Origin of the sequence: Flavobacterium piscis (assembly GCF_001686925.1) — a bacterium.
GTDB classification, from domain to species: Bacteria; Bacteroidota; Bacteroidia; order Flavobacteriales; family Flavobacteriaceae; genus Flavobacterium; species Flavobacterium piscis.
In genome coordinates, this window is record NZ_LVEN01000027.1 from 115,344 (window position 1) to 173,014 (window position 57,671).

Genomic DNA, 57,671 nt, shown 5'->3' on the forward strand with positions numbered 1-57,671 from the left:
TTGATGTTCAGTTATTCTAAATCACAACCTCCAGTATTTTAATATTATATGAATATTCAAGACACCATTCAGACTTTAAGAGACGAACTTAATCAGCACAATTACAATTATTACGTGTTAGATAATGCCACAATTTCTGATTACGATTTTGATATAAAACTAAAAGAGCTTCAGGATTTAGAAAACAAACACCCGGAATTTTTTGACGAAAATTCTCCAACGCAAAAAGTGGGTAGTTCTGTTATTAATAAATTTCAAACTTTTCCACATGAAAATAGAATGTATTCTTTGGAAAATTCATATTCAAAAGAAGATTTATTTGAATGGGAAAAGAGAAATAAGAAATTTTTAGGTATTGATTCGGAGTTATCATATGTATGTGAATTAAAATATGATGGAGCTTCAATAAGTATAACTTACATTGATGGAAAACTCCATAGAGCATTAACTCGTGGAGATGGATTTCAGGGAGATGATGTTACTAATAACATTCGGACTATAACAACGGTTCCTAAAAAACTAAAAGGGAATGATTATCCTAATAAATTTGAGATTAGAGGTGAAATTATTTTACCTTTTGCCGGTTTCGAAAAAATGAATAAAGATTTAATTGAAATTGGAGAGACACCTTATTCAAATCCAAGAAACACAGCTTCTGGAAGTTTAAAACTGAAAGATAGTGCTGAGGTAGCTAAGCGACCTTTAGAATGTTTATTATATTTTTTAACAGGAGCTACAAGTGAAAATATGTGTTGGAATACACAGGAACAAGCTTTAGAATGTGCAGATAGATGGGGGTTTAAAGTTCCTAAAGAATTTGAATTTGCATCAAACATGGAAGGCGTTCTTAAATTTATTGAAAAATGGGATGAAGCAAGATATAATTTGCCTTATGAGACAGACGGTGTTGTAATTAAAGTTAATGATTGTTATTATCAAAATGAATTAGGATATACTGCAAAATCACCTCGTTGGGCAATAGCTTACAAGTTCAAATCAGAACAGGTTTCAACCCAATTAAATTCTATTACCTATCAGGTTGGTCGTACAGGAGCAATAACTCCTGTTGCAAATTTAACACCTGTACAATTAGCCGGAACAATTGTAAAGCGAGCTTCTTTGCATAATGCAGACCAAATAGAAAAATTAGATATCAGAATAAATGACACTGTTTTTGTTGAAAAAGGAGGTGAAATAATTCCAAAAATTATCGCTGTCGATTTATCAAAACGTCCGGAAAATTCTGAACCAACAAAATATATTACACATTGTCCAATCTGTGAAACTGAATTACAAAGAAACGCGGGAGAAGCCAACCATTACTGTCCTAATTTTTATGGATGTCCTCCTCAGATTATAGGCAGAATCCAACATTATATTTCAAGAAAAGCAATGGATATTGAAGGTCTTGGGGGCGAAACAGTAGCTTTGTTATTTAAGAATGGTTTAGTTCATAATTATGCCGATTTATACGAATTAAAAGTCGAGGATATTTTGCACTTAGAAAGAATGGCAAAAAAATCTGCTGAGAATCTCGTAAACGGCGTAGAAAAATCTAAAGAAATTCCATTCGAAAGCGTATTGTTCGCACTCGGAATTCGTTTTGTGGGAGAAACCGTGGCTAAAAAATTAGCCAAGCATTATAAAAATATCGATGCACTGAGCAAGGCCTCTTTAATGGATTTGATTTTGGTAGATGAAATTGGAGAAAGAATTGCCAGAAGTGTAATTGAGTTCTTTGAAAACGAAGAGAATCAAAAAATTATTGAACGTTTAAAAAATTATGGCGTTCAATTTGAAATTGTTGAAAAAATCAACCCAAATGCTACCGTTAAATTCGTTGGAAAAACATTCGTTGTTTCGGGTGTTTTTACTCAATTTTCAAGAGATGAGTTAAAAAATGTCATTGAAGATAATGGAGGCAAAGTGGGAAGTTCAATTTCTGCCAAAACAGATTTTGTCGTAGCCGGAGATAACATGGGGCCTGCAAAATTAGAAAAGGCTAATAAATTAAATATCCCTATCTTGTCTGAGGAAGATTTTATAAACAAATTAAATGAAAGCGAATAAGCCGTCTTTGATTTTATTCTTTTTAGCATTACTGTGTACAATTATATTCGATTGTACACAACAAAATAATTTTGCAATCTATGCGAAAGCCGTTGTTCTCCCGGCAATATTTATTTATTTTTTAATAAGCAGCGAGTTTAAAATAAGTAAAAGCGAAAGTTTAATTTTTTTGTTTTGCTTTGTAGGTCAGGTTTTTGATTTAATGGCTGTTGAGGTTTCTGAAATTGGCGGAGTACTATGTTTTTTAGTAGTTTATCTTTTAATAGTAACACTTTTTATAAGAAAACATGAAAAAATAAAATTGACAAAAAAAGATATCTTGCCCGTATCTATTGTGATTGTTTTTATTGTTTATCTACTCGTTTCTGTTTTGAGTTTACAGTTCGACAATGTAAAGGAGTTCAATATTGTTTATGCTTTTTACGGAATTGTGCTAAGCGTTTTAAGTTATTTTTCATTTGTAAGCTATATAACAAAAGGAACACAGATAACATTAATAATGTCCCTAATGGCAATTAGTTATATCTTTTCAGATATATTCTACATTTTCAACAGATACTTTTCATACTCAGTTGTTTTAGTTTTAATCCGCGACGTTACTCAAATTTTGGCTTATTTCTTTATGGTAGAGTATTTCATTGAAAAAGCCAAAATTCATAAAAACATATTATACAATAATTGATCTTCCCTGGTTAGTGTGTGCTTTATCTTTATCGAAATAAAAATCGATTCTGCCTAAATTTATTCCGTAACATCCCACCTGATTTACCAAAACATCCTGACCTGCTTTATTTTTTACGATCGTAGGTTTATCTAAAAAGGTATGCGTATGACCACCAATAATTAAATCGATATCCTGAGTTTGCGCCGCAAATTTTAAATCAGAAATTTTAGATTCGTCGTCTTTGTATTTATAACCCAAATGCGAAAGGCAAATCACCAAATCACATTTTTCTTCTTTCTTTAGCAATTGCGTCATATCCTGAGCAATTTCGACAGGATTATTGTAAATAGTTTCCTTGTACATTTGTTTGTCTACCAAACCTGCAAGTTCAATTCCTACACCAAAAACACCAACCTTAATGCCGTTTTTGTAAAAAATCTTATACGGTTTTACAAGTCCGTTCATGACTGTGTTTTTAAAGTCATAATTAGAATTAATAAATTCAAAAGTAGCATGCGGCATTTGAGCATATAAACCATCGAGTCCGTTATCAAAATCATGATTTCCAATAGTCGATGCATCATATTTCATCATACTCATCAATTTGAATTCGAGTTCCCCGCCATAATAATTAAAGTACGGAGTTCCCTGAAAAATATCGCCTGCATCAAGCAAAAGAACATTTGGATTTTCCTGACGAATAGTTTCTATAAGAGCTGCTCTTCGCGATACACCACCTTTGTTTGGGTTACGAGGATCATCAGCCGGAAACGGATCGATGTGGCTGTGAACATCATTAGTATGTAGAATCGTTAAGTGCTTGATATCGTTAGTTTCAAAACTGCTTAATGACAAACCTAAACTTAATAAGGCAGTACTTGCAGCTGTTTTTTCGATAAATTCTCTTCTTTTCATTTTATATATTTTTGCGGAAACGATGTTTTATTTTGTTAATTTTTTTTGCGACAGATTAAAAGATTGACATAGATTTTTAATCCTTTAATCTGTGACTAAAACTTTTTTACGCGCATAGAAATGATTTGCTTTTTAATTCTAAATATGCGCTTGATCTTTTTATTCTTCAGTAATTCGAATGTCTTTTGCTACCGGAATTGTATCAACTTCTTTAAAATAATCAATCAATACATTTCGAAGTTTATAATTCAGGTCAAATTTTTCAACGCCTTTGGCGAAAAAACTCATGCTGTCTCCGCCGTTTGCTAAATAATCATTTGTAGCCACATAATAAACTTTGTTAACGTCAAGAGGTTTTCCCTGAATTAAAATATTTTTGGCTGTATTATCTTTTGCAATTGTAAATGTCATTCCGGATAAAGGCTGAGGTTTTTTCTCCTTAATAATATAAGCAGCAATTGCAAGAATTTGATCTCCCTTCAAAGCTATCACAACCAGATTATTTTCAAAAGGCATAATTTCAAAAGCAGTTCTTGACGTTACATTTCCTTTTGGTAAAATAGCGCGAATTCCACCATGATTTAAAAGACATAAGTCAATACTTTTTTTCTCACGTGCTTTAAAAACAAGATTTCCTCTTTCTACACAAACATCAGCCAATAAACAGCCAATACTGGTTTGCCATTTCCCCGTACTTTTATCCAAAGTTTCCGGGCAGTAAGCTAAAACGCTGTCTAAATCTTTATTGATATGATCGCGATAAGGTTTGATAAAGTTTTCAATTGCTGGAGTTTCAGCGTTTTTTTCAGTGATCGGAAGTTGTTTTCCTTCTATCTTCGTCAGATTGTAATTTCTCTGACTGCAAGAAGTTATAAAAAAAAGTGTTAAGAATATAACAAAAAGTTTTAAAAATCCGTTATACTTTTTTAGTTTTACCATCTTAAATGCGACTTAAATAATTAATTTTGTAATCTGGCAAAAGTACTATGTTTTTAAATTATATAAAGGAATTTTTTGTAAAAAAAACATTAAATAAAAACTTGAATAATTTCAAAAATGAAGTCTTTACCAGTAATGTACAAACAATTGGTTTACTGATTGATGAAAGTAATTTTCGTCATTCAAAAGAATTGGTAAATGAGCTTGTTCTGCAGGGCATCGCACTTCAGAATATAAAAGTTGTAGCGTATAGGAGTAAATTTAAAGAGAAAGAAACGTATTTGATCCCTACATTTGGTGCAAAACATATCAATTGGAAGGGGGAAATTACCGAAGTTTTTTTGAATGAATTTATCGCGGCAGAATTTGATCTTTTGATTAGTTATTATGATATCGAAACTGCAATTTTGATGATGATAACCAACCAGTCGAAAGCCAGGTTTAAAGTGGGATTTGCATCTGTAGATAAAAGATTAAATCGATGGATGATTGATACCGCTGTACAAAATTATAAACTTTTCGTTTTCGAATTGTTTAAGTATTTAAAGAGTATAAAATAAAATTATAAATTAGAATATGCAATCATTAATAGGAACTGGTGTTGCGCTTGTAACTCCATTTAAAAAAGACTTTTCAGTTGATATCGAAGCTTTACAGCGTATCGTTAATTTTTCGATAGACGGAGGGGTTGAATATCTTGTGGTTATGGGTACAACGGCAGAAAATGCTACCTTAACACAAGCCGAAAAGGAATTAGTTATAAAAACAGTAATCGATACTAACAAAGGAAGATTGCCTTTGGTACTTGGTGTTGGTGGAAATAATACAATGCAGATTGTTGAGGAATTAAAAACTGGAGATTTTTCAGCTTTTGAAGCCATTCTTTCTGTTTCTCCTTATTATAATAAGCCAACACAGGAAGGAATTTATCAGCATTTTAAAGCCATTGCAGAAGCTTCTCCAATTCCGGTAATTTTATATAATGTTCCGGGAAGAACTTCAAGCAATATGTTGCCGTCTACTGTAATTCGTTTAGCCAATGATTTTGATAATGTTGTCGCTATAAAAGAAGCAGCAGGTGATGTTGTTCAGGCAATGCAATTGATAAAAAATGCACCAAAAGATTTTCTTGTAATTTCAGGAGATGATATGATTGCTTTGCCAATTGTTTTAGCCGGTGGAGCAGGTGTAATTTCGGTTATTGCGCAAGGTTTTCCAAAAGAATTTTCAGAAATGATTCGTTTAGGACTAAATAAAAAGGTAACGGAAGCGTTTAAAACCCAATACATTTTGTCAGACTGTATTGATATGATTTTCGAACAGGGAAATCCTGCAGGAATCAAACAAGTCTTTCAAGCCCTTGGTATTGCTGAGAACACAGTGCGTTTGCCATTGGTAAGTGTTGATGAATCGTTAGCAAACCGATTGAATGAATTTGTAAAAAACAGCATAAAATAAGAGTGAGATTGCCGGTATTTTAATATACCAAAAAATATTTTGTAGTAGCTAAATTAATAACTAAATTTGCCACCGGAACTTCGGTGTGATTTTGCTTTGGCATAATTGTCTAAGAAATCATAATAAAAGTAAGAAAATGAAAAAAATAGTATCTCTATTAATTGTTGTTGTCCTTTTTTGTTCTTGTAGTGAATATCAAAAAGCATTAAAAAATGAGGATGTTGCAGCTAAATTTGAAGTGGCAACGAAGATGTACGAAGCAGGAAAATATTCAAAAGCTATTCGTCTTTTTGAACAATTAGCGCCTTCTTACAGAGGAAAACCTCAGGCAGAGAAACTTTTTTATATGTTTTCGCAATCTTATTATAAGTCAAAACAGTACTATTTGGCAGGATATCAGTTCGAAAGCTTTGTTTCAGGCTATCCAAGAAGCGAAAAAGTACAGGAAGCAGCTTTTTTAGGTGCTTACAGTTATTCAAAATTGGCTCCTGTTTATAGTTTAGATCAAACAGATACTCAAAAAGCATTAGAAAAATTTCAAACTTTTATTGATAATTACCCAAATTCAGAATACATCGCGCAGGCAAATGAAGCTGTAAAAGTCTTGAATGGAAAATTAGAGAAAAAAGCATATGAAAATGCAAAAGGATACAATACAATTTCAGATTATAAAGCAGCTTTAGTGGCTTTTGATAATTTTATAGCTGATTATCCCGGGACACCTTTTAAAGAAGATGCCCTTTTTTACAAATACGATTCGGCATACAAATTAGCAATAAACAGTATTCCTGCAAAAATGGAAGAACGTTTAAATGTGGCAAAAGTAGCTTACAATAACTTAATTAAGTTTAATAGTGCTACAAAATATAAAGTGCAGGCAGAGGAAATGAATGCCAGAGTTGAAACAGATTTACAAAAATTTACTAAATAAAATAAAGTCATGGATTTAAAAAAGACGAATGCTCCTGTAAATACAATAACTTACAATAAAACAGTTATTGAAGAGCCAACAGGAAATGTGTATGAAGCAATTACCATTATGGCTAAAAGAGCAAATCAAATTAATTCTGAAATTAAAAAAGAATTAACTGAGAAGTTAGAAGAGTTTGCTACTTATAATGACAGTCTTGAAGAAGTTTTTGAAAATAAAGAACAAATTGAAGTTTCTAAATTTTACGAAAAATTACCAAAACCACACGCTTTAGCAGTTCAGGAATGGTTAGACGGTAAAACTTACCACAGAAGTTCAAACAAATAATATTATAGTATAATGTCAGTTTTAAACGGGAAAAAAATTTTACTGGGTGTTTCTGGTGGAATTGCAGCCTATAAAACAGCCTCATTAGTACGACTTTTCATAAAAGCAGGTGCACATGTCCAAGTGATAATGACACCTGCTTCTAAGGATTTTGTAACTCCACTTACGTTATCTACGTTATCAAAAAATCCTGTACATTCTAATTTCTTTAGCCAGGATGATGAAGATGCTGTCTGGACAAATCATGTTGAATTAGGTCTTTGGGCTGATTTAATGATAGTAGCTCCTGCCACCGCGAATACTTTATCTAAAATGGCTACAGGAAATTGCGATAACCTTTTAATTGCCTGCTATTTATCAGCTAAATGTCCTGTTTATTATGCTCCGGCAATGGATTTGGATATGTATAAACATCCTTCAACTTTATCTAGTTTTGCTGCTCTAAAACAGTTTGGTAATGTAATGATTCCGGCTGAAAGCGGAGAATTGGCAAGCGGTTTGTCCGGTGAAGGCAGAATGGCTGAACCTGAGAATATTGTAGCTTTTCTTGAAGCTGATTTAGAAAGCAAGTTACCTCTAAAAGGGAAAAAAATATTAATTACTGCCGGACCAACATACGAAGCAATAGATCCTGTACGTTTTATTGGAAATCATTCTTCCGGAAAAATGGGTTTTGATATTGCTCATCAAGCAGCTAGTCTTGGAGCGCAGGTCATTCTGGTTTCAGGGCCAACACATTATAAAGCTAAAAACAGTTTAGTTAAAGTTGTAGATGTAATTTCGGCTCAGGATATGTATGATGCGTGTCATTTGTATTTTAATGATGTAGATGTTGCTATTGCGGCAGCAGCTGTTGCAGATTACAGACCTAAAGTTGTAGCTTTACAAAAGATAAAAAAAGCATCAAGTGATTTTTCGATCGAACTCGAAAAAACAAAAGATATTTTAGCATCACTGGGAGCAATAAAAAAGGATCAGTTTTTAATAGGGTTTGCTTTAGAGACAGAAAATGAAATTGAAAATGCTAAGTTGAAAATTCAGAAAAAAAACTTAGATTTGATTGTTTTAAATTCCTTACAAGATGAAGGAGCAGGTTTTAAAAAAGAAACCAATAAAGTAACTTTTATTGATCATAATTTTAAAGTCGAACCAATGGAATTAAAATCAAAAGAATCTGTTGCTGTTGATATTTTAAATAAAGTGATTTTGCATTTTTCAAAGCCATAATGATTTATAATTGCAGCTGGAACCAAATATTATCTTTCGCATGAATAAAATAGTTACTCTTTTTGTATTTTTAATTTTTGGCTTTACACAAGCACAACAGCTAAACTGTACCGTAACTATTAATACAGAAAGACTTCCTAATCCTAATCAGCAGGTTTTTAAAACACTTCAAACTTCTTTGTCTGAATTTGTAAATAAAACAGACTGGACAGGATCGGTCTTAAAACAAAACGAACGAATCAATTGTTCAATGTATATTACATTGTCATCAGGTGGTTCTGATCAGTTTACAGGGACAATTCAGGTACAATCATCCCGATTAATTTTTAACTCAACTTATTCTTCGCCTGTTTTAAATTACAACGATAAAGACTTTAATTTTCGCTACATAGAGTATGAGCCTTTGCTTTTTAACCCAGCCACTTTCGAGTCTAATTTAGTTTCTGTCGTATCTTTTTACAGTTACCTGATTTTGGCAATGGATGCCGATACTTTTCAAATGGGAGCAGGAAATCAATATCTTGAAACTGCTCAAAATATTGCCAGTGTGGCGCAACAAGGCGGTTCTAAAGGCTGGAGTCAATCTGATGGACTTCAGAATCGTTACTATTTGATAAATGATATGATCTCGCCAATGTATAGCGATTTACGTCAGGTGATGTATGCGTATCACACAGGTTTAGACGGAATGAGTCTTGATTTAAAGGCATCAAAAGAAAAAATTAAGAATGCTGTAATGATCATGGGAAAATTGAATTCAGTTAAACCAAATGCCTTTTTAACCAGAGTATTTTTTGATGCAAAGTCAGATGAAATTGTTTCTATCTTTTCAGGTGGGCCTAATATTCCCGTTGGAGATTTAACAGATGTACTGAATAAAGTGTCTCCGTTGAATTCTACTAAATGGTCTCAGATTAAATTTTAATTGATCCTCAATTTTACTATCTTAACTAACTTTTATATTTATACAATTTCCTTATGATAACGTCCTTGTCAATTAAAAACTATGCCCTGATTGAAAAACTCACTATCGATTTTTCAAGAGGTTTTTCTATAATTACAGGTGAAACGGGTGCTGGTAAGTCTATTATATTAGGTGCAATAGGATTAGTTTTAGGAAAAAGAGCTGATCTAACATCATTAAAAAATAAAGAAGAAAAATGTGTTATTGAGGCACATTTTGAAATTTCAAAATATAATCTTAAGGAATTTTTTGAAGCAAATGATCTCGATTACGAAGAGGATACCATCATTCGAAGAGAAATTTTGCCTTCAGGAAAATCGCGTGCATTTATAAATGATAGTCCTGTAAATCTTCAGGAATTACAAGATCTAAGTTTATTTTTGATTGATATACATTCGCAGCAACAAACTCAGGAACTTTCAGATGAAGGAGTTCAGTTTAAAATTATTGATGCAATTGCAAATAATTTTGATACTATTCAATCTTATCAAAAAGCACTAAAATCATATAAAGCAGATAAATCTAAATTGAATGCTTTGCTGAAAAAACAAAGTGATTCAGGAAAAGAACAAGAGTATAATACTTTTTTATTGAATGAATTAGTATCGGCTAAATTAAAATCTGGCGAACAAGAAGAATTAGAAACCGAATTCGAGAAATTAAATAACGTTGAAATTATAAAAGAAGCAATTGATAAATCTCTTGTAATTGCTAACGAAGAGCAATTTGGAGTTTTTCATAATCTTAATGAAATCAAAACGGCAGTACAAAAAATCGCCCTTTTTTCTCCTGAATACCAAAGTATATTTGAGAGAATAACGAGTTTAGCGATTGAATTTGATGATGTTTCTAAAGAGCTCCAAAATGCTTCCGAAAAATTATTGAATGATCCGGTACAACTAGAATTTGTAAGTCAGAAATTGCAATTGATTTATAATTTGCAAAAGAAACATCAGGTAACTTCTGTAGATGAACTGATCGAAATTCAGGCGAATCTGGGAAATACTTTATTAGAGCTTGATAATATCGAAGAAGAAATTTCTTTATTATCTAAAGCAATAGATCAAAAAGCAATTGAATTGGACGCTTTTTCGGCTACGATTCATGAAAACAGACAGAATGCAATTCCTGTTTTATCTCAAAAACTAATCTCGATTTTAGAAACTTTAGGAATGCCCAACGTTCGTTTTAATATGGAGCTTTTGCCATCAGAAACCTATTTTCAGAATGGTAAAGACGAACTTCAGTTTTTGTTTTCTGCCAATAAAGGAACTGATTTTGGCTTACTGAAAAAAGTAGCATCAGGAGGAGAGATGTCCCGTATTATGTTGGCTGTTAAAGCTATTTTGGCGCAATACTCAAAATTACCTACTTTAATTTTTGATGAGATAGACACCGGAGTTTCAGGAGAAATAGCCATTAGAATGGGGGAAATTATGAAAGAAATGAGTGCTACAATGCAAATTTTTGCCATTACGCATTTGCCTCAAATAGCAGCAAAGGGAGATTCTCACTTTAAAGTTTTTAAATCTACAGTAGATGACGATACGCAATCAGAATTGAAGCTATTGTCTCAGGACGAAAGAGTTATAGAGATTGCTCAAATGTTGTCAGGAGCAGTTGTTTCTGATTCGGCTTTAAATCATGCTAAAGCCTTGTTGAACTAAAGAAATAATTTATATTTGTCAACTTAAAGAGAATGAAACAAACGTAAATAGGATACTCATTATCTTAATGATAGGATTAACCCAATCAACGAATAAATACAAAAATATGATTATAGAACCTAGAATGAGAGGATTTATTTGCTTGACTGCACACCCAAAGGGCAGCGAGCAAAATGTTAAAAATCAAATAGAATATATTAAATCAAAAGGTCCAATCGCCGGTGCTAAAAAAGTATTAGTAATTGGTGCTTCAACAGGTTTTGGATTAGCTTCAAGAATTACAAGTGCTTTTGGATCTGATGCTGCAACTATTGGAGTATTTTTTGAAAAACCACCCGTTGAAGGTAAAACAGCTTCTCCAGGTTGGTATAATTCTGCAGCATTTGAAACAGAAGCTCACAAAGCGGGTTTGTATGCAAAAAGTATTAATGGAGATGCTTTTTCAAACGAAATAAAAAGACAAACTTTAGATTTGATCAAAGCTGATTTAGGTCAGATTGATCTTATAATCTATAGTTTAGCATCACCGGTTCGTCAACATCCAGTTACTGGAGTATTACACCGTTCAGTTTTAAAACCAATCGGACAAACTTTTACCAATAAAACAGTAGATTTTCATACAGGAAACGTAACAGAAGTTTCTATTGCTCCGGCAAATGAAGAAGATATTGAAAATACTGTAGCGGTAATGGGCGGAGAAGACTGGACTATGTGGATCGATGCTTTAAAAGCTGAAAATTTATTGGCAGACGGAGCGACAACAGTAGCTTACTCATACATTGGGCCATCACTTACAGAGGCTGTTTACCGTAAAGGAACAATTGGTCGTGCAAAAGATGATTTAGAGGCTACAGCGTTCTCTATTACAGATAGTTTAAAATCAATAGGAGGAAAAGCTTATGTTTCTGTAAACAAAGCATTGGTAACGCAGGCAAGTTCTGCCATTCCGGTTATTCCATTGTATATTTCTCTTTTGTATAAAATTATGAAAGAAGAAGGTATTCACGAAGGTTGTATTGAGCAAATCCAACGTTTGTTTCAGGACAGATTATACAATGGATCTGAAGTTCCTGTAGATGAAAAAGGAAGAATCAGAATCGACGATTGGGAAATGCGTGATGATGTTCAGGAAAAAGTGGCTAAACTATGGTTAGAAGCTACAACTGAAACGTTACCTGAAATTGGAGATTTAGCTGGGTATAGAAACGATTTCTTAAATCTTTTTGGGTTTGAATTTGCCGGAGTAGATTACAAAGCAGATACAAATGAAGTTGTTGAAATCGAAAGTATCAAGTAGATAAAAAAATAGCATAATTAAAAAAACCATCAACCTAAAGTTGATGGTTTTTTTATGAATATAACATATCTTTGTTAAAATTTTGAAGTTTAAAAATTGCCACTTTAATACCGCACATCCCGTTATGATTTTTTCTTTAATTATACCCGTGTATAATCGCCCAGATGAAGTTGATGAACTTTTAGAAAGTCTGTCTAAATCTGATTATAATGAAGCTTTTGAAATTGTTCTTGTAGAAGACGGATCATCAATACCATGCAAAGATGTGGTGATGACCTATCAGGGAAAATTGAACATTTCTTATTATTTTAAGCCGAATTCAGGACCTGGTGATTCAAGAAATTTCGGAATGCAAAAGGCACGTGGTGATTATTTTATCATTTTTGATTCGGATTGTATTATTCCGCCTAATTATCTTACTGAAGTTAGAAAAGCATTAGATGCAGATTATGTAGATTGTTTTGGAGGTCCTGATAAAGCATTAGATAGTTTTTCGGATATTCAGAAAGCAATTAATTTTGCTATGACTTCCTTCCTTACAACAGGAGGAATTCGTGGTGGATCTGAAAAAATTAATAAGTTCCAGCCTAGAAGTTTCAATATGGGAATTTCAAAAAAGGCATTTGAAGCATCAAAAGGCTTCGGAAACATCCATCCCGGCGAAGATCCGGACCTTTCGATCCGTTTATGGAACCTTGGTTTTGAAACCAGACTATTCCCAGAGGCGTATGTTTATCATAAACGTAGGATAGATTGGGAAAAATTTTCAATTCAGGTAAATAAATTTGGGATCGCGAGACCTATATTAAATAGTTGGTATCCAGAACATAATAAGTTAACATTCTTCTTTCCTTCAGTTTTTATACTGGGGTTATTATTAGCTTTTTTACTATTAATTTTCAATATCGATATTTTATTACAATTATATTTTGTATATTTCGTTATTATTTTTCTTACATCAAGTATTCAAAATAAAAGTATTAAAATTGGATATTTATCTGTAATTGCAGTTTGGAAGCAGTTTTATGGTTATGGAAAAGGATTTTTAAAGTCGTTCATAAAAATTATTCTTTTAAAGAAAAAACCACAAGAAGCTTTTCCTCGTATGTTTTTTAAAGTATAGTATGACTAAAGTTATTGGTTTAACAGGCGGAATAGGAAGTGGTAAAACCACAGTTGCAAATTATTTTGCGACAATGGGCGTTCCTGTTTACATTGCCGATGATGCAGCCAAAAAAGTAATGCAAGCTGAAAAGATAATAAAACTAATAAAGACAACATTTGGGGATTCTATTTTTGAAAATGATGTTTTAAAGAGAGCAAAACTTGCTGAGATTGTCTTTAATAATGCTGAGAAATTAGCACAGCTAAATGCCATTGTTCATCCTGCAGTAAAAAGCGATTTTGAATCATGGCTACAAGAAAATAAAAACCACGACTATGTAATTTATGAGGCCGCAATTTTGTTCGAAAGCGGTCGTTATAAAGAATGTGATGTAATTATAACCGTTACTGCACCGGAAGAAATTAGAATCGAAAGAGTTGTGAAGCGAGATAATACCACACGCGAACAAGTTTTAAGCAGAATAAAAATGCAATGGAATGACGAAAAAAGAATTTCTTTAAGCAATTTTGTAATTAATAACAGTAATCTTAAAATTGCTAAAGAAGAAGTTGTTAAAATTCTTAAAATTTTAAATATAAAACAAAATCAGTCTTAAATGTTAATATTTGGTTAATGTATTATTTAGTATATTGTTAAAATATTAATTTTGTTTCGATGAATAAATTATTTTTTAGAATACTTGTTTTACTTATGAGTTTGTCCTTAATTGGAATCATTCTGGTACAGGTATATTGGTTTAACTCTTCGTTTAAAAACAACGATGAGCAGTTTAAATACCACGTAACACAAGTAATTGGTAATGTTGCTGATAAACTTGAACAACAAGAGGAATACAGTTTCTACGACAAATACAACCGTATAAAAGACAGTACAGGCAAGACTCCAAAAAAAGAAGATTTATTAGAAGTTCTCTATGTACAGAGAAATACAAAAACAAATAAAACAATTGTATACTCTAATACACTTACATCTGAAGACTACGATATAAATGGTTCATTATTTAATAAAAAATTTAGTAGTGAAAGATTTAAAAACTTCAGTTCAAAAAGAGTCACTGAAGTTTATAATAACAATAACGGAATAGACAATAACAGTTTAGGTCAAAGTATTATTCCGGATCTAAAAATTGAAAAATCAGGTAGTTTAGATATTTTAAATAAAGTACAGCAGCAAATTCAATACAAGGATATTGCTTCACTGACACCTATAGAAGGTCGAATTACAAAAGATAAGCTTCAAAAGCTCTTAAAAAAGGAATTATTAGAATATGAAGTAAAAACCAAATTTGAGTTTGGTGTTCTAAATAGCGGTTTAGTGACAAAAGTGAAGTCGGATGGATTTCATTATGATAAAGACGCAAGTTATCATGTGCCAATATATACTGATAATGAAGGAAATAGTAAATATGAGTTATATATAACTTTCCCTCATAAAAAGAAATTCTTATTGTCTGAATTGTTGAGTATTACAATATTGTCAATAATTTTTACATTAATTATAATAGTTGCTTATACAAGTGCGTTGAATCAATTGTTACGTCAAAAGCATATTTCTGAAATCAAGACAGATTTTATAAATAATATGACGCATGAGTTTAAAACTCCAATTGCAACGATAAATTTAGCCCTTGATGCGATTAAAAATCCTAAAATTATTGAAGATAAAGAAAAAGTTTTTCGATATCTGCAAATGATTCGGGATGAAAATAAAAGAATGCATGCCCAGGTTGAAAATGTTCTTCGTATTTCTAAATTAGAAAAAAGAGAGTTAGACATTACAAAAGAGCCAACAGCAATTCACGATATAATCGATGATGCAATTGAGCACGTAAATTTAATTTTGGAAGATAGAAAAGGAACGGTTGTAAAGCATTTTAATGCTGCAAGAACAACTTCTTTAATCAACGAAGTACATTTTACAAACGTATTGGTTAATATTTTAGAAAACGCTATAAAATATTCCCCTGGTATTCCTGAAATAGAAATTTTTACAGAAAATGTGAAAGACATGATTCTGATAAAAGTAAAAGATAATGGTCTTGGTATGAGTAAGATAGCTCAAAAAAGAGTTTTTGAAAAATTTTACAGAGAGCATACTGGAGATTTACATAATGTAAAAGGACACGGTTTAGGCCTTGCTTATGTAAAAAGAATAGTAGAGGATCACAATGGTCAAGTATATGTTGAAAGCGAAAAAGGAAAAGGTAGCACCTTTATAATAAAAATACCATTAATAAATTAAAATATGGAAAATAATAACAAAAGAATACTTTTAGTAGAAGATGACCTTAATTTTGGGGCAGTTCTTAAAGATTATCTAATGTTAAATGACTTTGAAGTTACTTTAGCTAAAAACGGTATGGAAGGTTTCGAGAAATTCAAGAAAGATGTATATGATTTATGTATTCTTGACGTAATGATGCCTTATAAAGATGGTTACACTTTGGCCAAAGAAATTAGGGAAAAGAACAGTGAAGTGCCAATTATCTTCTTAACGGCAAAATCGATGAAAGAAGATGTATTGAAAGGTTATAAAGCAGGTGCTGATGATTATTTGAATAAACCGTTTGATTCAGAAGTTTTATTAATGAAAATCAAAGCGATCATTCAAAGAAAATCTGCAGATACAAAAGCAGAACAAGTTCAGTTTGAGTTTAACATTGGTAAATTCCACCTGAATTCGAAACTTAGATTTTTAACTTTCGAAAGCGACGAACCAATAAAATTATCTCCAAAAGAGAATGAATTGCTAAAAATGTTAATTCTTCATGAAAATGATTTAATGCCAAGAGAATTAGCGTTAACAAAAATCTGGAGAGATGATAACTACTTTACTTCAAGAAGTATGGACGTTTACATCGCTAAACTTAGAAAATACCTAAAAGCAGATGAAGATGTTGAAATCCTTAACATTCACGGTGAAGGTTTCAGATTAGTTGTCAAAAGCAAAGTTGCAGAATAAAACAAAATTCACAAAAACAAAAGCATAAAGCCTCGAGAAATCGGGGCTTTTTTTATGGTTATACTTTTTGAAAATTACGAAAAATTGGAATTTTAAATATTTGGAATTTTTAATAATTAGGAGCTATTTCCTGCTGTCCGCTATATCTTTTTCTCGCTAAAGAAGCAACAAAAAGGATGTCGCTTCCATCAGGGATAGGACTTTAGTTTTCAGATAGATAATCAGTTTTTTTACTGTTGAAAAAATATAGCAATTATTTTTTACATGAATTTTCGTTAAAATAAATTTGGAAAATCAAAAAACAATTCACAATATTTGCACACGAAAAAAGTAATAACCCTTTAATAACGAAGAAAAATGTCTGTATTTACATTATCATCTCAGAGCTTCACACCAAACGGATTTGGTGCAGCGCTTCTTCGTGGTCTTTTTCAATCTTAGAAAATCATTTTTTAGATATATATAAAAGCCCGAAGACATTTAGTTTCGGGCTTTTTTTATTCTAGACACTTCAAATTTTCCCGAATAATCGATTTTATTATTTATCCTCACGGGTAAAATGTTATGGCCTCTGTTGGCTATTAATTTAATGCACTATAATTTTTTATGGAAAATTATACAGCAGAAGAGTATGCTTTGTGCTCTCGCTTTAAAAATAAAAGAACAAAGAAAAGATTAGTAAAAGAAGATTTCGATAAAAAATTAATTCAGATCAGAAAGCTTGAAGTTGAACTCTGGAAAAAACGACAAAATTTACCATTGGTTCCTTTAGCAACGCCTTATCAAAAAGGTTGGGAACGCAGTTTTGTACTAAGAGAAGATATAGTAAGATCTAATGAAGCTTCCTTTTACAGGACATTGTTGGAAAAGATCAATACATGGCAGCATTCTCCTGAAAAATCTTTTAAGAAAAAGAAAAAAAGGAAAAGAAAACATGTATATGTCGAAAAGCTTCAAACAGTAAAAGAGTTTTCTGAATCAGAATGGAGAAGTCCTAAACTAACATTAACTGAAAAAGAGAAAATGCATTTTTATAAAAGGGAACGATGGTGTCCTAATTGTAAACGCTATAAAATTCATTATATTTTTAATGAGCCATGGCGTTATGTATTTCGCATTAAACCATACATGATAACGCATACCAAAATGGTTGATGCAGATTTAGAAAGTGAAATTCAGGTTCTTGACAATTACATTACTAATCTTAATTTAAGATATAAAATAAACAAATTAGTAAATGGTTTTTCTTATCGTTGGAGATATTATCAAAATGAAAATCCAAGAGAGATAAGCCCAATTAAAAATAAAAGTCTGCATGTATTGTACCAAAAATACGTGGACGAAATGATATAAATCATGGGAAATAAATTATCCGGAAAGGACCTGATCAAGTTAGGCTTTCCAAAAAATAATTCAATAAATATTGCTTTAGGGCAAATAAACAGATATAGAAAAAGAGAAAAAAAAGAATCTATTCTAGCAGAAGCCAAAGAGGTTTTACTTCATCCCGAAAAGTTTGAAGGACACGGAACGTGGGGCAAAGTGGCTGAAGGTTTAATAAATCCGGTTCAGGTAAGAATGCACCAACTGAAAACAACAAGAGTTCCTTTTACCATTTTTGGTGAAAATGAAATCGATGAGCAGGCAAAGTTTCAGTTGTATGATTCACTAAAATTACCAATTTCAGTTGCCGGAGCATTAATGCCGGATGCGCATTCAGGTTATGGTTTGCCAATTGGCGGAGTTTTAGCCACAGATAATGCTGTTATTCCGTACGGCGTGGGTGTTGATATTGGCTGCAGAATGAGTTTATCAATTTTTGATTTGCCGGCTTCACATTTTAAAGGAAAGGAGCATCAGTTGCAGGCGATTTTAAAAGACAATACCAAATTTGGAATGAACGAAACACATGCTGTAAAAGCAGATCATGAAGTTTTTTACAAAAGTGAATTTCAGGATATTCCTTTATTGAAGAATCTTTTACCTAAAGCTTATAAGCAATTAGGAAGTTCTGGCGGAGGAAATCACTTTGTAGAATTTGGCGTTGCGAAAATTGACAATCCGGAGAATGAGTGGAAACTAGGCGTAGGAGAGTATTTTGCTGTTTTATCGCATAGTGGTTCTCGAGGTTTGGGAGCAAACATCGCCAAACATTATACTTATTTGGCGACTAAGCAATGTCCTTTGCCTAAAAACGTTCAGCATTTGGCTTGGTTAGATCTAAACACGCACGATGGACAGGAATATTGGTTAGCGATGAATTTAGCTGGAGAATACGCAAAAGCGTGTCACGATGATATTCATAGAAGAATTGCCAAAGCAATAGGGAAAAGAGTAGTGGTTACAATCGAAAATCATCACAATTTTGCCTGGAAAGAAATGGTCAACGGACAAGAATGCATTGTGCACAGAAAAGGTGCAACTCCTGCAGCTAAAGGTCAATTGGGTATTATTCCCGGATCAATGACAGCTCCGGGATATATTGTAAAAGGGAAAGGAAATACTGAGAGTTTAAATTCGGCTTCGCATGGAGCAGGACGTTTATTTTCAAGAGCGAAATGCAAAGCTACTTTTACCCAAAGTGAAATCAAAAAGGTTTTGAAAGCTAGTGATGTAACCTTAATTGGCGGAAATATTGATGAAGCACCAATGGCATACAAAGACATTACAAAAGTAATGGGAAATCAAACTGATTTGGTGGAAGTTCTGGGAACTTTCACTCCAAAAATCGTTAGAATGGACCGATAAAAGTGAAAAGTTATGGAAAGATTTCAAGACGAAAATAAATGGTTAGGAAGTTTTGGCGACGTTATAAATATAAAATGTCCTCGATGCTCTTTGCAAGCAGTTGTAAAGAGAACTTTTCAATCTCAATGGTATTATACCGATAGGAGAATTTTAGAATGTAAAAACTGTTATTATTCACTAAAAGAGGTTGCTGTAAAATACAAAGCCTTTGTGGATACTTATTGTTGTAATAATGAAGATAAGATAAAGTTCGAGTCGCAATTACTCAATGAAAAACCGGATAAAATTAAATTAAAGTGTGCAGTTTGTAATGAGGTAAAAGAGTTTAAACCTAAAGTTGAAGAAGTTTCTTTTATGCTTACTTCAGATAATACAGTAGTGAGAGAAGGTTATTTTAATGCGGAAATATGGTATCAAAAAGAGTTTAGCAAATCATTTTTTTGGGCTTATAACCTGGAGCATATTCATTATCTGGAAAGATATATTAAGGCAGATTTAAGAGAAAGAAACAATAATGGAAGTAATAACGGAACTATGATTTCAAGACTTCCAAAATTTGTAAAAGAAGCAAAAAATAGAGAAAAGCTTCTTAAAATATTAGAAAAATGGAAAAAATAATTCAGATAACAGCGGGTCGCGGACCTGCAGAATGCACTTGGGTGGTTGCCCAAGTGCTTAAAAAAGTTTTAGATGAAGCGCAGGAGCAAGGCTTAGAAGCGACTTTACTACAAAGAGAAGTTGGACAGGAAAACGGAACAGTTGAAACGGCTACGATTGCAGTAAAAGGAAAAGATGCAGTAGCATTTGCTGATTCCTGGATTGGAACGATTCAATGGATTGGTCAAAGTCAGTTTAGGAAAATGCACAAACGAAAAAATTGGTTTATTGGCATTTTTGAGATTGAACCGCGAAAAAAAGCTTCGGTTTCAGAAAATGATATTCAGTATCAGGCCATGCGCAGTTCCGGTGCCGGCGGTCAGCATGTAAACAAAGTGAGTTCAGCAATTCGTGCAACTCATATTCCTACAGGAATTGCAGTTGTATCTATGGACAGCCGCTCGCAGCACCAAAACAAAAAACTGGCAACAGAAAGATTATTAAAAAAACTAGAAGAGGAAACTCTGCAACAACTTAAAAATCATGTTGGTAAACAATGGGAAAACCAACTGAATATTCAGCGTGGGAATCCTGTCAGGATTTTTACAGGATCTGACTTTAAAAAGAACAAAGAAGAGAAAAGTTACAAAGGAATTCGTCAGCAATTAAAAACAGATTTACGAAATGAAAACAATTGATAAATACCTTTTTCAGGCTTTGGATAATTATCCTTATTCGCTTGAAGAAACAATAGAATCTTTAGATTATGCTTTTTCTTATGATGCAAAAAATACTATGATTTTGTGTTTGTACGGAAGAATTCAGGCAGAACAATTATGGAATTATGAAGAAGCTAAAAACTATTTTCAGGAAGCTTTAGCTATTAATATTCATGCACTTGAAGTATATCCCTATTATTTGCAGACTTTGATTTTGAATGAAGATTATGAAGAAGCTCAAAAATTAATTGATTTTGCTTTAACCATAAAAGGGATAAACAAATCTGAAATCTATATAAAAAAAGCAATTCTTTCTGAAGCGCAACTTCGATTTAAAGATGCATTGACAGCCATTAAAAACGCAAAACTTTACACGCTGCAATTTGCTTTTGAATCTGATATTATGGAAGTTGAAAAAAGAATAAAAAGCAAAATTGATTTGTTGAAGAATAAAAAGAAGTCAAATAAATGCAAGAAAGATTCAAAAAAGAAGTTAAAATAATTTTGATTAAAAAACAAAAAACGATGCGATTCAGAATTTTGAATCGCATCGTTTTTCATTTATTGTCCCTGTGGGACATTTTATTGTCGTCCTAAATCTCTATATTCTAATAGTATACAACTCCTAAAGAAGTGTTTTTTATAGATTTGTTATAATATCTCGTGGAGATTAGATATCTATAGAAATAGTATCACAAGAATGAACATTTGTCCTGTAAGAACTACATAATTCCAATGAAAATATTATTTCCAATGCAATTCTAAGGCAAAACAAGTTTTTTCATTCTTTGTTATACTGAATGTTGCTGTTGTATGATCATCGTCTTCGCTTTCATGAATTACAACATTATCTTGTAGTGAAAGTTCTTTCATGAAATTCATTTCGAAGCTTTTTACTTCCTGTTTCATGATTCTTTTTGGCTCCACATGATCCAGGCACCATTCTAAATATTTTACATTATTAACGTGATTTACAATATCCAGATCTGATAAATACACGGTTTTTTCAAAAACTGCTTCTTTTTCATGATTAATATTTATTTTTGAGAAGCCTTCACTTGTTGCTCTTTTTTCAGGAAATAATTCAAAATGCTGATACGGTAAGGCTAAAGCTTCCGGACGGCGTAATTGTGTGTTAAAAACGGCCCAATACGTTTCGCAACCTACAATTTTCTTTCCATTTACATACATTTCAAGAGCACGAACTGAACGTGAATTTTCTAAGCTGTTAATCCATGTTTTAACAGTTACAACATCTTGCCATTTTGGCAATGCTGAAATCTCAACTCTCATTCGGCTTAAAACCCAGGCTTGATGAAATTCCTGCATGTCAAAAAAGCTGATGCCTCCAACTTCAGAATGTGCAGCTGCCGTTAGTTGTAAAATATTACACAAATCAGTATATTTTAAAAAACCTTTTGGCGTGCATTGTGTGAAATTGATTTCCCAGTCTTTACTTAGAACTGATGTGAAATTTGGTGATATTGGCATTTTGTAATTTTAAATTTATTTAAAGAATAGAATAAAGTGTACAGAAAAAAGACTTTTGATTTTATTTAAGAAGATTTTCTATGTAATTAATAATTTCTTTTCTATCTGTTGCATAGTCAAACCATTTTGTAACTTCATTTCTTTTGAACCACGTTAATTGTCTTTTGGAGAACCTTCGTGTATTTTTTTTGATTTCTTCTATTGCAAAAGGCAAGGTAAAATCTCCGTCAAAATAAGTAAATAATTCTCTGTATCCTACGGTTTGAAGAGCGTTTAATGCTTTGTTAGGATAAAGGTTTTTTGCTTCTTCTAGAAGACCTTCATTCATCATTATATCAACACGCTGATTAATTCGTTTGTAAATGATTTGTCTTTCGGCATCTAAACCAATTAGGACAGGAGTGAAGTTTCGATTATTTTTTTTCTGATTTAAAAAAGAAGAATAAGGTTTTTGGGTTCCGATGCAAACTTCTACAAAACGCATCATTCGTTGTGGGTTTTGTAACGTTTGCGGATTTTCTGCTGTTATTTTTTGGTAATAATCCGGATCTAAAAGCTGCAATTGTTTTTGCAGATATTCAATTCCTAGTTTTTCATAATTTGAATTTACTTCTGAACGGACTTTTGGATCGATTTCAGGAAATTCATCGAAGCCTTTTAAGATTGCATCAACGTATAATCCTGAACCTCCTATAAGAATAACAAAATCATTGTTTTGAAATAATTCGTCGATTTTAAGTAATGCTTCTTTTTCATAATCTCCAACGGTATAATTTTCGAAAATAGATTTATTTTGAATGAAATGATGCGTTGCTGCTTTTAATTCTTCCTGATTAGGAACTGCGGTACCAATGGTCATTTCTTTAAAAAACTGACGGCTGTCGCAAGATATTATTTCACATTTGAAATGTTGTGCCATGGCAATACTCAAGGCTGTTTTGCCTATAGCGGTTGGTCCTACGATGGTAATTAAGTGTTTCATATTTTTTAGCCCAGATGGAAGTGAAAACCCCGGACTTATATTTGTTAGTTTTTGTTGGGATAAAAGAGCGACTTTAGAAGCTCCTTTTATGCCTTAAAAAAACAACAAAGATAAGGAGGAGTTGTAACGTACAGCTGGAATAGCTCCTTAAAATTAAATATTAGGTAATTCGGTTCCGCATTCGTAGCAATATTTTGCCTTATCAAAATGCACTTGGGAATTACAATTCTTGCATGTTTTTTTTCCGCCTACAGTATTATTTCTAAGACTGCTTTTGGCAAATTCTGCCGTCACGATTCCGGTTGGTACCGCTATAATGCCGTAACCTAAAATCATTACCAGCGATGCAACAAATTGGCCTAGAGGAGTTTGGGGTGAAATATCTCCATAACCCACTGTTGTTAAAGTAACTATAGTCCAGTATATACTCATCGGAATACTGGTAAATCCAGATTCTTTACCCTCAATCAGGTACATCACCGATCCGATGATTATAGTACTGATAAGTACAAAATAGATGAAAACTAGAATTTTCTCTTTGCTGGCATCTATTGCTTCTTTTAATTGGAAAGATTGATGGGAGATTTGCGGAATGTGTAATATTTTAAATAATCTTAAGAAACGCAAGGCTCTTACAATCGATAAAATACTCGCACCCGGAAAAAATATCGACAAATACATAGGCAAGACGGCAAGTAAATCTATGACTCCGTAAAAGCTAAAAATGTATTTTATAGGTTTTTGAATAGAAATAATTCTCAGAATGTATTCGATGGTAAAAAAAATAGTGATAACCCATTCGCAAATTAATAACTGATCGTGATATTTTGAACTGATACCCTGAACAGTATCGAGCATGATTAAGAGTACACTCAATAAGATCAATCCTAACAGAACCAAATCAAACATTCGTCCTAAAATGGTATTGGTACCATATAGTATGATTTTAATTTGTTCTCTGAATATTTCGTATTTTGATTTTACTTTTCGCATATCGTGAAGATAATGAAAGTTTTTGTTTGTTAAAAATATAAAGTTTTAAGCGATTTACTTTTACGAATGTAGTTCTGAATAATATTCTTTACATCGCGATTGTGCTGCATAGGGATTAGAATATTTTTTAGAATTTCGATATTTGTAATCTGATAGTTTAAGTCATAGAAAGCGTATCCTTGATAAATTCCGTTTTCGATTAGTATTGCGCTTCTTTCGTTTACATTTCGTCCTCTGTCAATAAGGATCATATTTTTGTTTTCTAAGCTATTTTCTGAAATAAATTGCTGTACTCTGACATTGTATTCTTCAGGAGTAATTTCACCAATGCAAGCGCCGTCACATTCTTTTAGTTTATATTGAAAACACTCTTTTTTGGTATGATACAATCCTGTTAACTTTTGGCATAAATGGTATTTTGCAGTAAACTTGAAAAGCATATTTTTGCCTTCCTGTAAAGAAACGAACGATGTAATTTCTTTTTTACGACCGTCTGCTTTTTGAAGTTTTAAGTTTAAATATCCGTTAGAATCTTTCTCAGCATATAAAGCAAACGGAAAGAAAGTTTTTTTCTGTGAGCGATTATGCCTAGGACGGTTTACTTTTATTTCTTCACTTTCCTTAAGCAAAGCAATTAATTCGCTTCCGGTTTCATCATAAGTTATGGTAAAAACTTCGGCTTGAATTTTTTTGCTTTTGGTTGTAATTCCCGTAAAATGCTGATTGACTCTTTTTTTGATATTTTGGCTTTTGCCAATGTAAATTAGGGTTCCACCTTCATTATAAATATAATAAACTCCCGTTTTTGTAGGCATTTGAGATAAAAGATCCAGAAATTTTGGCGCTATTCCTTTTTCTACTTCTAATTTTATGAAATCTTTTACGATGGTTTTTTCTATATCTTTTTCAAGAAGCATTTTGAATAACTTGGTCGTTGCCATGGCATCTCCGCTGGCGCGATGTCTGTCTGCCATTGGGATTCCCAGAGCGCGAACTAGTTTTCCTAAACTGTAAGAAGGTTGTTCAGGAATTAGTTGTTTCGCTAATTCAACGGTACAAAGTGTTTTGGCTTCGAAATCGTAACCTAAACGTCTGAATTCGGTGCGTAAAATTCGGTAATCAAAAGAGGCATTGTGGGCTACAATAATACAATCTGAAGTAATTTCGATGATACGTTTTGCAACTTCAAAAAACTTAGGAGCTGAACGCAACATAGCATTATTGATCCCTGTTAATTTCACCACAAAAGGCTGAATGGGAATTTCGGGATTGACAAGGCTAATGAACTGGTCGACTACTTCGTGGCCATCAAATTTATAAATGGCGATTTCGGTAATTCCCTCTTCGTTAAACTGTCCTCCAGTGGTTTCTATGTCTAGTATTGCGTACATCCTCAATGTCAATTTCAAAAATCAATGGCAATATCAATTTTAAAAATCAATTTCAATTTTTGAAAATTGTTATTGTAATTGCCATTGTCATTGTTATTGAATTATTTTTTATTTATTATCATTTTTGATGAAATTGCGATTAGTTGCTCTACTTCAATTAAAAGTTTGTTTCTTTTATCGCTATCACCTTCTTTAATGTAATCTAGAATTTTTAATGAGTTTCTTGATTCTTTAACTCTTTTACAACTAATGAAACTTTGAAAATAAAGTCTTTATCAGTAATTGTTCCTTGTGCTTCTCCAAAATTCAAAGATGCACTTCCGGATGATATAATTAATTGATTTTTATAATATTCATTTTCAAATAATCGTTCTAATTGTCTTGTAAAGAAAATACATTCTCCAGCAAAACGAACTAGACGATCTTCAAAATTGAATATTTTTTCCATTAGTAGTATTAATTTATACTTTTAAAATTTGATATTGATTTTTGTAATTGCAATTGATATTGAAAAATTACCGTCCTCCAAAAATGCTGCTTCCAATGCGGACCATTGTGCTTCCGCATTCTATGGCAAGTTTATAATCTCCAGACATTCCCATTGAAATGGTATTCAGATTGCAATTTTCAATTTTCGGTGTTTTAATCGAATCAAAAATCGATTTTAAATGTGTAAATTCTTTTTTAATTTGGTCGTGATCTTCTGTGAAAGTTGCCATCCCCATTAAACCTAAGATACGAATGTTTTTCATTTCTTTTAGTTCTGATGAGGATAATAATGCATTTAATTCACTTTCGTCCAAACCAAATTTAGATTCTTCTTCGGCAATATATATTTGAAGAAGGCAATCTATAATTCTGTTGTTTTTTAAAGCTTGTTTGTTGATTTCCTGTAATAATTTCAAACTGTCGACACCATGAATCAAACTCACAAATGGCGCCATAAATTTGACTTTATTTGTTTGCACGTGACCAATCATATGCCATTGAATGTCTTTTGGCATTTCTTCATACTTATCGGCCATTTCCTGGATTTTGTTTTCTCCAAAAATACGCTGGCCGGCATTGTAAGCTTCCATTAAGTCTGAAACAGGTTTGGTTTTAGAAACAGCAACTAATGTTACATGTTCTGGTAAACTTGCTTTGATCGTATTTAAATTCGATTGAATCGACATGATATTTCTTTTTTATAAAAATTGCTTAGAAATTTTCTCTGCTTTTTTACTTTCGCTGTAATCGTAAAAACCTTCTCCGGATTTTACTCCTAATTTTCCGGCTCTAACCATATTTACCAATAGTGGGCAAGGAGCATATTTAGGATTTTTGAAACCTTCGTACATCACATTCAAAATTGCAAGACAAACATCAAGTCCAATAAAATCAGCAAGTTGAAGTGGCCCCATCGGGTGTCCCATTCCTAATTTCATTACTGTGTCAATTTCATAAACTCCGGCAACCTTATTATATAACGTTTCGATGGCTTCATTTAGCATAGGCATTAAAATTCTGTTTGCCACAAAACCTGGATAATCGTTTACTTCAACAGGAGTTTTTCCTAATTTTTCAGATAAATCCATGATGATTTTAGTCACTTCGTCGCTGGTATTGTAACCGCGAATAATTTCGACTAATTTCATAATTGGCACCGGATTCATAAAATGCATTCCGATAACGCGCTCTGGATGTGCCACTACGGCTCCAATTTGTGTTATGGAGATTGAAGAAGTATTGGTTGCTAAAATAGTATTATGAGAACAAGCTTCGTTTAATTGCTTGAAGATATTTAGTTTTAGTTCTACATTTTCTGTAGCAGCTTCAACCACTAAATCAACACCAACAACTCCGTCTTTTATATCAGTATACGTAATAATATTGGTAATAGTTTTGGCGACATCTTCCTGAGTTATGGTTCCTTTAGCTAACATTCGATCTAAGTTTGCGGCAATAGTTGCCATTCCTTTGTCTAATGATTTCTCAGAAACGTCAATTAGTTTTACAGTAAAACCACTTTGTGCAAATGTATGAGCAATTCCGTTACCCATTGTTCCTGCACCAATTACAGCTATAGTTTTCATTTTATCGTAGATATTATATTTATAATTTAGCCACGAATTCACCAAATGTTTCGCGAATTCGTGGCTAATTTTATTTTTTAACTTTCAATTATTTATCGAAACAGTCAATGATTTGATACGCTACTCTCAAAGCATCTGTAGCTTGTTCAAGTGTTACGACCGGAGTTGTATCTGTTTTTATGGAATTGGCAAAAGATTCTAATTCGTCAAGAATGGCGTTGTTTGTTTCAACATCAGGATTGGTAAAGTAGATTTGTTTTTTTACACCTTCGGCATTTTGCAGAATCATATCAAAATCACCTGGAATTTCCGGTGCATCTTTCATACGAACCACTTCGCATTTTTTCTCCAGAAAATCAACAGAAATGTAAGCATCTTTTTGAAAGAAACGTGTTTTACGCATGTTTTTCATCGAAATCCTGCTGGCAGTTAAGTTTGCAACACAGCCATTTTCGAATTCAATTCTGGCATTCGCAATATCTGGAGTATCGCTAATTACTGAAACCCCACTTGCATGAATATCTTTTACTTTTGAATGCACAACACTTAAGATAGCATCAATATCGTGAATCATTAAATCCAGAACCACCGGAACATCTGTACCGCGCGGATTAAACTCTGCTAAACGATGCGTTTCTATAAACATGGGATTTTCGATCATGTTTTTTGTAGCAATAAACGCAGGGTTAAAGCGCTCAACATGACCAACCTGACCTTTTACGTTGTATTCTTTGGCTAAAGCGATAATTTCTTCGGCTTCTTCAACGGTATTGGCAATTGGTTTTTCGATAAAGATGTGTTTTCCTGATTTAATGGCTACCTTAGCACATTTATAATGAGAAAGTGTTGGAGTTACAATATCAATGACATCCACAGCGTGGATTAATTTTGCAATAGTACTGAAGTTTTTATAGCCAAATTCCTTTGATATTCGTTCGGCATTTTCCTGATTTTCGTCGTAAAATCCAACTAATTCGTATTGGTCAGATTGTTGTAATAAGCGTAAATGTATTTTACCAAGATGACCAGCACCTAAAACTCCTACTTTTAACATGAGAATGTATTTTAAACAAAAATATAATTTATTTGTTGAAAGTAAAAGTGAATGCAATAAAGATTTAGCGATTTAATAATTAAAAATCAATATTTGATTTCCTATTTACTTTCTTATTTTTGCAAAAATTAAACCTACCTATTTTGAAAGATACTGCCAAACATCAAGGACTTCGTAATCAATTAGTAAGCACTTTAGAAAAAAAAGGAATTACCGATAGAGCAGTTTTGGATGCGATAAAAAAAATCCCGAGACACCTTTTTTTGAATTCAAGTTTTGAAGATTATGCTTATCAGGATAAGGCTTTTCCTATAGGAGCCGGTCAAACTATTTCACAGCCGTACACCGTTGCTTTTCAATCGCAATTGTTAGAAGTTAAAAAAGAACATAAAATTTTGGAAATTGGTACCGGTTCCGGTTATCAAACTGCTGTTTTATGTATGCTTGGAGCGAAAGTTTTTAGTGTAGAAAGGCAAAATGAATTGTTTAAAACCACTTCGAATTTATTTCCAAAATTAAACATTCGCCCTAAACATTTATCTTTTGGTGATGGTTATAAAGGCTTACCAAGTTATGCACCGTTTGATAGTATTATTGTTACGGCGGGCGCTCCGTTTATTCCTCAGCCTTTAATGGCACAATTAAAAATAGGAGGAAGGCTGGTTATTCCGTTGGGAGAAGACGTTCAGATTATGACTTTATTGATTCGAAAAAACGAAACACAATTCGAAAAACATGAGTTTGGAGAGTTTCGATTTGTTCCTTTATTAGAAGATAAAAATTAAATAAAAAGCCCATTAAGTTGGGCTTTTTATTTAGATACCAATTCTATTGCCCGAAGTAAGTTGGTTTTTTCAATTTGAAGTATAAAATTAATAAAAAGTGATTTATCATTTTTGTTTTGACATTCTTCTAAAATTGATAAATAACGGTCTTTGCTTTCTTGGATTGTTGCAAAAACATAATCGTGTTGAAGTAATATCCAATTCATTAATAAATTTGCTATTTGCATATTTCCCTTTTCAAAAGGACTAATAGCTATAATTTTTAAATGTACTTCAGAAGCTAAAAGTATGGGGTGCAAGTTGTTTTTATTTGTTTCATACCAATTAAAAAATAAATTCATTTCACGAAGGATTAATGAATTGTTTTTATATTTTCCTGAGTTTTCAGGTTGAATTCCTCTAAAAACTAAATTGTGAATTGTTAGAAATTCTTTTTCGTTTATTGATGCTTTTTTTTGATTTAAGTCTTGAATGTAAGCTATAGTTTCATGAAGATTAACAGCTTCAAGATGTTCATTCATACTTTTTCCTGCAATTGTAAGTCCTTCATTGATTACAGATTTTGTTTCCTGAAAAGTTAATGAGTTGCCGTTTAAGCGATTGCTTTCAGAAATAAATTCTAATTCCAATATTTTAGAAATTCGACGTAAGTCAAAGTGCTGAAAAGATTTTATTTGTTTTTTCAAAATTTCAATTTCGTCCAAAATAATTTGTAGACTTGATAAAACAGCAGAATTGATAAATTTTTTCTTATTTTGAATTTCTTGCTCAGCGAGTAATAATGCCTTTAAAGCAAATTCTTCCTCTCCAATTTCATATAAAATTTTTTCCTTTAACCAGGCAATCATTATAGTTTCATGATCAATTTCTAATAGTTGAGATAGTTTTGATATTTGATTTTTAGTTGGTTTTCTGGTTCCGCTTTCAAATTTACTTATTAGTGCTTGATCAATACCCAGGATTTGCGCCACTTCTCTAGTCTTTAATCCTTTTAGTTCTCTTGCATTTTTCAGAAGTGTTTTCATATTTGTAAAAATGTTTTAAATTGTCTTGACAAAATTAGTCATCTTATTAATAATAAAAAAAGCAATATTAAATATATTGCTTTCTAAAATTATATTTTACTTTTTGGAGGAAGAGAACCATCTTTTCTCATTTCCTGAACTACAGTCTGCATGATAGCATCTACCGTTTGACCTAAATCTGTAACATAATCTGATTTTGTAGTTCCGGTCCAGATTAATTTATTTTCTTTTAATGAAAAAATATTAGTTTCAACCATGTAAGATGTAGTTTCCTGATAGTATCCCGGGTCATAAAAATTAGGAGAGTACATTCCGTACCAGTTTCCAAAACCGTAGCCGTACATTCCAGTATACATTCCGTCAAATCCGCCGTAGTACATGCCTGTATACGTTCCGGGAACATAGGTTGTTTCTTTTTCTTTGCTTACTAAACGCAATGTAATAACTCCGTCAAAATTCTCGTCCTGCAATATTTTTAATTTTTGCTCCTGAGTAAGATTTTTGGTTGTTTCGTTTAAGTATTGATAAGATGTTTTGAAAATTTCATTACTGGCCGCAATTCTGTTTTCAGTAATTCTTCTCGAAGCTTCGTCTTTTACTAAGGCAACAACCAAAACTTTTTTGAAATTTTCCTGAGCAACTGTTATTTTTGGATCTCTCCAGCTATTAACGATAGAAGTGTTGCTGCCGCAACCTGAAAGAGCAAGAACAGCGATTATTAAAAATAAGTATTTTTTCATATTACAATTTTTTATAATGATTGTAGTAAAAATACGTATAAAATAGAAACAAACGCCTCTTACAATTAAAAATATATTTTAATTATAAGCTTTTTTAATTCGGTCTAAGTCGCGTTTTGTGTCTTGTTCTTTTAGAGATTCACGCTTGTCATAGTTTTTCTTTCCTTTACAAAGACCAATTTGTAATTTTGCAAGTCCTTTTTCGTTGGTAAATAATTTTAAAGGAACAATAGTAAGCCCTTTTGCCTGAACGCTCTTATGAAGACTTTTTAATTCTTTCTTATTCAATAGTAATTTTCTTTCGCTTCTTGCTTTATGGTTAAACTGATTTCCGAATGTATATTCTTCGATATAAGTATTGATCGCAAAAAGCTCCAGATTACTAAATTCGCAAAAACTTTCGGTGATATTAGCTTTTCCTAATCGTATCGATTTGATTTCAGTTCCAGATAAAACAATTCCAGCAGTATAGGTATCGATTATCTCATAATCAAATCGGGCTCTTTTATTAAGTATATTGACTGTTTTTAACATAGGATGACAAATTTAGTAACAAATAAATGAAACAGCAATTGTTTTTGCATAAATGATATAAATTTGCATTATGGAAAAACAACAATCAAAAGATCCGTTACACGGAATCACACTTCAAAAAATAGTTGAAGCATTAGTAGATCATTATGGTTTTGATACTTTGGCAGAAATAATTCCTATAAAATGTTTTACTTCAAACCCCAGTGTAAAATCTAGTTTAACTTTTTTAAGAAAAACCGACTGGGCCAGAAAGAAAGTAGAAGATTTATACCTAAAATCTCTGCCTAAATTTGCAAAGTAATTACAGTTTGTAAGAAATCATAACGCCACCGCGATAAGGTAACCATTCGCCACTTTTATTCCAGTTTGGGGCAGTTTCATATCTTCCCGGAGTTCCGTCATTATAATAACCGTGGTAAAAACCTTGATGCCATCCAGCTCCTGCAAAAAAGTCCAATACAAATTTATCGCTTAATTTAAGATTATATCCCACCGTAATACCTAAGCGATATCCAAAACCATGTTCGTATTTATTAGAGTCCCAATAATTCCATTTTTGTAGTTCGTAAACGTCCGGACCGACATGAGCGCCTACATAAAAACCGTCATACTTTTCTTTAAAATGGTAACGAACTTCTGGCGTTAAGGTGTAAAACTTCATTGGACTATGCCCGTTAAAAGATTCCCAGAAAGAGGCCATTACATCAACACTAAAAGTCATTTTTTCTCCTATACTGGTTTCAATACCAACATTAGGTATTGCAACTATAGCCGTTGCAGCATTGAATTTAATAAAAGTTTGACTTTGAGACTGAATCGAAAAGAAAAGAACTAGTAGGATTAAGATTTTTTTCATAAAATAGTTTTCGTAGTATTAAAATAAGACGTTGTCACTTATTTTGCGTGCAAATATAACGCAAACCATTACTTACTATTATGCGATATTTTAATTTAATAGGAATATTTTTTTGTAATAAGTAGGTTAAATTATTTAGGTTCTAGTAATGAGTATATTACGCTGTCGAGAAAACGGCCTTCATAAAATTCAGATTCTTTAAGGTGAGCTTCCTTGATAAAACCACATTTTTGTAAAACTTTCTCAGACGCATAGTTCTCAGGATCAATTACGGCTTCGATAGAATGTAGTTTTAAATCCTTAAAACCATAAGTAATTAATCTGTTTACGGCTTCTGGAATAATTCCTTTTCCATGAAATTCCGGTAATAATATGTATCCAATTTCAGCACGATAATTTTGAGGCTGCATTCTATAGTACCCAATAATACCCAGGAGTTTTGGGTTTCCTTTTAGAGTGATACCCCAATTGATCCCCACATTTGTTTCGATTTTTTCTTCAATCATGGCAATATGTTCCAAAGCATCTTCATTATTTTTTACTAATGGACGCGGAATATATTTCATAGTTTCAGGATTCGAACGCAATTCGAAAACTTCATTTACATCATCATTTGTTATTCTTCTTAAAAGCAAACGCTCTGTTTCTATAACAGGAAATGGAGTGAAATTAAATTCTAGCATTTTTCTTAAATTATAATATTGTAATACTAAATTTTGACTGGAAGTTTTCATTGGCATCCAAAACCAAAATACCTTCTTTCTCAAATAAGTCTCCTGAATTCTCAGCAGTATCCGAATAGCCTAACCAGGGTTCAATACAAATAAATGGAGCTTTCTCTTTGGTCCAAAGTCCTAAACTTGGGAAATCTTCAAAATCAACTTTTACATAAGGTTTTGAGTTTTCAAGAATAGTTAATGATTTTGATTTTAATGTTTTAAAAATCAAAGCATCGTTTTCGAATAAACTATAATTTAAAGGAACAATATTATGCGTAGTTTCCAGAACTTTAGTTTTATTCGAAATTAAGTCATTCTCTAAAAGATAATATTTTAAAGTCTCTTCCTGTTCAAATTCAAAAGCATAGTTTTCAAAATTTTCAGGTAGAGCTATCGCTGGATGAGCTCCAATAGAGAAAGGCATTTTTTTATCACTTTTGTTAATGACTTTATATGCTATGCTTAACGAAGTATCTTCGAGCGTGTAAATAAGCTGCAATTCAAATTCGAAAGGATATTTCTTAAGTGTTTCTGTTGTTGACTCTAACGAAAAAGTAGCACTATTTTCAGTTTTTTCAATAAGTTGAAACTCCATATCGCGGGCAAAACCGTGTCTTGGCAATTGATATTCATTTCCGTCAATGGTGTAAATATTATTTTTTAAAGTTCCAACGATAGGAAAAAGAACGGGAGAGTGCTTTCCCCAAAAATCAGGATTGCCTTCCCAGATGTATTCTTTGTTTTGATTGTTTTTTATCGAAAATAATTCGGCTCCGGCATGTTTTATTGAGGCACTTAGTGTTGAATTTGAAATAGTTGTATTCAAAGTATATAGTATTGAAATGAATGAATTTTATATTGATGTAAATATATTTTATAATTTTTAGTTTTTTAGAAAATTGTCTCAAATTATTTATTTGATAAAATTTTGCTAAAATTCAATTTAAGCTTCGTGTTTTCTCTGTCAATAGCTTTTTTTTTCATTAATTTGCTACATAAACAGCTAAAAAATATGAAAATACAATCTTCAAGAGCCTTACTAACCATGGCTTTGTTTGTTGGGATTTCCTCTGTTTGGGCACAACAAAAGCCTGTAACAACAACAGTAAATCCAGTTAATAATTACAGTTATCATGATGCATTTGGACCCCATTTTTATACCAAAAACGGGACTTCAACTCGTTCAGCAAGCGGTCAGCCGGGTGTTGAATATTGGCAAAACAGAGCCGATTATCAGATTACGGCAAAATTAAATGCAACTACAAATGAAATTATTGGTTCAGACGAAATTACTTATACTAATAATAGTCCTGATAAATTAGGGTTTTTATGGCTAAATCTGGATCAGAATTTATTCAAAGAAGATTCACGAGGAAATGCAGTTGTGCCTTTAACAGGAAGTCGTAATGGTGCTCAGGGTCAGGTTTTTGAAGGAGGAAATAAAATCAAATCGGTGAAAGTAATTTCTGTCGGAAAGAAAAAAACCGACGTTGAAGCGAAATATGTAATTACAGACACCAGAATGCAAATATTTCTTCCTGAAGAATTGGCGTCAAAAGGAGGAACTGTAAAAATTAAAATCGAATTTGCATTCACGGCTCCTTTTGAAGGATCTGACAGAATGGGAGTTTTAGAAACCAAAAACGGTAAAATTTTTACTATTGCACAATGGTATCCGCGTATGTGCGTGTACGATGATGTAAGAGGCTGGAACACACATCCTTATTTAGGAGCTTCTGAGTTTTATTTAGAATATGGTAATTTTGATGTAAAACTTACTGTACCTGCCAATCATTATGTTGTAGGTTCGGGAGAATTGATCAATGGCGCAGAAGTATTGCCGGCAGATGTATTTAAACGTTATAAAGAAGCGGGTCAAAGTGATAAAACGGTTACGATTCGTTCTGCCGAAGAAGTTGCAGCAACAGCAAATACAAATGCTACAGCTGAAAAAACATGGCATTATCAAATCAAAAATGCCCGTGATTTCTCTTGGGCATCATCTCCTGCTTTTGTTTTAGACGGAGCAAAGATCAATTTGCCAAGTGGTAAAAAATCATTGGCTTTATCTGCTTATCCTGTAGAAAGTGCTGGGCAAGGAGCTTACGGACGTTCTACCGAATATGTAAAAGCAGCGATAGAACATTACTCTAAAACATGGTTTGAATATCCTTATCCGGCAGCGACAAATGTGGCAGGAAATGAAGGCGGAATGGAATATCCGGGAATCGTTTTTTGCAGCTGGGAATCAAAAGGTCAGGATTTATGGGGTGTTACAGATCATGAATTTGGTCATATCTGGTTTCCTATGATTGTGGGTTCAAACGAAAGATTGTTTGGCTGGATGGATGAAGGTTTTAATACCTTTATTAATTCATTGAGTACTGCCGACTTTAATAAAGGAGAATATGTAGAAGAACCTACAGATTTACATAAAGCAGCAGAATCATTTACCAGACCTACTTTGGAAACGATTATGAGTTCGCCTGATAATATGAAAGAAGCCAATATTGGTATGTTATGTTACTTTAAGCCAAGTTCTGGATTGGTAATTTTGAGAGAACAAATACTAGGAAAAGAGCGTTTTGATACTGCTTTCCGTACTTATATTGAGCGTTGGGCTTATAAACATCCTCAACCGGATGACTTTTTCAGATCTATGGAAAATGTTGCCGGTGAAGATTTAAGCTGGTTCTGGAGAAGCTGGTACGTAAACAACTGGCGTTTCGATCAGGGAATTAATTCAATTAAATATGTAAAAAATGATCCTTCAAAAGGAGTGGTTATTACAGTTGAGAATTTTGATAAAATGCCAATGCCGGTTATTTTAGATGTAAAAACAAAAAGCGGGAAAGTGACAAGAGTTAAATTGCCTGTAGAGATTTGGCAGCGTAACACTGTATGGTCTTTTAAGCATAACTCTACAGAAGAAATCGAAAGTATTACACTTGACCCTGATCATATTTTTCCGGATAATAACGAAGCAAACAATGTGTGGACGTCGGGAAACGGTAAAATAGAGAAGGATGTGATTTTAGACGGTTATTTAGGGTCTTATTCAACTTCAAGAGCACCTTTGAAAATTGATTTTACTGAAAAAAACAGCACATTAAATGTTGAAATTACAAACTTTCCTAAGTTTACTGTAGCTCCTGTAGAAAACGAAAAAGATACATTTCAGTCTACAAGTGCCGGATTAAAATTTAAATTTAATGAAGCCAAAACAGGTTTCGATATGATTATTTTAGGTAACGGAGAAACAATTCCCTTTACAAAAAAATAAAAAAATAAAATATAAAGTTTTTAAAACCCGATAGTTAGTAGTAGCTATCGGGTTTTTTATTTTGTTTCAAGTTTCAGGTTCAAGTTTGTAAAAAGAAAAACCTCAGAACCTCAGTATCTTAGAATCTTAGAATCTTAGCGTCTTAAAAAAAAATAACATAACATTAAAAAAATGTTAGAATTTTTATTTTTTGTTTTGGAAATAAAAAAATAGTGTACTTTTGCACCGATGAATAAAATAAGTTTACATATAACTTCTTTGTCACGGACAAACACACCTGTAACTTCTCCCGAAGTACGGATACTATCTCTATAGTATTCACAGAGTTTTTCGCCGCGTATTTATTTATATTCATTTTTCATTTTGAAATCACAAAATTTGTCCATAGGACAAACATATCCTAAAAGTATATATAGTTTTTTGAATTTTCCTAATCAAGTTTTTGATTTTGAGAATGTTACTTCTATTATGTCTATTTTTGTCGGATCGATTTCTGAATTTCAAACTAAACAATACGTTTTAATTTTTAACTCTAACTTCAACTATTGAAATGAAAATCTCTATTGTTGTTACTCAGGAAGAACACTTCAAATTCGCACAGGAAATTTGCGATACAATAGAATCATCTGCCTTGTTAAGAGGTACAGGGATTGCTAAAAGAACTCCTGAATACATTCAGAAAAAAATGTCGAACGGTGATGCGATGATTGCTTTGGCAGACGGAAAATTTGCAGGTTTTTGTTATATCGAAAGTTGGCAACACGGAAAATTCGTGGCCCATTCCGGCTTAATCGTTCATCCGGATTACAGAAGTTTAGGTTTGGCGAAAAAGATCAAATCAAAAGTATTTGATTATTCTCTAAAAAGATACCCGGACGCTAAGATATTTGGTATTACAACCGGTTTGGCTGTAATGAAAATAAACTCTGATTTAGGATACAAACCAGTGCCATTTTCTGAACTTACAACAGATCCAAGTTTTTGGTCAGGATGTAAAACCTGTACCAATTATGAAATCCTAAAAAGCAAAGAAAACAAAATGTGTCTTTGTACCGGAATGTTGTATGATCCAAAAGAAAAACAAAAAGATCCGCCAAGACATCCTTTTAATGAGGCTGTTTTAAGCAGATTAAAAAAAATAAAACAAGCTTTATTCTTAAATAAAATACTGTCTTTCGGTTTTTTATCTTAAGAATAAAATTAAAGAAGAAATCTCAAACTTGCTACATACGAAAGTATTAGCCTAAATTATAAAAAATGAAAAAAGTTGTATTAGCTTATAGTGGAGGATTAGATACCTCGTATTGTTTGAAATATTTAAAAAATGAAAAAGGATACGAAGTTCACACCGTACTTGTAGATACAGGAGGATTTGATGCTGAAGAATTATCAGCAATCGAAAAAAGAGCTTACGAATTAGGAAGCGCGCAACACGCCAACCTAACCATCGTAGACAAATATTATGATAAAGCTATAAAATATTTGATTTTTGGAAACGTATTAAAAAACAATACTTATCCATTATCAGTAAGTGCAGAGCGTGTTTTTCAGGCAATTGAAGCCATCAAATATGCTAAAAAAGTTGGAGCAAGCGCCATTGCACACGGAAGTACAGGTGCAGGAAATGACCAAATTCGTTTTGATCTGATTTTCCAAACCATTGCTCCGGAAATTGAAATCATCACTCCAATTAGAGATTTAAAATTATCAAGACAAGAAGAAGTAGATTATTTATCTAAAAATGGTGTTCACTACTCTTGGGAAAAAGCGCAATATTCAATCAATAAAGGACTTTGGGGAACAAGTGTAGGGGGAAAAGAAACCCTTACGTCAAGCCAGCCATTGCCTGGTGACGCTTATCCGTCACAATTGAAAAAAGAAGGAGAAGAAAAAGTAAGATTGCATTTTGAGCAGGGAGAATTAGTTGGAATAAACGGTCAATTAGACAAACCATCAAATAATATTGTAGCGCTTGAAAAACTGGCAAATGCTTATGCAATTGGTAGAGATATTCACGTAGGTGATACTATTATTGGTATTAAGGGAAGAGTTGGTTTTGAAGCTGCTGCACCTTTAATTATTATCAAAGCGCACCATTTATTAGAGAAACATACTCTTGGTAAATGGCAGCAATACTGGAAAGAGCAACTAGGAAACTGGTACGGAATGTTATTTCACGAAGGTCAGTTTTTAGATCCTGTAATGCGTAACATTGAAACTTTCTTGCAAGACACACAAAAAACAGTAAATGGAGTTGTAACCGTTTCTCTAAAACCATATCATTTTTCGCTTGACGGAATTGAATCTGATAATGACTTAATGAATACTGGTTTTGGTCAGTATGGAGAAATGAACAATGCCTGGACATCTGATGATGCAAAAGGATTTATCAAAATTTTAGGAAATGCACAAAATATATTTTCATCTGTAAATCATTTAGATCATGATTAATATCGGAATAATTGGTGGTTCAGGCTATACAGCCGGAGAACTTATCAGAATCTTAATGTATCACCCCAATGTAAACATTGATTTTGTTTACAGTACGACCAATTCTGGGAAACCACTTTCTGTGGCGCACCATGATTTGATGGGAGATATCGAAATGAATTTTACTGATGTGGTGAATCCGAATGTAAATGTTGTTTTTTTATGCTTGGGTCACGGAAAATCTATTTCGTTTCTTGAGGAAAATAAATTTGCAAGCCATACTAAGATCATCGATTTAGGAAATGATTTCAGATTAACAAAAGACGCTGTTTTTGAAGGAAAAGAATTCATTTACGGATTGCCTGAATTGAATAAAGCGGAAATCAAAAAAGCAAATTTCATAGCAAATCCAGGTTGTTTTGCAACAGCAATTCAATTGGCTCTTTTGCCTTTGGCTAAAAATAATTTGCTTAAAAATGATGTTCATATTAATGCCACAACCGGAAGCACAGGTGCTGGCGTAAGTCTTGCCGAAACTTCTCATTTTAGTTGGAGAAACAATAACATGTCGCATTACAAAGCTTTTGAACACCAGCATTTAGGCGAAATCAACCAAAGTGTGAATCAATTACAAGCAGATTATTCAGATGAATTAATTTTTGTTCCAAATAGAGGAGATTTTACAAGAGGAATTTTTGCGACATTATATACAGATTCTGATGAAAGCTTAGAAGATTTAGTTGCTAAATATGAAGATTTCTATAAAAATGAGCCTTTTGTAACCGTAACAACGACAAACATCAATATGAAACAAGTCGTTCAAACCAACAAATGTATTATCAGTTTATTGAAAAAAGGAAACCGGATTTTAATAACATCAATTATAGATAACTTAACCAAAGGTGCTTCAGGACAAGCAATTCAAAACATGAATTTAATGTTCGGATTAGAAGAAACCACAGGTTTACATTTGAAACCAAGCGGATTTTAGAAAAAATTTGTTTCAGGTTTAAAGTTTCAGGTTTCACGTTCAGTACGTAACTTGAAATGTAAAGACTGAAACTTAAACTAGTTTCAAGTTCCAAGTTTCACGTTCTACAAATAACTTGAAATATGAAACCTGAAACAAAATAAACAAAAAAAGACATGAATTTATTTAACGTATACCCACTTTATGACATAACGCCTGTAAAAGCAGTAGATTGCACTATTACAGACAATAACGGAGTGGAATATTTAGACTTATATAGCGGACATGGTGTGATTTCGATTGGCCATACGCAACCGGATTATGTAGCCAAATTAAAAAATCAACTGGATCATCTAGGATTTTATTCGAATGCAATTCAGAACCCTTTGCAGGTAGAATTGGCTCAGAAATTAGGAAAACTTTCAGGATTAGAAGATTATGAATTGTTTTTATGCAGTTCTGGAGCTGAAGCAAACGAAAATGCATTGAAATTAGCTTCTTTCCATAATGGAAAATCAAGAGTTGTTGCTTTTGATAATTCTTTCCACGGAAGAACTTCTGCAGCCGTTGCCGTTACAGATAATAAAAAAATCGTAGCACCAATAAACGCACAGCAAATAGTTACTTTTTTACCTTTAAACCAAATCGAATTAGTTGAAGCAGAGCTTGAAAAAGGAGACGTGACAGCCGTAATTATCGAAGGAATTCAGGGAGTTGGAGGTTTAGACCAGGGAACAACAGAATTTTTCCAGGCTTTAGAAAAAGCGTGTAAAAAACATGATGCTGTTTTAATTTTAGATGAAGTACAATCTGGATATGGAAGAAGCGGAAAATTCTTTGCTTTCCAACATCATGGAATCAATGCTGATATTATTTCAGTTGCAAAAGGAATGGGGAATGGTTTTCCGGTTGGAGCCATTTTAATTTCACCAAAATTTGAAGCAAGTTTCGGATTATTAGGAACTACTTTCGGCGGAAGCCATTTATCATGTGCAGCAGGAATTGCAGTTTTGGATGTAATTGAAAAATTAGATTTACAAAAGAATGTAAACGAAGTTTATGAATATTTCTTAGAACAAATCAAACAAGTCCCTGGAATTAAACAAGTGAAAGGAAAAGGTTTGATGTTAGGAGTTGAATTCGATTTTGATGTTGCGGCTTTAAGAAAGAAACTGATCATCGAGAAACACATTTTTACAGGAAGTGCCAACAACAAAAATCTGTTAAGAATTTTACCGCCACTTACAGTAAAAAAATCAGATATCGATACGTTTATTGTAGCTTTAAAAGAAAGTTTAGAAGAGCTTCAAAATTAAATATACTTATCCTAACAGGTTTTCAAAACCTGTTAGGTATCCTATAAAGTTTCAATCAAAAAGAAACAACCAAAAAACAACCAACTATAAATTATGAATCCATTATCAATTGAAAAACGCAATCTGGTTTTGCACTCCATGGCAAAACTCGTCGAAAAGGAGCGGAGTCAGATTATCTTAACCAATCAAGAAGATTTACTCGCTTATGATGGCTCAGATTTAGCAATGGAAGAACGCCTCAAAGTAGATGATAAAAAAGTTGATGAAATGATTTTATCTCTAAATCAACTGGCTTCTCAGGAAGATCCGGTTGGAGTAGAGCGTTTTCATTTTATGCATGATAATGGAATTAAAGTGATAAATAAAACCGCTGCTTTCGGAACGATTTTAATTATTTATGAATCTCGTCCGGATGTAACAATCGAAGCGGGGGGAATTGCCTTTAAATCCGGAAATAAAATTTTATTAAAAGGAGGGAAAGAATCTCTCCAATCAAATTTAAAGATTGTAAGTCTTTGGCACAAAGCTTTAGAAGAAAACGGAGTTTCTAAAGATTGGGTGGAGTATTTGAATTTTAATCGTGCAGAAACTCAGGCTTTTTTAGAGAAGCCGACTCAAAAAGTAGATTTAATTGTTCCAAGAGGAGGAGAAAAACTAATTGAGTTTGTAAAAGCACATGCAACCTGCCCGGTTATTGTAAGCGGACGCGGAAATAATTTTGTATACGTTCATAAAGATGCCGATACCGATCTGGCTTTAAAAATTATTTTGAATGCCAAAATCTCTAAAATATCGGCTTGTAATGCAGTAGATAAGGTTTTAATAGATTCTAAATTACCCAATTTTGAAGGCTTTACGGCTATTTTAATTGAAGAATTAAAAGAACATAATGTGGAGGTAATTGTTGATAAATCTTTGGAAAATTTTGAAGATACAGAAACACTTCAAAATGAAGATATTTGGTACGAAGAGTTTTTAGATTATAAAATTGTCATCGGAACAATTGATTCTGAAGAAAATGCGATTGAGAAAATCAATAAATATTGCGGAGGACATTCAGCAGTAATTATTACAAAAGATGACAAAGCAGCACAAGAATTTATGGATGCCGTTGATACAGCAGCTGTGTATCAAAATGCCTCAACGCGATTTACAGATGGAGGACAATTTGGTTTGGGCGGAGAATTAGCCATAAGCACAGATAAATTGCATCAAAGAGGCCCAATTGGTTTACAGCATTTGGTTACAAACAAATGGTACGTTTATGGAGAAGGGCAAATACGATAGTAATTTTAGATTTCTGATTTTAGATTGAGAACTAAGGATTTCTGATTTTAAATTTTTAAAATTGGAATTTGGAATTTTACTAAACATAAAGCTTTGCGAACTTATCGTTTGAAGCACAAACAATATAAGAACCTTGCGCACTTTGCGGTTAAAAAAAACTGCGGTTAAAAAAACAACAATGGGGAAAAAACGTATTTTATTAAAAATAGGAAGTAATACTTTAACCAAAGAAACCAATCATATTTCGCGGGGAAAGATTGAAGATTTGGGAATACAGATTGCGGCTTTAAACAGCGAATATGAATTTATCATTGTAAGTTCAGGGGCAATTGCGGCGGCAAAGCAATTTGTAAAGCTGGATAATCAAGATAAAGATGTTTTTGTGAAGCAAGCTTTGGCATCTATCGGACAGCCTCATTTGATGCGGATTTATAATGAAAATTTTAAGGATTTAGGATTGAATACTTCACAGTGTTTACTTTCTTATTCTGATTTCGAAAAAGAGCAGACAAAAAAGAATATTGTAAATACGATTAATGTATTAGTTAAAAACAATTACATTCCGATTATCAACGAAAATGACACCGTTGCCACAGATGAGATTCGGTTTGGAGATAATGATAAATTAGCAGCCTTAACAGCGGTGCTGCTAAATGTTGATATTCTGATTATTGCAACTAATACAAACGGAATTTATACAAAAGATTCGATTCACGACGAAAATCCTGAAACGATAAAATTGGTAAACGATCTAAAAGTATTAGAAAAAGAAATCGGAGAGTCAAAATCATCACACGGAACAGGCGGAATGCAATCCAAAATCGAAGCAGCCGGAATCGCAAAAGCCGCCAACATAGAAACCTGGATTGTCAACGGATTAAATGATAATTTTATTTTAAAAGCATTAAAAGGAGAAATTCCTTTTACAAAGATTATTTAATAGTTTATATATATAGCCACGAATTCACGAATTAAAATCTAATTTTTATTTGAATAAAATTCGTGAATTCGTGGCAAAAAAAAACAAATTAAAACATAAAACAAATGAATTATATTTCAATACAAGATATCAACTCATTATCAAAATGGGTAAAAAGTGCGTTAAAAATCAAAAAGAACCCACTTAAAAATCAAGACTTAGGGAAAAACAAAACCTTAGGAATGTTATTCTTTAACCCGAGTTTAAGAACGCGTTTGAGTACTCAAAAAGCAGCTATAAACTTAGGAATGAACGTTATGGTAATGAATTTTACCAACGAAGGCTGGACATTAGAGTTTGAAGATGGAGCTATTATGAATTCAGGAGCTTCAGAACATATCAAAGAAGCTGCCGAAGTAGTTTCTCAATATTGTGATATTATCGCAATCCGTGCTTTTGCAGGTTTAGTAGATAAAGAAAAGGATTATGCTGAAACGGTAATTTCAGGATTCTTGAAACACGCAACAGTGCCTATCGTAAATATGGAAAGTGCAGTTCGTCACCCAATGCAATCTTTGGCGGATGCGATTACAATGGAAGAATACAAAACGAAACACAAACCAAAAGTAGTTCTTTCGTGGGCGCCGCATCCAAAAGCTTTGCCTCAGGCAGTTGCAAATTCATTTGTAGAAATGATGCAAATGCAAAAAGACATGGATTTTGTAATTACACATCCTGAAGGTTACGAACTAAGTCCGGAAATTACAAAAGACTGCAAAATCGAATACGATCAAAACAAAGCTTTCGAAAATGCGGATTTCGTTTATGTAAAAAACTGGAGTAACTTCAACGATTACGGAAAAGTAACCAACATAGATCCAAACTGGACCGTTACTGCTGAAAAAATGGCATTAACCAACAATGGAAAATTCATGCACTGTCTTCCGGTTCGTCGTAACGTAATCGTAAGTGACGAAGTGATCGACGGCGAAAATTCAATCGTAATACAGCAAGCGAATAACAGAACGTATTCGGCGCAATTAGTTTTACAGAAGATTCTAAAGAAGTTATAATTTTTTTAAAGTCGCTAAGATTCTAAGTGTCTAAGATGCTAAGAAACTTTGCGCAAAAAAAACTTAGTATCTTAGAATCTCAGAACCTTAGAATCTTATGAAGAAAGTTACCGTAATAAAAATAGGTGGAAACATCATCGACAACCCAACAGAGTTAGAACAATTCTTAACCGACTTTTCTAAAATCGAAGGCTATAAAGTTTTAGTTCATGGAGGCGGAAAATCGGCTACAAAAATGGCTCAGAGTATTGGTTTAGTGCCTCAAATGATTGAAGGCCGCCGAATTACCGATGCCGCAATGCTTGATGTTGTAATTATGATTTACGCGGGACAAATCAATAAAGATGTTGTGGCACAATTACAAGCCAAAAACAACAATGCAATGGGATTTTCCGGAGCTGATGGAAATTTAATTCAATCAGTAAAAAGGAATCATCCAACAATTGATTACGGATTTGTTGGTGACGTAAAGCAAGTCAATACTAAATTATTAGCTACTTTATTAGAAACTGGAATTGTTCCTGTTTTCTGCGCGATCACACACGACAAAAATGGACAATTATTAAATACAAATGCTGATACTATCGCAAGCGAATTATCAATTGCATTGTCTGAAGTTTTTGATGTTACGCTAACCTATTGTTTCGAAAAACAAGGTGTTTTGCAAGATTCAGAAGATGATTCGTCTGTAATTACTCAAATAAATGAAGAGTTATACAACAAACTAAAAGCCGAAAAAGTGATCCATTCCGGAATGATCCCGAAACTGGATAATTGCTTTAATAGTTTATCTCGCGGCGTTCAGAAAATCAAAATTGGGCATCATAAAATGCTTCAAACCCCGGACGTTTTACATACAACGATTACATTATAAAGATATAGCCACGAATTACACAAATTTTCACGAATTAAAAATTAAAATTATTAGCTAAAATTTGTGTAATTCGTGGCAAAAAAACACATCAGCACAAGGCATTTTAAATATTAATTTAAGAAATTTGCGCAAATTAAAAATGTCACAAAATTGATTCACAAAATCAATAAGAAAAACTTTGTGACTTTGAGCCTTCGTGGCAGAGAACTTAAACCTATGAAAAATATTGCAACGCTTACCCAGGAAGCAATTAGTTTATTAAAGAGTCTAATCGAAACCCCTTCATTCTCTAGCGAAGAAGATCAAACAGCACTTTTAATCGAAAATTGGTTCAATCAAAACGAGATTCCATTCAAAAGAGAAAATAATAATGTATGGGCTTTCAATAAATATTTCGACAAAAATAAACCAACACTTTTACTGAATTCACACCATGATACTGTAAAACCCAATCAGGCTTACACCAACGATCCTTTTAAAGCAATCGAAAAAGAGGGGAAATTATTTGGATTAGGAAGCAATGATGCAGGAGGATGTTTAGTTTCATTATTAGCAACGTTTGTACATTTTTACGAGAATCAAAATCTATCACATAATATCGTAATTGTGGCTTCCGCCGAAGAAGAAAGCAGCGGGAAAAACGGTTTAAACAGTGTTTTAAAACATCTACCGGAATTAGATTGCGCTATTGTTGGTGAACCGACATTAATGCAATTGGCAGTTGCAGAAAAAGGTTTGTTAGTTTTGGATGTAAAAGTAAAAGGAACTGCAAGTCATGCTGCACATCAAAACGATGATAATTCATTATACAAATCAATTCCTGTAATGGAATGGTTTAAAAACTATAAATTCGATAAAATATCTGATGTTTTAGGTCCGGTGAAAATGACCGTAACGCAGATCAGTGCCGGAAAACAACACAATGTAGTGCCTTCAGAATGTGATTTGGTTGTTGATATTCGCGTAACAGATCGTTATACAAATGCTGAGATTCTTGAAGTAGTAAAAGCAAATATAAACGCCGAAGTAACCCCAAGATCCATGCATTTAAATGCGTCATCTATTCCGGTTACTCACGGTTTAGTACAAGCCGGAATTGCTTTAGGAAGAACAACTTATGGATCGCCAACACTTTCAGATCAATCTGTTTTGAGTTGCCAGTCTTTAAAATTAGGACCAGGAGAAACATTGCGGTCACATTCAGCAGACGAATTTATTTTCATTAACGAAATCGAAGAAGGAATCGATTTGTATATCAAAATACTAACCGATTTCTTTAAATTGTAAGAAAAGTAACCGCCACGAATTCACGAATTATTTTTGATAATCTTTGAAGATATAAATTCGTGAATTCCTGGCGAAATTAAACGTAAAGATTGGAAAGATCTAAAAATCTAAGAAGTCTAAAAATCTAAAATCTACCTATGAAACTTTGGGAAAAAGGAATACCAACAGATAAACAAATTGAACATTTCACCGTAGGAAACGATCGTGAATTAGATTTAGTTTTGGCAAAATACGATGCTTTAGGTTCAATCGCACATGCCAAAATGTTGGGACAGATTGGCTTATTAACTGCAGAAGAAACGACTTCTTTGGTTGATGCATTAACCGATATCATCGCTGATATTGCCGTTGGAAATTTCGAAATCGAAGATAGTTTTGAAGACGTACATTCCAAAATCGAATATCTGTTAACTGAAAAACTAGGCGATGCAGGAAAGAAAATCCACACCGCGCGTTCTCGTAATGATCAGGTTTTGGTTGATGTTCATTTGTACTTAAAAGACGAATTAAAAGCCTTAAAAGAACAGGTAAAAACTTTATTTGATTTGTTAATGGAATCGGCGGAAAAACACCAAAACGTTTTATTGCCGGGTTATACGCATTTACAAATCGCGATGCCATCATCATTCGGGATGTGGTTTTCAGCTTACGCCGAAAGTTTCATTGATGATGTAACAATGTTGAATGCGGCTTCAAAAATTGTAGATCAAAACCCTTTAGGTTCTGCTGCAGGTTACGGAAGTTCGTTTCCTATCAACAGAACATTTACCACTCAGGAATTAGGTTTCGAAACCTTAAAATTCAACGCTGTTGCCGCACAAATGAGCCGTGGTAAAGCAGAAAAAACCGTTGCATTTGCAATGGCAAGTGTAGCTGGAACGTTATCGAAATTTGCAATGGACGTTTGTTTGTATATGAGCCAAAATTTTGATTTTATAGGTTTGCCCGCGCATCTTACGACAGGTTCAAGTATTATGCCTCACAAAAAAAATCCTGATGTATTCGAATTAATCAGAGGAAAATGCAACAAGATTCAGGCGCTTCCATACGAAATCACTTTAATTACAAATAATTTACCAAGTGGTTATCACAGAGATTTGCAGCTTTTAAAAGAAGGATTGTTTCCTGCCATTCAAAATTTGAAAGCTTGTCTGGATATTGCGATTTTCTCTGTAAAAGATATTACAGTAAAAGACAATATTTTAAAAGATAAAAAATACGATTATTTGTTTACTGTAGATACTTTAAACGAAATGGTGGTTGCCGGAATACCTTTTAGAGATGCATACAAAGCCGTTGCAGAACAATTGGAAGCAGGAACTTATCAATCTCCAAAAGAAACAAAACATACGCATGAAGGCAGCATTAATAACTTATGTTTAGATGCTATCAAAAACAAAATGAAAGCAGCGCTTTAAAAGTGTCTCAGCCAATAAAAAAGCCGATTTGTACGTGATACAAATCGGCTTTTTTATGAAAAATTATAATGATGATCAACTTTTATTTGTGCAGCTTGAAGAGATCAAACCAGCAGAACTTACCTGAAGTGTTGCACCTGCGCCACACGACGAATTAGTTACGTATTGTTCCACTTTTCCAAGAGGAATTGTAGTGTAGGGATAAGAAGGTTTATTTACTTTTGTGCCAAAATCCATTGGGCCTTTACGACAATGATCAAATACAATTCCAACCGTTCCGCCGTCTGTGCTGATGTATTCTTTAAAAACCTTTTCTACTTTTGCAAAATCAGTACCTTCAACGTAGCAAGTTGAATTTTTAGCACCACCGCCTAAACCAATTGCTAAAGAACCGGATTCTGACGTATTGTAATAGCAGTTCATAATATGAATTTCTAAATTTCTGCCACGAGGCATACGCTGTTTACAGCCTTCTGCCCAATAACAATTTTTAAAAGTAATACTATAATGCTCATCTAAAGGAAAATCATTTTTGTTTGAACCGATAAGATCGCTAAATCTATGATCGTCAGCACCGCCTAATCCGCCTGATTTTGGAGCTTTTAGATAAGTAAACTTGCACCATGAAACAGTAACGTTATCCGTTTTTCCTTTAAGATCAAAATTACCGTCCTGGCCATCCTGAAATTCACAATGATCGACCCAAAGATTAGTACAATCTGCAGTCAGGTTATCTTGTCCATCAATATCGTAAGCTCCGGGACCAACAAAAACAAGATTACGTATGATTACATTATTCGATCCTGGCTTTAAATATAAAATACCAGCTCCTGGATTAGATTGTGTTTCGTTTACTAATTTCGAGCCTGGCATTCCTATTATGGTTTTATCCGTAACGACTTCATGAATAGGTTCGCCACTTGAAATAGTAATTATTCCTGAAACCAAAATTACAGCAGGCGATTTTAATTTAATTTGAGATAACAATTCATTATAAGTTGTTACTGTGATAGGAGTAGAGTTACCTCCTCCAGTAGTAGCTGCACCAAATCCTTCCGGAGATTCCATATAGTAGTTTTGCGCAAAAAGAGAAGACATACTCAATAAGAAAAATAATAAAAGCAGATTTTGTTTCATTTTTATAAGTTAGCTATTTGGTTTTTTAGAATAATTAGATTAATGTAATCGATTACACAAATTTAATTATTAAAGTTTATAATCAATCATTTTACAGAAAATATTAACAATCATACCTTGAAAATTTATAAGTATTTTTTTACTAAGAGAATATTCAAACAAAAAGACTATTTTTGATTTATATGTTTATAAAAGTAAATTATGAATAAGTTTGATGGTCAGGCCACGAAATCGCTTTTGGATAAAAATCTAATAACTGAAAATCAATATCAGGAAATTAATGCGTATCGCAATTTGAATATTTTCTCGCTAAATGCAGAATTAAAATTATTTCTCTATTTATCTGTTTTATTGTTTACCTCAGGAATCGGAATTTTAATTTATAATAATATTGATAGTATTGGTCATATAGCGATCCTTTCATTGTTGTTGCTTGCAATAGGAATTTGTTTTTATTATTGTTTTAAAAATTCAAAAGGATTTCAGAAACAGGAAACTGCTTTTGAGCATCCGGTTGTAGAATATCTGGCTTTAGCGGCTAGTATTTTGACTTGTATTTTTATAGGTTATTTACAATTTCAGTATGAACCCTTTGGAACAAATTACAGATTAGCTACGTTAATCCCAACCATTGTCAGTTTCTTTTGCGCGTACTATTTCGATAATAAAAGCATTCTGACTATTGCCATTACTGGTTTGGCGGCCTATGTTGGGCTTTCGGTAACACCTCAGGATTTACTCAACAACAGTAATTTTTACCAGGATCAGACTTTAAGTTATTCAGCCATAATATTAGGAGTCTTGCTTATTTTATGGACAATTTATAGTTCAAAAATTCAGTTGAAAACACATTTTAATATTATCTATCTCACTTTTGCTTTGCATATCATTAGTATTGCGACAATTAGCAGTTTGTTCGATTATTTTGAGTACGGAATTTGGTTTCTTTTTCTGCTTGTATTGGCAGGTTCGTCTTTTTATTTTTACAAAATCAGCCATGAACTTAAAGCAATTTCTTTGTATGTTTTTATGATTGTCTACGCTTATATTGGACTTAATATATTCCTGATTAGAATTTTTGAAAATATTAATTTCTCAGATGTTTGGGTATTGTTCATCATGATACTTCCGATATATTTTATAGGCTCGATCTTAATGTTTATAAAACTGATTAAAAAATTCAATAAGGAAATTGCAGCATGATAGTATACGATAAAAATTTATTAGACAATTTAGCTTTAGTTGAAGAAGCTAAATCTTTAGAATCGGCTGGATTTATTAGTAAAGAACAAAAGAATTTAATTAAAAAAGAATTACCGGCTTTTAAGAGACAAAGTAATATCCTGGTGCGTTTAGGATTCTTTTTGTTAGGCGCATTTTTGTATTTATCTATATGCGGAGTAATCGCACTAATCGGATTAACCGGTTCTAATTCAGAACGATTTTTTTTTAGTATTTGCTGTTATATTTTTGCAGCAATTGGTTTTGCAGGAGCAGAGTTTTTGGCGAATCAAAAGTATTACGGACACGGCTTAGACGATGCTTTTATTTTAGGAGCACTTTTAAATGTAGGATTTGCTATAGCTATAACAACCGAAGGCTATGAAATACAAGTAGCACTTTTTGTTGCTGTTGCTTCGTTTTTTATGTACAGAAGATATCTGCATTTATTGTCTTTATTGGTTTTTTGTCTGGCTGCTGCAGGAGTATTATTCTTCGCAATGTTTGAATTTGATATCGGAAAAACTATTTTGCCCTTCGTGGCCATGTTGGCTTCTGCTGCATTTTATTTCTTAACAAAAAGAATAATTAATAATCTCAAGATAAGTTATTACTATAGTGGCTTATTATTGGCCAATAGTTTTTGTCTGGTATTATTTTACCTTTCTTGTAATTATTTGGTTGTTAGAGAGCTTTCGTTAACGCTTTTAGGTAGCGAAGTACTTCCGGGACAAGATATTCCGTTTGCCATTTTCTTTTATGCTTTTACTTTTATTGTTCCTGTTGTTTATTTAGTTCAGGCTTTAAAAACAAAAGAAAGAATGATGCTTTGGATAAGCTTTTTGGCTATAGGATTTTCTATCTACACGATTCGATTTTACTATTCGGTTTTACCAATAGAAGTTGCATTAACTTGTGGCGGATTGGTTTTGTTTGCAATAGCCTATTTTTCGATTAAAAAGCTCAAGGATAAGGAAGTGGGTTTAACATTCAAGCCAGACCGAATCAATAATTCTAATACTATATTAAATGCCGAAGCACTAATAGTTGCTTCAGCTTTTGGAATGAAACCAGAAGCAAAAGTTCCTGATTCTCCAATGGATTTTGGTGGAGGAGGCTTTAGTGGAGGAGGTTCAGAAGGAACTTTTTAATTGATTTCACCATTACATTTTTATTTTTTAACCATTAAGATATTAAGTTTCATTAAGGGCTAAACTTAATTTTTCTTAATATCTTAATGGTGAAATATTTTAACTTTAGTGTTTAAATTTTTTCTTTCAAAGCCACAGCATCAATATCACTGTGAGAAACATCATAAACAGCTTTTCCGTTTCTAATTAAAATTAGTTGAGGCGATTCGTGATACACATTAAACCTGCTGGCAATTTCGTTAGAGATATCGCGGTGCGCTATTAAATCTAAAAAATAAGCATCAACAACTTCATTTAAATCGTAGTCACGTTCAAATTGTTTCAAAGCCATACGGCTAATGCTGCATCTTGTACTATGTTTGAAAATGACAACCGGCTTCTCATTTGAGATTGCTGTAACTTCTAATAATTGGGCTATATCGGTTAATTCTGTCCAGTTTACATTACTTTTTGGAGAATCTGCATTTTCTGAACTTCCGAAGATTGAATTTAAAAAACTCATATTTGACGTGTTTTATGACTTTTTGACGTTTAAATATGATAAAAATCACGTTTTAAATGTCATTTTGTCTGTATTTTTAGTGTGGAATATATTTTGAATGATCAAAAGCAAAGTTATATTATTTAAAGTTAAAAATGTACTCCAATAAATTGTAATTTTAATGGTATCGAACTTTTACAACTAAAAATCAAACCTAAATCGTATACATATGAACATAAATAAATTTACAATTAAGTCGCAGGAAGCCATACAGTTATCGCAACAATTGGCGCAACGCAACGGACAACAGCAAATCGAAAACGAACACATTTTTAAAGCTATTTTTGAAGTAGATGAAAATGTAGCGCCGTTTATTTTGAAAAAACTAAATGTAAATGTACCGTTGTTTTTACAGATATTAGACAGCACGATTCAAAGTTTTCCAAAAGTTTCCGGAGGAGATATTTTACTTTCCAGAGACGCCAATAAAGCGCTGAATGAAGCTGAAATTATTGCTCAAAAAATGAACGATGAATATGTTTCTATCGAGCATTTGATTTTGGCAATTTTCGACTCAAAAAGTAAAGTTTCTCAGATTTTAAAAGATCAGGGAGTTACCGGAAAAGGGTTAAAAGCAGCCATTGAAGAACTTCGTAAAGGAGAAAGAGTAACATCTGCTTCGGCGGAAGAAAATTATAATTCATTAAACAAATACGCTAAAAATCTAAACGAATTAGCGCGAAACGGAAAACTGGATCCGGTTATTGGCCGTGACGAAGAAATCCGTCGTGTATTGCAGATTCTTACTCGTAGAACAAAAAACAACCCAATGTTAATTGGAGAGCCAGGAGTTGGTAAAACTGCTATTGCTGAGGGACTGGCGCATCGAATCGTTGATGGTGACGTGCCGGAAAACTTAAAGGATAAAATCGTTTTCTCACTTGATATGGGAGCATTAATTGCTGGTGCAAAATTTAAAGGAGAATTCGAAGAACGTTTAAAAGCAGTTGTAAAAGAGGTTACAGCTGCCGAAGGTGATATCGTTTTATTTATTGATGAGATTCATACCCTTGTAGGTGCAGGTGGGGGAGAAGGCGCAATGGATGCGGCTAATATCCTGAAACCAGCTTTGGCTCGTGGAGAATTGAGAGCAATTGGTGCAACAACATTAGATGAATATCAAAAATATTTTGAGAAAGATAAAGCGTTAGAGCGTCGTTTCCAAAAGATCTTAATTGATGAACCGGATACTGAAAGTGCAATTTCGATTTTACGCGGAATCAAAGAAAAGTACGAAACACATCATAAAGTTCAGATCAAAGACGAGGCAATTATTGCGGCTGTTGAACTTTCGCAACGTTACATTACAAACCGTTTTTTACCGGATAAAGCAATCGATTTGATGGATGAAGCCGCTTCTAAGCTGCGTATGGAAATCAATTCGAAACCAGAAGAATTAGATGTTCTGGATCGTAAAATTATGCAGCTTGAAATTGAGATCGAAGCCATTAAACGTGAAAAAGAAGAAAGTAAACTGAAAATCCTGCGCATGGATTTGGCGAACTTAAAAGAAGAGCGCAACGAAATCTATGCAAAATGGAAATCAGAAAAAGATGTTGTAGACGGAATTCAAGCCGTAAAACAAGAAATTGAAGATTTTAAATACGAAGCAGAACGCGCAGAACGTGATGGCGATTACGGAAAAGTGGCCGAAATTCGTTACGGAAAAATAAAAGAAGCACAAGAACGTCTTGATGTTTTGCAAAAACAATTGCAGGAATATCAATCCGGTAATTCTTTGATTAAAGAAGAAGTAACCCGCGAAGATATCGCAGAAGTCGTAGCAAAATGGACAGGAATTCCTGTGATGAAAATGCTTCAGACAGAACGTGAAAAACTATTGCATCTTGAAGATGAATTGCACAAACGTGTTGTAGGTCAGGAAGAGGCGATTGAAGCTGTGAGTGACGCTGTTCGCAGAAGTCGTGCAGGTTTACAGGATATGAAAAAACCAGTTGGAACCTTCTTATTTTTAGGAACAACGGGAGTAGGTAAAACTGAGCTGGCAAAAGCATTGGCCGAATATCTTTTTGATGACGAAAATGCCATGACGCGTATCGATATGAGTGAGTATCAGGAGCGTCACAGTGTGAGCCGTTTGGTTGGTGCGCCTCCGGGATATGTGGGTTATGATGAAGGTGGTCAGTTAACCGAAGCAGTACGTAGAAAACCATATTCTGTAATTTTGTTAGACGAGATCGAAAAAGCACATCCGGATACGTTCAATATTTTATTGCAGGTTTTGGATGAAGGCCGTTTGACAGATAACAAAGGCCGTCTGGCTGATTTTAAGAACACAATCATTATTATGACCTCCAATATGGGAAGTCAGATCATACAAGATAAGTTTGAAAACCTGAAAGGAAGCATTGAATCTGCTACAGAATCAGCAAAAGTTGAAGTTTTGGGATTATTGAAACAAACTGTTCGTCCGGAATTTATAAACCGTATCGACGAAATCGTAATGTTTACGCCTTTAACAGTCGAAAATATTTCTAAAATTGTAAGCTTACAGCTTAAGAGTGTTACAAAAATGCTTGCCTTGCAAGGTATCGCTATGGATGCAACACCAGAAGCTATTAAATACTTGTCTGATAAAGGTTATGATCCGCAATTTGGTGCAAGACCAGTAAAACGTGTCGTTCAGAGAGAAGTATTGAATCAGTTGTCGAAAGAGATTTTGGCAGGAAACATTACTACAGACAGCATCATTTTACTAGATGCTTTCGATGGGCAATTGGTATTTAGAAACCAAACCCATATCGAAAAATAATTTTTATTGGTTAATTTTTTTGAGATAAGCATCAGTCGAAAGGCTGGTGCTTTTTTTTTATAAGAATATAAAAATCCGTAAATCATGAAACTTTTTTTTAAAGTCATATAAATAAATTCAAGTATTAAAGTAGGAACTTTACTTTCACAAATTTATATCACAAATCATAAAAACAAATACTATGAATAATATTTTTAGAGGATTACTAGCAGGTTACGGAGCAAAAAAATTAGGCGGAGGATGTTTTGGTACTATTTTCGTTTTTATAATTATTTGGGTGCTTTTAGGACAATGTAGTTGATTTTAGACTAAAAAATAAACAAAAAAAGTCTTAGATTAGCGCACATAAATAATCAAACATGTGCATTAAACTGGATACTCAATGTCAGTGAATTACACAGTTTTTAAAACCAAATAAAATATAATGGCATCAGGTTTTTTCGTACTATTAGATGATATTGCAGCAATTATGGATGATGTTGCAGTAATGAGTAAAATTGCAGCAAAAAAAACGGCCGGAATTTTAGGCGATGATTTGGCAGTAAATGCTGAGAAAGCTTCAGGCTTTGCTTCATCAAGAGAACTTCCGGTATTGTGGGCAATTAGTAAAGGTTCGTTGCTTAATAAAATAATTATTTTGCCAATAGCTTTTTTATTAAGTGCATTTTTACCGGTTGCAATCATTGTAATTCTTGTACTTGGAGGGCTGTTTTTGGCCTACGAAGGAGCCGAAAAAATTTATGAATTTATATTTCCACATAGCCATGAAGAATCAGCAGGAATAACTGCTGAAGATTTAACAGAAGAAGAAATTCTGGAAGCCGAAAAAGGAAAAGTAAAATCAGCCATTGTAACCGATTTTATTTTATCTGTCGAAATTGTAATCATCGCTCTCGGGACAGTAATTGGTCAGCCACTTGTACAGCAAATCATTGTAACTTCAATCATTGCATTAATTGCAACGGTTGGTGTTTATGGTATTGTTGCCTTAATTGTACGAATGGATGAAGCAGGCTATAAACTAATTAAATTTAGTAAAAACGAAAAAAGTATATCAAATTTTATTGGTAATATATTAGTAAAAGCGCTGCCAATAGTCATTAAAAGTTTAACCGTAATTGGTACAATAGCTTTAATTCTGGTAGCAGGTGGAATCTTTGTTCATTATATTCCATTTTTTCATCATATCGTACCTACAATTAATCTTCCTGCAATTATCAAAGAATTTGTAATTGGTCTGGCATTAGGAATTGTAGTTTTAGGATTTGTAAGCCTATTCAAAAAAATATTTAAAAAGAAAGAAATAGCATAACAGCTACTACATATATAAATATCAAAACACTATTCGTCGCAGCGAATGGTGTTTTTTTTTTTTTAGAAGCAAAAGACTCATTTTCAAAACACCACTTGTCCCGCTATCCACTATATCTTTTTATCCGTTAGAAAACGGCTAAAAAGGATACCGTTTCTATCGGGGCTAAACCGGGAATTTTAATTTTTATAAGAATAACTGTTGTTTAGTAAGTTTTTTTTATTCTGTTAAGTTTTTGATATTTAATTGTTTACTATTTTTGTGTAATTATTTAACAAATTACTAAAGCAACCAATGCAACTCTTTTGCATCTTCATAGTAATTAACAATTAATTATTATTTTATATGAAAAATTTTAAATTTAAATCCGTTCTTGTAGTATTATTTTTAGCAACAGCATTAATTTCTTGCAGTAATGATGATGATAAACCAAGTGGACCTAACCCAGTTGTAAAAGTAGCATCTGTAACAGAGATAACCGGTCCTGCAACTGGAAAAGTAAATGAAGAATTGAGTTATGATATCACTTTTGTAGCAGACAACGCTTGCGCAGAGTTCAGTAAATTTAGTGAGACATTCATTAATGATGTTAGAGGATTACAAGTTGAAGTAAAAGACCCATCGGAAGTTTGTACACTACAAGTTCCGAATCCTAAGAAAACTGTTTACAAATTCAAATCAGATGTAAAAGGAACTTTTGAATTCAAATTCAAAAAATCAGATAAGGAATTCGTAACTAAAAAAGTGGTTATTGAATAATTAGGTTATTAAAGATAAATTTTTGGTCAGAAACCATTTTGCAAATGTTTTAAAATATTTGTAAAATGGCTTTCTTTTTTTTTGAAGTTATATTCAGATGATTTTATGAATAACTAGTTTAAAAAACGAGTCAAAATAGCTATCTTTGGAGTATTAAAAGATATAATTATGGGAGCATTAGAGTTAAGAGATAGTGTTTTAGAATATATAAATACTGCAGATGAACGTCTTTTAAAAGTTGTTAAAGCGGTTATTGAAAGCTACCAGGAAGAAGAAATTGTTGCTTTTTCAGTTGATGGAAAACCAATGACGAGAGCCATTTATAAACAGCAATTAGCGGATGCGAAATTAGATATTAAAAATGGTAATGTAATTTCGCAGGAAGATTTAGAAAGAGAATCTGAAAATTGGTAATGAGTACAATAAGAAAAGTAGTTTGGACTAACACAGCCAAAGACCAGCTAAAGACAATATACAATTATCATAAAGAAAAATCACTTCAAGGCGCAATTAATCTAAAGAATGATATTTTGTCTAGTAGTAAAAGCATTCATTTTGTAGAACAGTATCAAAAGGATGAAATTGAGCCCGAATACCGAAGAATTATTGTTAGAGATTATAAAATATTATATGTTGAAGAGAATGAAGTTGTTTATATTACCAAG

Annotated in this window: 57 protein-coding genes (1 of these 57 only partly in view); 39 read left to right on the forward strand and 18 right to left on the reverse strand. The window is 32.9% G+C overall.

Annotated elements, in window-relative coordinates; genetic code table 11:
* The first annotated feature begins 48 nt into the window (after window positions 1-48).
* Window positions 49-2,070 (forward strand): NAD-dependent DNA ligase LigA, encoded by a 2,022-nt coding sequence (ligA, locus tag FLP_RS11095; RefSeq protein WP_065449581.1) that lies wholly within the window; start codon window positions 49-51, stop codon window positions 2,068-2,070.
* The gene (locus tag FLP_RS11100) at window positions 2,057-2,752 is read left to right on the forward strand and encodes a lysoplasmalogenase family protein (RefSeq protein ID WP_065449582.1); all 696 of its coding nucleotides are present in this window, start codon (window positions 2,057-2,059) and stop codon (window positions 2,750-2,752) included. Before ligA ends, FLP_RS11100 begins: the two co-directional genes overlap by 14 nt.
* Here FLP_RS11100 and FLP_RS11105 read toward each other — a convergent pair.
* On the reverse strand, window positions 2,738-3,649 hold the full coding sequence (locus FLP_RS11105; protein WP_065449583.1) for a bifunctional metallophosphatase/5'-nucleotidase: 912 nt from the start codon (window positions 3,647-3,649) through the stop codon (window positions 2,738-2,740). The two genes, FLP_RS11100 and FLP_RS11105, sit on opposite strands and share 15 nt — an antisense overlap.
* A 159-nt stretch (window positions 3,650-3,808) precedes the next feature.
* A complete protein-coding gene (locus FLP_RS11110; protein ID WP_065449584.1) occupies window positions 3,809-4,588 on the reverse strand; it encodes a 5'-nucleotidase C-terminal domain-containing protein in 780 nt (259 codons plus the stop codon).
* Between the two features lie 47 nt (window positions 4,589-4,635).
* Between FLP_RS11110 and FLP_RS11115 the strand changes: the two genes are divergently transcribed.
* From FLP_RS11115 to FLP_RS11195, 17 genes are all read left to right on the forward strand, one after another.
* Window positions 4,636-5,148: a DUF6913 domain-containing protein gene (locus FLP_RS11115; RefSeq protein ID WP_065449585.1), complete on the forward strand. Its 513-nt coding sequence runs from the start codon at window positions 4,636-4,638 to the stop codon at window positions 5,146-5,148.
* Window positions 5,149-5,164: 16 nt separating this feature from the next.
* On the forward strand, window positions 5,165-6,046 hold the full coding sequence (gene dapA / locus FLP_RS11120) for a 4-hydroxy-tetrahydrodipicolinate synthase (protein ID WP_065449586.1): 882 nt from the start codon (window positions 5,165-5,167) through the stop codon (window positions 6,044-6,046).
* A 136-nt stretch (window positions 6,047-6,182) separates the two neighbouring features.
* Window positions 6,183-6,977, forward strand: coding sequence for an outer membrane protein assembly factor BamD (locus FLP_RS11125; RefSeq protein ID WP_065449587.1), 795 nt, complete (start codon window positions 6,183-6,185; stop codon window positions 6,975-6,977).
* Between the two features lie 9 nt (window positions 6,978-6,986).
* A complete protein-coding gene (locus FLP_RS11130; protein ID WP_008463064.1) occupies window positions 6,987-7,304 on the forward strand; it encodes a DNA-directed RNA polymerase subunit omega in 318 nt (105 codons plus the stop codon).
* 12 nt (window positions 7,305-7,316) lie between these two features.
* The gene (gene coaBC, locus FLP_RS11135; RefSeq protein ID WP_065449588.1) at window positions 7,317-8,531 is read left to right on the forward strand and encodes a bifunctional phosphopantothenoylcysteine decarboxylase/phosphopantothenate--cysteine ligase CoaBC; all 1,215 of its coding nucleotides are present in this window, start codon (window positions 7,317-7,319) and stop codon (window positions 8,529-8,531) included.
* A 40-nt stretch (window positions 8,532-8,571) separates the two neighbouring features.
* A complete protein-coding gene (gene porD / locus FLP_RS11140; RefSeq protein ID WP_065450251.1) occupies window positions 8,572-9,456 on the forward strand; it encodes a type IX secretion system protein PorD in 885 nt (294 codons plus the stop codon).
* Window positions 9,457-9,509: 53 nt separating this feature from the next.
* Complete coding sequence (recN, locus tag FLP_RS11145) at window positions 9,510-11,162, forward strand: DNA repair protein RecN (protein ID WP_065449589.1); 1,653 nt, start codon at window positions 9,510-9,512, stop codon at window positions 11,160-11,162.
* Window positions 11,163-11,268: 106 nt separating this feature from the next.
* On the forward strand, window positions 11,269-12,459 hold the full coding sequence (gene fabV / locus FLP_RS11150) for an enoyl-ACP reductase FabV (protein WP_065450252.1): 1,191 nt from the start codon (window positions 11,269-11,271) through the stop codon (window positions 12,457-12,459).
* A gap of 124 nt (window positions 12,460-12,583) precedes the next feature.
* Window positions 12,584-13,582, forward strand: coding sequence for a glycosyltransferase family 2 protein (locus tag FLP_RS11155; protein WP_065449590.1), 999 nt, complete (start codon window positions 12,584-12,586; stop codon window positions 13,580-13,582).
* A 1-nt stretch (window position 13,583) separates the two neighbouring features.
* Window positions 13,584-14,180 (forward strand): dephospho-CoA kinase, encoded by a 597-nt coding sequence (gene coaE / locus FLP_RS11160; RefSeq protein WP_065449591.1) that lies wholly within the window; start codon window positions 13,584-13,586, stop codon window positions 14,178-14,180.
* 59 nt (window positions 14,181-14,239) lie between these two features.
* Window positions 14,240-15,826 carry a sensor histidine kinase gene (locus FLP_RS11165; RefSeq protein ID WP_065449592.1) on the forward strand — a complete coding sequence of 529 codons (1,587 nt, stop codon included), beginning with the start codon at window positions 14,240-14,242 and terminating at the stop codon, window positions 15,824-15,826.
* A 3-nt stretch (window positions 15,827-15,829) separates the two neighbouring features.
* Window positions 15,830-16,546 (forward strand): response regulator transcription factor, encoded by a 717-nt coding sequence (locus FLP_RS11170; protein WP_065449593.1) that lies wholly within the window; start codon window positions 15,830-15,832, stop codon window positions 16,544-16,546.
* A 606-nt stretch (window positions 16,547-17,152) separates the two neighbouring features.
* Window positions 17,153-17,899, forward strand: a complete 747-nt coding sequence (locus FLP_RS11175) for a hypothetical protein (protein ID WP_065449594.1) — start codon at window positions 17,153-17,155, stop codon at window positions 17,897-17,899.
* A gap of 3 nt (window positions 17,900-17,902) precedes the next feature.
* Window positions 17,903-19,294: an RtcB family protein gene (locus FLP_RS11180; protein ID WP_065449595.1), complete on the forward strand. Its 1,392-nt coding sequence runs from the start codon at window positions 17,903-17,905 to the stop codon at window positions 19,292-19,294.
* 12 nt (window positions 19,295-19,306) lie between these two features.
* Window positions 19,307-19,912 carry a hypothetical protein gene (locus FLP_RS11185; protein ID WP_065449596.1) on the forward strand — a complete coding sequence of 202 codons (606 nt, stop codon included), beginning with the start codon at window positions 19,307-19,309 and terminating at the stop codon, window positions 19,910-19,912.
* A complete protein-coding gene (prfH, locus tag FLP_RS11190; protein ID WP_065449597.1) occupies window positions 19,900-20,589 on the forward strand; it encodes a peptide chain release factor H in 690 nt (229 codons plus the stop codon). Before FLP_RS11185 ends, prfH begins: the two co-directional genes overlap by 13 nt.
* The gene (locus FLP_RS11195) at window positions 20,576-21,112 is read left to right on the forward strand and encodes a hypothetical protein (RefSeq protein WP_065449598.1); all 537 of its coding nucleotides are present in this window, start codon (window positions 20,576-20,578) and stop codon (window positions 21,110-21,112) included. The genes prfH and FLP_RS11195 overlap by 14 nt, the downstream gene beginning before the upstream one ends.
* A gap of 242 nt (window positions 21,113-21,354) precedes the next feature.
* Here FLP_RS11195 and FLP_RS11200 read toward each other — a convergent pair whose 3' ends face one another.
* From FLP_RS11200 to FLP_RS11235, 8 genes are all read right to left on the reverse strand, one after another.
* On the reverse strand, window positions 21,355-22,101 hold the full coding sequence (locus tag FLP_RS11200; RefSeq protein ID WP_065449599.1) for an acyl-[acyl-carrier-protein] thioesterase: 747 nt from the start codon (window positions 22,099-22,101) through the stop codon (window positions 21,355-21,357).
* A 61-nt stretch (window positions 22,102-22,162) separates the two neighbouring features.
* Window positions 22,163-23,083, reverse strand: a complete 921-nt coding sequence (gene miaA / locus FLP_RS11205; protein ID WP_065449600.1) for a tRNA (adenosine(37)-N6)-dimethylallyltransferase MiaA — start codon at window positions 23,081-23,083, stop codon at window positions 22,163-22,165.
* 153 nt (window positions 23,084-23,236) lie between these two features.
* The gene (locus FLP_RS11210; protein WP_065449601.1) at window positions 23,237-24,076 is read right to left on the reverse strand and encodes an ion transporter; all 840 of its coding nucleotides are present in this window, start codon (window positions 24,074-24,076) and stop codon (window positions 23,237-23,239) included.
* 29 nt (window positions 24,077-24,105) lie between these two features.
* Entirely contained in the window at window positions 24,106-25,467 is a 1,362-nt protein-coding gene (locus FLP_RS11215) for an exonuclease domain-containing protein (RefSeq protein WP_065449602.1), read from the reverse strand.
* Between the two features lie 211 nt (window positions 25,468-25,678).
* Window positions 25,679-25,915 carry a four helix bundle protein gene (locus FLP_RS11220; RefSeq protein ID WP_243397531.1) on the reverse strand — a complete coding sequence of 79 codons (237 nt, stop codon included), beginning with the start codon at window positions 25,913-25,915 and terminating at the stop codon, window positions 25,679-25,681.
* 67 nt (window positions 25,916-25,982) lie between these two features.
* Entirely contained in the window at window positions 25,983-26,642 is a 660-nt protein-coding gene (locus FLP_RS11225) for a YggS family pyridoxal phosphate-dependent enzyme (protein ID WP_065449603.1), read from the reverse strand.
* Between the two features lie 12 nt (window positions 26,643-26,654).
* Entirely contained in the window at window positions 26,655-27,542 is an 888-nt protein-coding gene (locus tag FLP_RS11230) for a 3-hydroxyacyl-CoA dehydrogenase family protein (RefSeq protein ID WP_065449604.1), read from the reverse strand.
* Window positions 27,543-27,630: 88 nt separating this feature from the next.
* Window positions 27,631-28,596, reverse strand: a complete 966-nt coding sequence (locus FLP_RS11235; protein WP_065449605.1) for a Gfo/Idh/MocA family protein — start codon at window positions 28,594-28,596, stop codon at window positions 27,631-27,633.
* 143 nt (window positions 28,597-28,739) lie between these two features.
* On the opposite strand from FLP_RS11235, the gene FLP_RS11240 reads away from it, so the two are divergent.
* On the forward strand, window positions 28,740-29,381 hold the full coding sequence (locus tag FLP_RS11240; RefSeq protein ID WP_065449606.1) for a protein-L-isoaspartate(D-aspartate) O-methyltransferase: 642 nt from the start codon (window positions 28,740-28,742) through the stop codon (window positions 29,379-29,381).
* Window positions 29,382-29,407: 26 nt separating this feature from the next.
* Here the strand turns inward: FLP_RS11240 and FLP_RS11245 are convergent, their stop codons facing one another.
* The 3 genes from FLP_RS11245 to smpB all read right to left on the reverse strand — a co-directional run bounded on the left by FLP_RS11245 (window position 29,408) and on the right by smpB (window position 31,680).
* Window positions 29,408-30,406, reverse strand: coding sequence for a helix-turn-helix domain-containing protein (locus FLP_RS11245; protein WP_065449607.1), 999 nt, complete (start codon window positions 30,404-30,406; stop codon window positions 29,408-29,410).
* 89 nt (window positions 30,407-30,495) lie between these two features.
* Complete coding sequence (locus FLP_RS11250) at window positions 30,496-31,146, reverse strand: lipoprotein (protein WP_065449608.1); 651 nt, start codon at window positions 31,144-31,146, stop codon at window positions 30,496-30,498.
* Window positions 31,147-31,224: 78 nt separating this feature from the next.
* Window positions 31,225-31,680, reverse strand: coding sequence for an SsrA-binding protein SmpB (smpB, locus tag FLP_RS11255; protein ID WP_056251381.1), 456 nt, complete (start codon window positions 31,678-31,680; stop codon window positions 31,225-31,227).
* A gap of 70 nt (window positions 31,681-31,750) precedes the next feature.
* Between smpB and FLP_RS11260 the strand changes: the two genes are divergently transcribed.
* Window positions 31,751-31,981, forward strand: a complete 231-nt coding sequence (locus FLP_RS11260; RefSeq protein WP_065449609.1) for a VF530 family protein — start codon at window positions 31,751-31,753, stop codon at window positions 31,979-31,981.
* On the opposite strand, the gene FLP_RS11265 is transcribed toward FLP_RS11260, so the two are convergent.
* The 3 genes from FLP_RS11265 to FLP_RS11275 all read right to left on the reverse strand — a co-directional run bounded on the left by FLP_RS11265 (window position 31,982) and on the right by FLP_RS11275 (window position 34,081).
* Window positions 31,982-32,536 (reverse strand): DUF3575 domain-containing protein, encoded by a 555-nt coding sequence (locus FLP_RS11265; protein WP_065449610.1) that lies wholly within the window; start codon window positions 32,534-32,536, stop codon window positions 31,982-31,984. It abuts the gene before it with no gap.
* Between the two features lie 131 nt (window positions 32,537-32,667).
* Window positions 32,668-33,219 carry a GNAT family N-acetyltransferase gene (locus FLP_RS11270; RefSeq protein WP_065450253.1) on the reverse strand — a complete coding sequence of 184 codons (552 nt, stop codon included), beginning with the start codon at window positions 33,217-33,219 and terminating at the stop codon, window positions 32,668-32,670.
* A 10-nt stretch (window positions 33,220-33,229) separates the two neighbouring features.
* A complete protein-coding gene (locus FLP_RS11275) occupies window positions 33,230-34,081 on the reverse strand; it encodes an aldose 1-epimerase family protein (protein ID WP_065449611.1) in 852 nt (283 codons plus the stop codon).
* Between the two features lie 186 nt (window positions 34,082-34,267).
* Between FLP_RS11275 and FLP_RS11280 the strand changes: the two genes are divergently transcribed.
* The 11 genes from FLP_RS11280 to argH all read left to right on the forward strand — a co-directional run bounded on the left by FLP_RS11280 (window position 34,268) and on the right by argH (window position 48,112).
* Complete coding sequence (locus FLP_RS11280; RefSeq protein WP_065449612.1) at window positions 34,268-36,538, forward strand: M1 family metallopeptidase; 2,271 nt, start codon at window positions 34,268-34,270, stop codon at window positions 36,536-36,538.
* A gap of 550 nt (window positions 36,539-37,088) precedes the next feature.
* Window positions 37,089-37,730, forward strand: a complete 642-nt coding sequence (locus FLP_RS11285; protein WP_065449613.1) for a GNAT family N-acetyltransferase — start codon at window positions 37,089-37,091, stop codon at window positions 37,728-37,730.
* A gap of 65 nt (window positions 37,731-37,795) precedes the next feature.
* Window positions 37,796-38,989, forward strand: a complete 1,194-nt coding sequence (locus tag FLP_RS11290) for an argininosuccinate synthase (protein ID WP_065449614.1) — start codon at window positions 37,796-37,798, stop codon at window positions 38,987-38,989.
* The gene (gene argC / locus FLP_RS11295) at window positions 38,982-39,959 is read left to right on the forward strand and encodes an N-acetyl-gamma-glutamyl-phosphate reductase (RefSeq protein ID WP_065449615.1); all 978 of its coding nucleotides are present in this window, start codon (window positions 38,982-38,984) and stop codon (window positions 39,957-39,959) included. Before FLP_RS11290 ends, argC begins: the two co-directional genes overlap by 8 nt.
* Before the next feature lie 155 nt (window positions 39,960-40,114).
* Window positions 40,115-41,254, forward strand: a complete 1,140-nt coding sequence (locus tag FLP_RS11300) for an aspartate aminotransferase family protein (RefSeq protein WP_065449616.1) — start codon at window positions 40,115-40,117, stop codon at window positions 41,252-41,254.
* A 93-nt stretch (window positions 41,255-41,347) separates the two neighbouring features.
* The gene (locus FLP_RS11305) at window positions 41,348-42,541 is read left to right on the forward strand and encodes a glutamate-5-semialdehyde dehydrogenase (protein WP_065449617.1); all 1,194 of its coding nucleotides are present in this window, start codon (window positions 41,348-41,350) and stop codon (window positions 42,539-42,541) included.
* Between the two features lie 178 nt (window positions 42,542-42,719).
* Window positions 42,720-43,481 (forward strand): glutamate 5-kinase, encoded by a 762-nt coding sequence (proB, locus tag FLP_RS11310; RefSeq protein ID WP_065449618.1) that lies wholly within the window; start codon window positions 42,720-42,722, stop codon window positions 43,479-43,481.
* A gap of 104 nt (window positions 43,482-43,585) precedes the next feature.
* On the forward strand, window positions 43,586-44,533 hold the full coding sequence (locus FLP_RS11315; protein ID WP_065449619.1) for an N-acetylornithine carbamoyltransferase: 948 nt from the start codon (window positions 43,586-43,588) through the stop codon (window positions 44,531-44,533).
* Window positions 44,534-44,630: 97 nt separating this feature from the next.
* Complete coding sequence (argB, locus tag FLP_RS11320; protein ID WP_065449620.1) at window positions 44,631-45,407, forward strand: acetylglutamate kinase; 777 nt, start codon at window positions 44,631-44,633, stop codon at window positions 45,405-45,407.
* Between the two features lie 216 nt (window positions 45,408-45,623).
* On the forward strand, window positions 45,624-46,694 hold the full coding sequence (locus FLP_RS11325) for a M20 family metallo-hydrolase (RefSeq protein WP_065449621.1): 1,071 nt from the start codon (window positions 45,624-45,626) through the stop codon (window positions 46,692-46,694).
* A 137-nt stretch (window positions 46,695-46,831) separates the two neighbouring features.
* Window positions 46,832-48,112 (forward strand): argininosuccinate lyase, encoded by a 1,281-nt coding sequence (gene argH / locus FLP_RS11330; protein ID WP_065449622.1) that lies wholly within the window; start codon window positions 46,832-46,834, stop codon window positions 48,110-48,112.
* A 75-nt stretch (window positions 48,113-48,187) separates the two neighbouring features.
* On the opposite strand, the gene FLP_RS11335 is transcribed toward argH, so the two are convergent.
* Window positions 48,188-49,249 (reverse strand): pectate lyase family protein, encoded by a 1,062-nt coding sequence (locus tag FLP_RS11335; RefSeq protein WP_083195847.1) that lies wholly within the window; start codon window positions 49,247-49,249, stop codon window positions 48,188-48,190.
* A 201-nt stretch (window positions 49,250-49,450) separates the two neighbouring features.
* On the opposite strand from FLP_RS11335, the gene FLP_RS11340 reads away from it, so the two are divergent.
* Both FLP_RS11340 and FLP_RS11345 read left to right on the forward strand, forming a co-directional pair.
* The gene (locus tag FLP_RS11340; RefSeq protein WP_065449624.1) at window positions 49,451-50,452 is read left to right on the forward strand and encodes a DUF2157 domain-containing protein; all 1,002 of its coding nucleotides are present in this window, start codon (window positions 49,451-49,453) and stop codon (window positions 50,450-50,452) included.
* Window positions 50,449-51,621 carry a hypothetical protein gene (locus FLP_RS11345; protein WP_065449625.1) on the forward strand — a complete coding sequence of 391 codons (1,173 nt, stop codon included), beginning with the start codon at window positions 50,449-50,451 and terminating at the stop codon, window positions 51,619-51,621. Before FLP_RS11340 ends, FLP_RS11345 begins: the two co-directional genes overlap by 4 nt.
* Window positions 51,622-51,733: 112 nt before the next feature.
* On the opposite strand, the gene ytxJ is transcribed toward FLP_RS11345, so the two are convergent.
* Complete coding sequence (gene ytxJ, locus FLP_RS11350; protein ID WP_065449626.1) at window positions 51,734-52,123, reverse strand: bacillithiol system redox-active protein YtxJ; 390 nt, start codon at window positions 52,121-52,123, stop codon at window positions 51,734-51,736.
* Between the two features lie 208 nt (window positions 52,124-52,331).
* Here ytxJ and clpB point away from each other — a divergent pair, with 208 nt between their 5' ends.
* From clpB to FLP_RS11375, 5 genes are all read left to right on the forward strand, one after another.
* Window positions 52,332-54,935 carry an ATP-dependent chaperone ClpB gene (gene clpB, locus FLP_RS11355; protein ID WP_065449627.1) on the forward strand — a complete coding sequence of 868 codons (2,604 nt, stop codon included), beginning with the start codon at window positions 52,332-52,334 and terminating at the stop codon, window positions 54,933-54,935.
* A gap of 424 nt (window positions 54,936-55,359) precedes the next feature.
* The gene (locus FLP_RS11360; protein ID WP_065449628.1) at window positions 55,360-56,247 is read left to right on the forward strand and encodes a DUF808 domain-containing protein; all 888 of its coding nucleotides are present in this window, start codon (window positions 55,360-55,362) and stop codon (window positions 56,245-56,247) included.
* 345 nt (window positions 56,248-56,592) lie between these two features.
* Window positions 56,593-57,006 (forward strand): hypothetical protein, encoded by a 414-nt coding sequence (locus tag FLP_RS11365; RefSeq protein ID WP_065449629.1) that lies wholly within the window; start codon window positions 56,593-56,595, stop codon window positions 57,004-57,006.
* Between the two features lie 168 nt (window positions 57,007-57,174).
* The gene (locus FLP_RS11370; protein WP_065449630.1) at window positions 57,175-57,420 is read left to right on the forward strand and encodes a hypothetical protein; all 246 of its coding nucleotides are present in this window, start codon (window positions 57,175-57,177) and stop codon (window positions 57,418-57,420) included.
* Window positions 57,420-57,671: the 5' portion of a type II toxin-antitoxin system RelE/ParE family toxin gene (locus FLP_RS11375; RefSeq protein WP_065449631.1), read on the forward strand. It continues 39 nt past the right edge of the window; only the first 252 of its 291 coding nucleotides appear in the window; its start codon is at window positions 57,420-57,422; the stop codon falls past the right edge of the window. Before FLP_RS11370 ends, FLP_RS11375 begins: the two co-directional genes overlap by 1 nt.

Coding starts and splice junctions, on each gene's coding strand:
- FLP_RS11290 (WP_065449614.1), top strand. CDS start 37,796: ATGAAAAAAGTTGTATTAGCTTATAGTGGAGGATTAGATACCTCGTAT.
- FLP_RS11215 (WP_065449602.1), bottom strand. CDS start 25,467: ATGTACGCAATACTAGACATAGAAACCACTGGAGGACAGTTTAACGAA.
- FLP_RS11280 (WP_065449612.1), top strand. CDS start 34,268: ATGAAAATACAATCTTCAAGAGCCTTACTAACCATGGCTTTGTTTGTT.
- FLP_RS11315 (WP_065449619.1), top strand. CDS start 43,586: ATGAATTATATTTCAATACAAGATATCAACTCATTATCAAAATGGGTA.
- FLP_RS11250 (WP_065449608.1), bottom strand. CDS start 31,146: ATGAAAAAATACTTATTTTTAATAATCGCTGTTCTTGCTCTTTCAGGT.
- FLP_RS11170 (WP_065449593.1), top strand. CDS start 15,830: ATGGAAAATAATAACAAAAGAATACTTTTAGTAGAAGATGACCTTAAT.
- argC (WP_065449615.1), top strand. CDS start 38,982: ATGATTAATATCGGAATAATTGGTGGTTCAGGCTATACAGCCGGAGAA.
- FLP_RS11185 (WP_065449596.1), top strand. CDS start 19,307: ATGGAAAGATTTCAAGACGAAAATAAATGGTTAGGAAGTTTTGGCGAC.
- FLP_RS11220 (WP_243397531.1), bottom strand. CDS start 25,915: ATGGAAAAAATATTCAATTTTGAAGATCGTCTAGTTCGTTTTGCTGGA.
- argH (WP_065449622.1), top strand. CDS start 46,832: ATGAAACTTTGGGAAAAAGGAATACCAACAGATAAACAAATTGAACAT.
- FLP_RS11180 (WP_065449595.1), top strand. CDS start 17,903: ATGGGAAATAAATTATCCGGAAAGGACCTGATCAAGTTAGGCTTTCCA.
- fabV (WP_065450252.1), top strand. CDS start 11,269: ATGATTATAGAACCTAGAATGAGAGGATTTATTTGCTTGACTGCACAC.
- FLP_RS11195 (WP_065449598.1), top strand. CDS start 20,576: ATGAAAACAATTGATAAATACCTTTTTCAGGCTTTGGATAATTATCCT.
- porD (WP_065450251.1), top strand. CDS start 8,572: ATGAATAAAATAGTTACTCTTTTTGTATTTTTAATTTTTGGCTTTACA.
- smpB (WP_056251381.1), bottom strand. CDS start 31,680: ATGTTAAAAACAGTCAATATACTTAATAAAAGAGCCCGATTTGATTAT.
- FLP_RS11285 (WP_065449613.1), top strand. CDS start 37,089: ATGAAAATCTCTATTGTTGTTACTCAGGAAGAACACTTCAAATTCGCA.
- FLP_RS11100 (WP_065449582.1), top strand. CDS start 2,057: ATGAAAGCGAATAAGCCGTCTTTGATTTTATTCTTTTTAGCATTACTG.
- clpB (WP_065449627.1), top strand. CDS start 52,332: ATGAACATAAATAAATTTACAATTAAGTCGCAGGAAGCCATACAGTTA.
- FLP_RS11245 (WP_065449607.1), bottom strand. CDS start 30,406: ATGAAAACACTTCTGAAAAATGCAAGAGAACTAAAAGGATTAAAGACT.
- FLP_RS11260 (WP_065449609.1), top strand. CDS start 31,751: ATGGAAAAACAACAATCAAAAGATCCGTTACACGGAATCACACTTCAA.
- recN (WP_065449589.1), top strand. CDS start 9,510: ATGATAACGTCCTTGTCAATTAAAAACTATGCCCTGATTGAAAAACTC.
- FLP_RS11335 (WP_083195847.1), bottom strand. CDS start 49,249: ATGAAACAAAATCTGCTTTTATTATTTTTCTTATTGAGTATGTCTTCT.
- FLP_RS11365 (WP_065449629.1), top strand. CDS start 56,593: ATGAAAAATTTTAAATTTAAATCCGTTCTTGTAGTATTATTTTTAGCA.
- FLP_RS11225 (WP_065449603.1), bottom strand. CDS start 26,642: ATGTCGATTCAATCGAATTTAAATACGATCAAAGCAAGTTTACCAGAA.
- FLP_RS11265 (WP_065449610.1), bottom strand. CDS start 32,536: ATGAAAAAAATCTTAATCCTACTAGTTCTTTTCTTTTCGATTCAGTCT.
- FLP_RS11125 (WP_065449587.1), top strand. CDS start 6,183: ATGAAAAAAATAGTATCTCTATTAATTGTTGTTGTCCTTTTTTGTTCT.
- ligA (WP_065449581.1), top strand. CDS start 49: ATGAATATTCAAGACACCATTCAGACTTTAAGAGACGAACTTAATCAG.
- ytxJ (WP_065449626.1), bottom strand. CDS start 52,123: ATGAGTTTTTTAAATTCAATCTTCGGAAGTTCAGAAAATGCAGATTCT.
- FLP_RS11115 (WP_065449585.1), top strand. CDS start 4,636: ATGTTTTTAAATTATATAAAGGAATTTTTTGTAAAAAAAACATTAAAT.
- FLP_RS11175 (WP_065449594.1), top strand. CDS start 17,153: ATGGAAAATTATACAGCAGAAGAGTATGCTTTGTGCTCTCGCTTTAAA.
- FLP_RS11270 (WP_065450253.1), bottom strand. CDS start 33,219: ATGCTAGAATTTAATTTCACTCCATTTCCTGTTATAGAAACAGAGCGT.
- FLP_RS11300 (WP_065449616.1), top strand. CDS start 40,115: ATGAATTTATTTAACGTATACCCACTTTATGACATAACGCCTGTAAAA.
- FLP_RS11110 (WP_065449584.1), bottom strand. CDS start 4,588: ATGGTAAAACTAAAAAAGTATAACGGATTTTTAAAACTTTTTGTTATA.
- argB (WP_065449620.1), top strand. CDS start 44,631: ATGAAGAAAGTTACCGTAATAAAAATAGGTGGAAACATCATCGACAAC.
- FLP_RS11130 (WP_008463064.1), top strand. CDS start 6,987: ATGGATTTAAAAAAGACGAATGCTCCTGTAAATACAATAACTTACAAT.
- FLP_RS11200 (WP_065449599.1), bottom strand. CDS start 22,101: ATGCCAATATCACCAAATTTCACATCAGTTCTAAGTAAAGACTGGGAA.
- FLP_RS11235 (WP_065449605.1), bottom strand. CDS start 28,596: ATGTTAAAAGTAGGAGTTTTAGGTGCTGGTCATCTTGGTAAAATACAT.
- prfH (WP_065449597.1), top strand. CDS start 19,900: ATGGAAAAAATAATTCAGATAACAGCGGGTCGCGGACCTGCAGAATGC.
- FLP_RS11165 (WP_065449592.1), top strand. CDS start 14,240: ATGAATAAATTATTTTTTAGAATACTTGTTTTACTTATGAGTTTGTCC.
- FLP_RS11345 (WP_065449625.1), top strand. CDS start 50,449: ATGATAGTATACGATAAAAATTTATTAGACAATTTAGCTTTAGTTGAA.
- FLP_RS11230 (WP_065449604.1), bottom strand. CDS start 27,542: ATGAAAACTATAGCTGTAATTGGTGCAGGAACAATGGGTAACGGAATT.
- FLP_RS11105 (WP_065449583.1), bottom strand. CDS start 3,649: ATGAAAAGAAGAGAATTTATCGAAAAAACAGCTGCAAGTACTGCCTTA.
- FLP_RS11370 (WP_065449630.1), top strand. CDS start 57,175: ATGGGAGCATTAGAGTTAAGAGATAGTGTTTTAGAATATATAAATACT.
- FLP_RS11340 (WP_065449624.1), top strand. CDS start 49,451: ATGAATAAGTTTGATGGTCAGGCCACGAAATCGCTTTTGGATAAAAAT.
- FLP_RS11360 (WP_065449628.1), top strand. CDS start 55,360: ATGGCATCAGGTTTTTTCGTACTATTAGATGATATTGCAGCAATTATG.
- FLP_RS11155 (WP_065449590.1), top strand. CDS start 12,584: ATGATTTTTTCTTTAATTATACCCGTGTATAATCGCCCAGATGAAGTT.
- FLP_RS11325 (WP_065449621.1), top strand. CDS start 45,624: ATGAAAAATATTGCAACGCTTACCCAGGAAGCAATTAGTTTATTAAAG.
- FLP_RS11210 (WP_065449601.1), bottom strand. CDS start 24,076: ATGCGAAAAGTAAAATCAAAATACGAAATATTCAGAGAACAAATTAAA.
- coaE (WP_065449591.1), top strand. CDS start 13,584: ATGACTAAAGTTATTGGTTTAACAGGCGGAATAGGAAGTGGTAAAACC.
- proB (WP_065449618.1), top strand. CDS start 42,720: ATGGGGAAAAAACGTATTTTATTAAAAATAGGAAGTAATACTTTAACC.
- FLP_RS11305 (WP_065449617.1), top strand. CDS start 41,348: ATGAATCCATTATCAATTGAAAAACGCAATCTGGTTTTGCACTCCATG.
- coaBC (WP_065449588.1), top strand. CDS start 7,317: ATGTCAGTTTTAAACGGGAAAAAAATTTTACTGGGTGTTTCTGGTGGA.
- dapA (WP_065449586.1), top strand. CDS start 5,165: ATGCAATCATTAATAGGAACTGGTGTTGCGCTTGTAACTCCATTTAAA.
- miaA (WP_065449600.1), bottom strand. CDS start 23,083: ATGAAACACTTAATTACCATCGTAGGACCAACCGCTATAGGCAAAACA.